At 29.4% G+C, this 57671-nt stretch carries 44 protein-coding genes and 2 riboswitches (2 of these 46 running past the window's edge); of the genes, 12 read left to right on the top strand and 32 right to left on the bottom strand.

Translation table 11 applies throughout. The features are described from left to right. The 3 genes from ABDZ93_RS13360 to ABDZ93_RS13350 form a co-directional block, all read right to left on the bottom strand. Window positions 1-4288, bottom strand: partial view of a GH36-type glycosyl hydrolase domain-containing protein gene (locus ABDZ93_RS13360; RefSeq protein ID WP_343826904.1) — the beginning only. 4328 nt of this gene lie to the left of the window's left edge; only the first 4288 of its 8616 coding nucleotides appear in the window; its start codon is at window positions 4286-4288; the stop codon falls past the left edge of the window. A gap of 191 nt (window positions 4289-4479) precedes the next feature. Then, the gene (locus tag ABDZ93_RS13355) at window positions 4480-5466 is read right to left on the bottom strand and encodes a ComEC/Rec2 family competence protein (RefSeq protein ID WP_343826903.1); all 987 of its coding nucleotides are present in this window, start codon (window positions 5464-5466) and stop codon (window positions 4480-4482) included. Window positions 5467-5554: 88 nt separating this feature from the next. Next, window positions 5555-6856 (bottom strand): M18 family aminopeptidase, encoded by a 1302-nt coding sequence (locus ABDZ93_RS13350; protein ID WP_343826902.1) that lies wholly within the window; start codon window positions 6854-6856, stop codon window positions 5555-5557. Between the two features lie 153 nt (window positions 6857-7009). On the opposite strand from ABDZ93_RS13350, the gene ABDZ93_RS13345 reads away from it, so the two are divergent. Beyond that, on the top strand, window positions 7010-8188 hold the full coding sequence (locus ABDZ93_RS13345; RefSeq protein ID WP_343826901.1) for a cation diffusion facilitator family transporter: 1179 nt from the start codon (window positions 7010-7012) through the stop codon (window positions 8186-8188). 77 nt (window positions 8189-8265) lie between these two features. After that, the gene (locus ABDZ93_RS13340) at window positions 8266-9351 is read left to right on the top strand and encodes a PRK06851 family protein (protein ID WP_343826900.1); all 1086 of its coding nucleotides are present in this window, start codon (window positions 8266-8268) and stop codon (window positions 9349-9351) included. A 40-nt stretch (window positions 9352-9391) separates the two neighbouring features. Here the strand turns inward: ABDZ93_RS13340 and ABDZ93_RS13335 are convergent, their stop codons facing one another. From ABDZ93_RS13335 to lepB, 5 genes are all read right to left on the bottom strand, one after another. Next, on the bottom strand, window positions 9392-11518 hold the full coding sequence (locus ABDZ93_RS13335; RefSeq protein WP_343826899.1) for a HelD family protein: 2127 nt from the start codon (window positions 11516-11518) through the stop codon (window positions 9392-9394). Between the two features lie 127 nt (window positions 11519-11645). Then, window positions 11646-12737 (bottom strand): dipeptide epimerase, encoded by a 1092-nt coding sequence (locus ABDZ93_RS13330; protein WP_343826898.1) that lies wholly within the window; start codon window positions 12735-12737, stop codon window positions 11646-11648. A 244-nt stretch (window positions 12738-12981) separates the two neighbouring features. Next, the gene (locus ABDZ93_RS13325) at window positions 12982-13356 is read right to left on the bottom strand and encodes a PqqD family protein (RefSeq protein WP_343826897.1); all 375 of its coding nucleotides are present in this window, start codon (window positions 13354-13356) and stop codon (window positions 12982-12984) included. A gap of 117 nt (window positions 13357-13473) precedes the next feature. Beyond that, window positions 13474-15399, bottom strand: coding sequence for an OPT family oligopeptide transporter (locus ABDZ93_RS13320; protein ID WP_343826896.1), 1926 nt, complete (start codon window positions 15397-15399; stop codon window positions 13474-13476). 285 nt (window positions 15400-15684) lie between these two features. After that, on the bottom strand, window positions 15685-16191 hold the full coding sequence (gene lepB, locus ABDZ93_RS13315) for a signal peptidase I (RefSeq protein WP_343826895.1): 507 nt from the start codon (window positions 16189-16191) through the stop codon (window positions 15685-15687). 265 nt (window positions 16192-16456) lie between these two features. Here lepB and ABDZ93_RS13310 point away from each other — a divergent pair, with 265 nt between their 5' ends. Both ABDZ93_RS13310 and ABDZ93_RS13305 read left to right on the top strand, forming a co-directional pair. Next, window positions 16457-17176, top strand: coding sequence for a pirin family protein (locus tag ABDZ93_RS13310; protein WP_343826894.1), 720 nt, complete (start codon window positions 16457-16459; stop codon window positions 17174-17176). Window positions 17177-17375: 199 nt separating this feature from the next. Continuing rightward, the gene (locus ABDZ93_RS13305; protein ID WP_343826893.1) at window positions 17376-18326 is read left to right on the top strand and encodes a Ppx/GppA phosphatase family protein; all 951 of its coding nucleotides are present in this window, start codon (window positions 17376-17378) and stop codon (window positions 18324-18326) included. Between the two features lie 79 nt (window positions 18327-18405). Here ABDZ93_RS13305 and ABDZ93_RS13300 read toward each other — a convergent pair whose 3' ends face one another. Both ABDZ93_RS13300 and ABDZ93_RS13295 read right to left on the bottom strand, forming a co-directional pair. After that, window positions 18406-19575: a CD0519/CD1768 family membrane protein gene (locus ABDZ93_RS13300; RefSeq protein WP_343826892.1), complete on the bottom strand. Its 1170-nt coding sequence runs from the start codon at window positions 19573-19575 to the stop codon at window positions 18406-18408. Between the two features lie 330 nt (window positions 19576-19905). Then, on the bottom strand, window positions 19906-20640 hold the full coding sequence (locus ABDZ93_RS13295) for an acyl-[acyl-carrier-protein] thioesterase (protein WP_343826891.1): 735 nt from the start codon (window positions 20638-20640) through the stop codon (window positions 19906-19908). A 124-nt stretch (window positions 20641-20764) separates the two neighbouring features. Between ABDZ93_RS13295 and ABDZ93_RS13290 the strand changes: the two genes are divergently transcribed. Beyond that, entirely contained in the window at window positions 20765-22066 is a 1302-nt protein-coding gene (locus ABDZ93_RS13290) for an alkaline phosphatase family protein (protein ID WP_343826890.1), read from the top strand. A gap of 72 nt (window positions 22067-22138) precedes the next feature. Here ABDZ93_RS13290 and ABDZ93_RS13285 read toward each other — a convergent pair whose 3' ends face one another. After that, window positions 22139-22654: a phosphatase PAP2 family protein gene (locus ABDZ93_RS13285; protein WP_343826889.1), complete on the bottom strand. Its 516-nt coding sequence runs from the start codon at window positions 22652-22654 to the stop codon at window positions 22139-22141. A gap of 226 nt (window positions 22655-22880) precedes the next feature. Here ABDZ93_RS13285 and ABDZ93_RS13280 point away from each other — a divergent pair, with 226 nt between their 5' ends. From ABDZ93_RS13280 to ABDZ93_RS13270, 3 genes are all read left to right on the top strand, one after another. Continuing rightward, window positions 22881-27734, top strand: coding sequence for a nicotinate-nicotinamide nucleotide adenylyltransferase (locus tag ABDZ93_RS13280; protein WP_343826888.1), 4854 nt, complete (start codon window positions 22881-22883; stop codon window positions 27732-27734). Window positions 27735-27748: 14 nt separating this feature from the next. Next, window positions 27749-29008 (top strand): lactate/malate family dehydrogenase, encoded by a 1260-nt coding sequence (locus ABDZ93_RS13275; RefSeq protein WP_343826887.1) that lies wholly within the window; start codon window positions 27749-27751, stop codon window positions 29006-29008. 78 nt (window positions 29009-29086) lie between these two features. Then, the gene (locus tag ABDZ93_RS13270; protein ID WP_343827004.1) at window positions 29087-30139 is read left to right on the top strand and encodes a flavodoxin family protein; all 1053 of its coding nucleotides are present in this window, start codon (window positions 29087-29089) and stop codon (window positions 30137-30139) included. A gap of 71 nt (window positions 30140-30210) precedes the next feature. Here the strand turns inward: ABDZ93_RS13270 and ABDZ93_RS13265 are convergent, their stop codons facing one another. Beyond that, on the bottom strand, window positions 30211-30516 hold the full coding sequence (locus tag ABDZ93_RS13265; RefSeq protein ID WP_343826886.1) for a rhodanese-like domain-containing protein: 306 nt from the start codon (window positions 30514-30516) through the stop codon (window positions 30211-30213). A gap of 73 nt (window positions 30517-30589) precedes the next feature. Next, complete coding sequence (locus tag ABDZ93_RS13260) at window positions 30590-31762, bottom strand: AI-2E family transporter (protein WP_343826885.1); 1173 nt, start codon at window positions 31760-31762, stop codon at window positions 30590-30592. 377 nt (window positions 31763-32139) lie between these two features. Here ABDZ93_RS13260 and ABDZ93_RS13255 point away from each other — a divergent pair, with 377 nt between their 5' ends. Continuing rightward, window positions 32140-32952: a DUF368 domain-containing protein gene (locus ABDZ93_RS13255; RefSeq protein WP_343826884.1), complete on the top strand. Its 813-nt coding sequence runs from the start codon at window positions 32140-32142 to the stop codon at window positions 32950-32952. Window positions 32953-33000: 48 nt separating this feature from the next. Here ABDZ93_RS13255 and ABDZ93_RS13250 read toward each other — a convergent pair whose 3' ends face one another. The 4 genes from ABDZ93_RS13250 to ABDZ93_RS13235 all read right to left on the bottom strand — a co-directional run bounded on the left by ABDZ93_RS13250 (window position 33001) and on the right by ABDZ93_RS13235 (window position 38570). Beyond that, complete coding sequence (locus ABDZ93_RS13250) at window positions 33001-33726, bottom strand: hypothetical protein (RefSeq protein WP_343826883.1); 726 nt, start codon at window positions 33724-33726, stop codon at window positions 33001-33003. A gap of 284 nt (window positions 33727-34010) precedes the next feature. After that, window positions 34011-35174, bottom strand: coding sequence for an iron-containing alcohol dehydrogenase (locus tag ABDZ93_RS13245; RefSeq protein WP_343826882.1), 1164 nt, complete (start codon window positions 35172-35174; stop codon window positions 34011-34013). A gap of 178 nt (window positions 35175-35352) precedes the next feature. Next, window positions 35353-37410 carry a prolyl oligopeptidase family serine peptidase gene (locus tag ABDZ93_RS13240; RefSeq protein WP_343826881.1) on the bottom strand — a complete coding sequence of 686 codons (2058 nt, stop codon included), beginning with the start codon at window positions 37408-37410 and terminating at the stop codon, window positions 35353-35355. Window positions 37411-37565: 155 nt separating this feature from the next. Continuing rightward, a complete protein-coding gene (locus ABDZ93_RS13235) occupies window positions 37566-38570 on the bottom strand; it encodes a M42 family metallopeptidase (RefSeq protein ID WP_343826880.1) in 1005 nt (334 codons plus the stop codon). A gap of 162 nt (window positions 38571-38732) precedes the next feature. Next, window positions 38733-38790: riboswitch (Fluoride riboswitch) on the top strand. A gap of 133 nt (window positions 38791-38923) precedes the next feature. Here ABDZ93_RS13235 and ABDZ93_RS13230 point away from each other — a divergent pair. Next, window positions 38924-40108 carry a cation:proton antiporter domain-containing protein gene (locus ABDZ93_RS13230; RefSeq protein WP_343826879.1) on the top strand — a complete coding sequence of 395 codons (1185 nt, stop codon included), beginning with the start codon at window positions 38924-38926 and terminating at the stop codon, window positions 40106-40108. Between the two features lie 143 nt (window positions 40109-40251). Further along, window positions 40252-40411, top strand: a riboswitch (M-box (ykoK) riboswitch). Between the two features lie 407 nt (window positions 40412-40818). Beyond that, window positions 40819-42156: a magnesium transporter gene (mgtE, locus tag ABDZ93_RS13225; RefSeq protein WP_343826878.1), complete on the top strand. Its 1338-nt coding sequence runs from the start codon at window positions 40819-40821 to the stop codon at window positions 42154-42156. Window positions 42157-42288: 132 nt separating this feature from the next. Here the strand turns inward: mgtE and ABDZ93_RS13220 are convergent, their stop codons facing one another. The 14 genes from ABDZ93_RS13220 to ABDZ93_RS13155 all read right to left on the bottom strand — a co-directional run bounded on the left by ABDZ93_RS13220 (window position 42289) and on the right by ABDZ93_RS13155 (window position 56299). After that, window positions 42289-42444 (bottom strand): zinc-ribbon domain-containing protein, encoded by a 156-nt coding sequence (locus ABDZ93_RS13220; protein ID WP_035132598.1) that lies wholly within the window; start codon window positions 42442-42444, stop codon window positions 42289-42291. A 305-nt stretch (window positions 42445-42749) separates the two neighbouring features. Continuing rightward, window positions 42750-42905, bottom strand: coding sequence for a zinc-ribbon domain-containing protein (locus ABDZ93_RS13215; protein WP_035132599.1), 156 nt, complete (start codon window positions 42903-42905; stop codon window positions 42750-42752). A 159-nt stretch (window positions 42906-43064) separates the two neighbouring features. After that, window positions 43065-44507, bottom strand: a complete 1443-nt coding sequence (locus tag ABDZ93_RS13210; RefSeq protein WP_343826877.1) for a DEAD/DEAH box helicase — start codon at window positions 44505-44507, stop codon at window positions 43065-43067. Between the two features lie 211 nt (window positions 44508-44718). After that, window positions 44719-44874, bottom strand: coding sequence for a zinc-ribbon domain containing protein (locus tag ABDZ93_RS13205; RefSeq protein WP_150842871.1), 156 nt, complete (start codon window positions 44872-44874; stop codon window positions 44719-44721). Window positions 44875-45053: 179 nt separating this feature from the next. Beyond that, a complete protein-coding gene (clpB, locus tag ABDZ93_RS13200) occupies window positions 45054-47669 on the bottom strand; it encodes an ATP-dependent chaperone ClpB (protein WP_343826876.1) in 2616 nt (871 codons plus the stop codon). A gap of 60 nt (window positions 47670-47729) precedes the next feature. After that, window positions 47730-48167 (bottom strand): MarR family winged helix-turn-helix transcriptional regulator, encoded by a 438-nt coding sequence (locus tag ABDZ93_RS13195; RefSeq protein WP_343826875.1) that lies wholly within the window; start codon window positions 48165-48167, stop codon window positions 47730-47732. Window positions 48168-48454: 287 nt separating this feature from the next. Continuing rightward, window positions 48455-50431, bottom strand: a complete 1977-nt coding sequence (locus ABDZ93_RS13190; protein WP_343826874.1) for a YgiQ family radical SAM protein — start codon at window positions 50429-50431, stop codon at window positions 48455-48457. Window positions 50432-50614: 183 nt separating this feature from the next. Continuing rightward, a complete protein-coding gene (gap, locus tag ABDZ93_RS13185; protein WP_343827003.1) occupies window positions 50615-51649 on the bottom strand; it encodes a type I glyceraldehyde-3-phosphate dehydrogenase in 1035 nt (344 codons plus the stop codon). 311 nt (window positions 51650-51960) lie between these two features. Further along, window positions 51961-52269, bottom strand: a complete 309-nt coding sequence (gene trxA, locus ABDZ93_RS13180; RefSeq protein WP_343826873.1) for a thioredoxin — start codon at window positions 52267-52269, stop codon at window positions 51961-51963. Window positions 52270-52655: 386 nt separating this feature from the next. Beyond that, window positions 52656-53108, bottom strand: coding sequence for a magnetosome magnetite crystal formation protein family (locus tag ABDZ93_RS13175; RefSeq protein WP_343826872.1), 453 nt, complete (start codon window positions 53106-53108; stop codon window positions 52656-52658). Window positions 53109-53311: 203 nt separating this feature from the next. Continuing rightward, window positions 53312-53695 carry an aspartate 1-decarboxylase gene (gene panD, locus ABDZ93_RS13170; RefSeq protein WP_343826871.1) on the bottom strand — a complete coding sequence of 128 codons (384 nt, stop codon included), beginning with the start codon at window positions 53693-53695 and terminating at the stop codon, window positions 53312-53314. A 16-nt stretch (window positions 53696-53711) separates the two neighbouring features. Then, entirely contained in the window at window positions 53712-54557 is an 846-nt protein-coding gene (gene panC / locus ABDZ93_RS13165; RefSeq protein ID WP_343826870.1) for a pantoate--beta-alanine ligase, read from the bottom strand. Window positions 54558-54612: 55 nt separating this feature from the next. Further along, window positions 54613-55440, bottom strand: a complete 828-nt coding sequence (gene panB, locus ABDZ93_RS13160; RefSeq protein ID WP_343826869.1) for a 3-methyl-2-oxobutanoate hydroxymethyltransferase — start codon at window positions 55438-55440, stop codon at window positions 54613-54615. 1 nt (window position 55441) lies between these two features. Beyond that, window positions 55442-56299 carry a Rossmann-like and DUF2520 domain-containing protein gene (locus tag ABDZ93_RS13155; RefSeq protein ID WP_425544782.1) on the bottom strand — a complete coding sequence of 286 codons (858 nt, stop codon included), beginning with the start codon at window positions 56297-56299 and terminating at the stop codon, window positions 55442-55444. A 362-nt stretch (window positions 56300-56661) separates the two neighbouring features. Between ABDZ93_RS13155 and ABDZ93_RS13150 the strand changes: the two genes are divergently transcribed. After that, window positions 56662-57513 carry a phosphatase domain-containing putative toxin gene (locus ABDZ93_RS13150; protein ID WP_343826868.1) on the top strand — a complete coding sequence of 284 codons (852 nt, stop codon included), beginning with the start codon at window positions 56662-56664 and terminating at the stop codon, window positions 57511-57513. Between the two features lie 82 nt (window positions 57514-57595). Here ABDZ93_RS13150 and ABDZ93_RS13145 read toward each other — a convergent pair whose 3' ends face one another. Then, window positions 57596-57671 carry the 3' end of a glycoside hydrolase family 3 protein gene (locus tag ABDZ93_RS13145; protein ID WP_343826867.1) on the bottom strand. The gene runs 1157 nt beyond the window's last position, so 76 of the gene's 1233 nt are visible here — the last part of the coding sequence; its start codon lies beyond the right edge, outside the window; its stop codon occupies window positions 57596-57598.

Raw genomic sequence — 57671 nt, 5'->3', positions numbered from 1 at the left:
AGTAAGCACTTTCTGAAATACCAAAAGGTACCTTTCTCTTAGCTCCATATTTTATTTGTGCTTCCATTACAGATCTATAGGTTTCATCTAACATAGAATTTCTATAATTTTTCATCAGAATTCTTGGCATAAAGTACTCAAACATTGTTCCACTCCAACTAGCTAATCCTTTTCTTTCATACATTAAAGTTAAGGATCTATTTAATGCAAACCAATGGGATGTTGGAACTATTCCTTTTGCTACTGCAATAAAACTTGTAGTTCTAGCTTCTGAGGCCAATAAATCATAGTAATTACTACTTAATGATTCATTGTCTACATCATAACCTATATGAAATAACTTTCTTTCTTCATTATACAAAAATTTAAAATCTGTATTCTCTATAATTTTATTTAATTCATCTTCAATTTTTGTAAATTTCTTTAACAGTGTACCTATTCTTTTCTTGCATAAATCTATATTCTTATTTATTCTGTCTAATTGAAATTCATTTATATTATTTGATATAAAATTAAACTCTTCTATAATTTCATATATATGACCTAAACTATCACTACTAATAATTCTAATTATATTTTCATATTTATTTTTTGGTAAAAGTCTTATTTCTTCTATAAATGGAAATAGAAATTTTATTTCACTTAAATAATCTTTTATATTATCTAATAATTTTTTATTCCAATAAGAGTTATCTAAACTTTCTATATCTTCCTGCACAATCTCTTCAAAGTTATTTAATAGGCTAAAAAAAGTTAATACATCTTTTCCTTCTCTTTTTATTCTTTGAATAATATTAAGATACATGTATTTTTTTCTTTCATCTTGTAGTTCATCCACAGCAAGATAAACACTATCCTCAATTCCCTTAACTCTATAATTAAAGTAAGGTGTGTTTCTTAATTCATTTAATGCTTCTTCTATGGTGTATAAATAAGATATTAGATTTCCACTATCTACTGTAGATACATATTTAGGTAATAGTGGATTAAGTGTCTCCACATCATACCAATTGTAAAAATGACCTTTGCAAGTTTCTAGTCTATTCAAAGTATTTATGGTTTTTTCTAAACTTTCTATAGCTTTAACTGTACCAATATATCCCATATCTACAGCAACAATATTAGAAATTAAAGTCATCCCTATATTAGTAGGAGATGTTCTCATAGCTAACCCCCTATAAGGCTCTTCCTGATAATTATCCCCGCCAAGATAGTTAGTCTCCTTAGTGACAAAGTCTTCAAAATATGCCCAAATCCTTCTGGTTAACCTTCTCAAAACCTTATTATCTTCTTCACTTAATTTTATTGTTTCATCATTAATATTCTGACCTATAATATAAGCTATTACTGGACTAATAATCCATATAATACAACTTGGTATCATTACATAAAAAGTGCCTAATCCACTTCTCCATGATATCGCCATAATCAATAATGCTATAACTATCTCTTGCCACATATATTTAAAATAGCTGATAAGGTCTTTTCCTGAAGACCTTTCTGCTTCCTCAGCAGTTTGCCATTGTAATAAACTTTTTTTACTTATTATTAATCTATATAGAGTTCTTATAATGGCATCTACCATTAAATATGCCTTAAATGGAAGAAAGGCATATATAAAAAATACTTGTTTTAAAGCCATTTGGAAATTTTGAATTTTTCCACTTAAACTTATCCCATTTATAGGTGAAGCTATATTTTCTGACATATTAAATAAAATAGGTGTTATTAAAGCAATAAAAGCTGCCATATACCACTTATCTATACCATCAGGAAGGATTCCTGATAAAGAGCAAAGTAATAAAATTAGCATAGACGGAGACATTAAGCTTCTTCGTAAATTATCTATCATCTTCCACTTAGATAATCTATTTAATTTATTTTTCTTTAATATATAGGGTAAAAGTTGCCAATCCCCTCTTACCCATCTATGCAATCTTTTACAACTTGCAATAAGAGTAGATGGATATCCATCTATTAACCCCACATCTGTAAGTAAAGCCGTTCTTGCTAAAGAGCCTTCCAATAAATCATGACTAAGAACTTGATTTTCTTCAATTTCTCCCTGCAGTACCTTTGTAAATACATCTACATCATATATTGCTTTACCAGTAAAAATACCCTCTCCAAATAGATCTTGATATACATCAGATATGGCAAAGGTATATATATCAATACCTGTTTCTCCTGAGAATACTTTAGAAAAATAAGTTTTATTAGCACTTTCTAAATCTATAGTAATTCTTGGTTGTATTACTCCATAGCCTCTCCAAACAGTCCCATCATCATTTGTATAGGCTCTATTTAACGGATGAAGCATTGCACCAATTAAAATCTTTGCTGATTCTCTTGGAAGTACGGTATCTCCATCTAAAGTTATAACATATTTTACTTTTAAAAGCTTTTCTACACCTTCACTAAAAATATTATATGTGGTGTTTTTATCTCCTCTTATAAATTTATTAAACTCTTCTAGTTTTCCTCTTTTTCTCTCCCATCCAAGCCACTTATTCTCCTTTTCATTAAACTTTCTATATCTACATAAGAAGAAAAAACGACCATTATTTTCCTTATACTTTGTATTCAACTTGTTAATTTCATCTATACAAAATTTAGATATTACTTCATCTTCTACTTCTTTTTCTCTATCACTATCTTTAAAATCCCCCAATAAAGCAAAATATAAATTTTCATCTTTATTTCCTAAATAATAAGTTTCTAAATTTTTGATTAAACTTTTAGCTTTCTCTATGCTTTCTATTAGCACAGGAACTACTACACACGTGATTCCCTCTTTAGGTATTCTATCAGAAACATTAATTTTAGGTAATAAATTTGGTGTGTTTAAATTAGTAATACTCCAATTTAATATAGATACCACAACCTCACTAAGAGGTATAATAGTAACTATTGCAGATAATATATATTTAGATATTGATATATTGATATCATTTAGATAACTCCAAGTTATAAATCCTCCTAGTAATGTGGCTGTAAAAATAACTATAGTTCCTATATAAATACCAACGGCTCTTCCCTTTATCATGTTTTTTAACTTTTCAAATCCTTTAAAATCGATATTTAAAATATGATTAAGTTTATCTCTACCACTATCAATTAGATAATATCCCACATGGTTTTCAAATTCTTTTTCACTACCTTTTTCTGCACACTGTAATACTTTTCTAGCTATAAATGTCTCAGAAATTTTATTTTGTTTAGCTATCTTTTCCAAAATATGTCTATAATAATCCTTAGAATAAAAATCCATAGTATTATAAACTGTGGCTGGATCTTTACTTAGTATTTCTTCTACCTTACTACTATCAGTAAATACTTCTTCCCAATTTATATTGTCTAAATTTCTTATACCATTAATACTACTACTAATAGCTGTAGAATAAATACCATCGCTTTTATTAGAATCTATAATAATCTTATCTAAAGTAATTTCATTTTCACTTAATTTATCTTCTATCCATAAATTTAATTCTTCATAATTAACTCCGTTATCCCTTAGAACTCTTATTAATGCCTCTGCAAAATATTCTGTAAATTTTATATTATTCTCTGATATGAACTCCATAGCTCTCTTCATATTATCTTCATTATAATACTTAATAATCCTATCAGCTAATCTTTCCCCTCTATGTCTATCATTAGCTTTATTAACTATTAATACTGAACTTTTGCCTATTATCTCTAAATAAGCGATTTTAAGCATTATAGGTAACGCCCATAATTCTCCCATGGTTAATATGGTTGTCTCTTGATATCTATGTAAAAACTTATTAATATTCTCCCTAGATAGCTTATCTCTATAAATTCCCAATATCTCTCTTGATAAAGAATAAATCCTAGGATAGCCTTTTAGTGCTCCACTTTTTAGTATAGGTAGAGACCTTAAATATTTCTTAGATAAATGTTTTTTTATAAATTTATATTCTTTTTCAATAACATAAATATTATCTAATATCCATTGTGTTCCTTTTATCTTCACATATTCTCCACTTTTATCAACTTTAAATAAGTTATGACATCCCAATATGTTATTATAATGTTTATCTAAATTAGAAATTAAATCATTCCTGCTTATTTTTTCAATTTCCCTATGATCTCTAGCCATATTATCGATGGCATCTTCCAATTTTTCTTTATTTTCTGCTAAAAAACTATTGTCATTAATCTCAATATATGCTCTTTTCTTATTTCTATTTTTAATTACAAACATAAGAAAAACTATACTAAGTATGAGTATTAAGTTTACTAAAATAAATATGTACTCCATAGTGCTATCCCCTTTCAATGATGCTCAACTATTATTATTACCAAATTAACTTAAATCTATAATAGTAAATTTACTTACTCACCTTATCTTTTAAATTTTTCTGTTGTATTTGCATAAAAGCCATCTAAAAATAGTAACTTTATACTTACTGTTCCTAGATGGCTTCTTTCATTATATTATTGTTTTATGTTTTATTTAGATTTCCCTTTCGTTAATCCGTTATAACTACCAGGTTTCACATTAAATTTTACCTCTTTTCCATCACTTGTTGCAATTATAGTTCCCTGCTCATCTGTTCTATAGACTTCTACACCTTTATTTTTAAATTTATCCATTACATTTTGTCTTGGATGCCCATAGTCGTTGTCTTGTCCAACCATAATTACACCGTAGGTTGGATTAACCTGATTTAAAAACTCATCACTGGTAGAGGTATGACTTCCATGATGCCCGACCTTTAATACCGTAGACTTTAAATCAAACTTTTTATCTAGGATTTCCCTTTCTGATTCTGCTTCTGCATCTCCTGTAAATAAGAATGATGTATCTCCATACTCCAATTTAATTACTGTGGAGTAATTATTCATATCTTCATAACTTTCACTATTGGGTGCAAGTATGGTACAATTAGCATCTCCCAAGGTGAATTTTTCACCTACCTTAGGTATAGTAAAGCTTAGGTTCTTCTTTTTAGCCGAAGTTACCACATCTTTATAGGTTTTAGTAGTAGTAGTTACCTTAGGCATATATATAGTATCTATTGAAAAGCTATCTATGACCTTGTCTAAGCCTCCAATGTGATCCTCATGAGGGTGAGTTCCTACTAAATATTTAAGTTTCTTTATATTGCTATTTTTTATGTAGTTTACTACTAAATCACTATCATTATTATTTCCTGCATCAATAAGCATAGCCTCGCCCTTATTTTCTATAAGAATACTATCTGCCTGTCCAACATCAATAAAGTGAACTTTAAGTTCACCAGTAATAACATCACTACCATTAATATTCTTATCCTTAGATTCCTTTTGCTCACCTTGAAATATTGTTTTAGTATCGTTATTCTCATAGGATTTATCTTCCACCGTACTTCCTATAAATCCTCCAGTTAAAAATATTATAGCAAGGGTGATAATTACATTTACTAATTTGCTATTTGGCTTATGTTTTACTCCCATGTCATCACTTCTCCTGATTGTATCTTTTGTTTAATATAGAAACTCCTTCACACATATGTTAGAAGGAGTAACTCTAATTATATTCTATTTATATTTTATAAAATTCTACAAAGGATTTTGTTACATAACTATGATCCTTAACTCCTGCAAATTCTCTTATAGAGTGCATAGCAAGGGTTGGATTTCCAATATCTACAGAACGTATATTTAAATGTGTTGAGGATATCGGGCCTATAGTTGAACCACCTCTTGAATCTGAACGATTTACAAACTTTTGTACTGGCACTTCTGCTTTTTCACAAATAGCCTCATATACAGCTGAAGAATCTGAATCACTTGTATATGCACAATTCGCATTTATCTTTATAACAGGTCCTTTATTTACAATTGGTCTGTTAGTTGGATCTGCCTTTTCTGGACTATTAGGATGAACTGCATGAGCATTGTCTGCTGATATAATAAAGGATCTGCTAAGTGCTCTAAAGAACTCTTCTCTACCCTTTTCAAGACAAAGAACTATTCTTTCTAAGATATTGGCTAACATATCTGAATCTGCTCCTTGTTTTGTAGAACTTCCGACTTCCTCATTATCAAAACATACCATTACATTTATTCCATCAGTTATTGGAGCTTCTTTAAGTGCTTCGATTCCAGCATGAACCATTTGAAGATCATCTAATCTACCTGAAGATATAAATTCATCTTTTACCCCTACAATACATCCCTTTTCAAATTCATAAAGGAATAAATCAAAATCTATAATATCTTCTTTATTTACCTTTAATTCCTCTGCTAATATGTTTAATAAGGCATTATCCTTTTCTAATTCTTCGGTTACCATTGCAAGTAGTGGAAGCGTATCTTTTTGTGGATTTAATTCTCCACCAGAATTTGCTTCTCTGTTCATATGAATTGCTAAGCTAGGTATTATTAATATTGGTTTCTTTATATTTACTAACCTTAGCTCTGGATTAAGTAAATTTTCACCTTTTAAAGCAACTCTTCCTGCTAAAGATAGTGGTCTATCCATCCATGTACTTCTTATTAAACCACCATAAACCTCTGTATTTAATTTAATATAATTATTTTCTGATATAATTTCACTATTTGGTTTTATTCTAAATGTAGGTGAATCTGTATGAGCACCTATAATTTTAAATCCATGGTTCTCAATATCACCCTTACCTACAGTAAAGGCAATTAATGCAGATCCATTTTTGGTAGTGTAATATTTCCCACCCTTTTCTAAGTTCCATTTATCCTCTTCTTTTAATTCCTTGAAATTACTACTTTCAAGAGAATCTTTAACATTCTTCACTGCATGAAAAGCAGTAGGACTTTCGTACAAAAAATCTATAAGTTCTCTGGCAAACTTCAATTCTTTGGACATAATTAACCCCCTCCTTTAAACAAAATACTAACAATAGTATACCAAACTTTTACTACATTTCCTATGAATTTTATAATTTTCCCTAATTGATAACACGTTCTCATGTTATACTATAATTATAAGAAAAAATATATTGATAAAGAGGTGTAAAAATTGATTTCTCAAATACTTATAAAAAAGTTTATTAAAAATAGTGAAGATATAAAAAATAAAAAAGTTAGAGAGCGCTATGGATATCTTGGTGGAGTTGTTGGTATTTTAGTAAATCTAGTTTTATTTCTAATTAAAATTACTGCTGGACTTTTAGTTAATAGTATTGCTGTAATTGCTGATGCTTTTAATAACCTCTCAGACGTCGGTGCTTCATTAGTAACTATCTTTGGGTTTAAACTTTCAAATAAGCCAGCAGATAAAGAACATCCCTTCGGACATGGAAGAATTGAGTACATTTCTGGTCTCATAGTTGCATTTTTAGTAATATTAGTTGGCTTTGAGTTCATAAAAAGCTCTTTTGATAGAATAAAAAATCCTGTTCCTGTAGAATTTGCATTACTTCCATTTATTCTTTTAATAATATCTATCTCATTTAAAATATGGTTAAGTAGGTTCTATAAAGGTATAGGTAATAAGATAAATTCTTCTGCTCTTAAAGCTTCTTCTGTAGACTCAATAAGTGATGTAATATCTTCTTCTACTGTAGTTATATCACTACTAATCTCTAAGTTTACCACACTCCCTATAGACGGATACATCGGCTTAGTTGTTTCCTTAGTAATTCTTTATGCAGGGTATAGTCTAATTAAAGATACTTTAAACCCATTGCTTGGAGTTGCTCCTGATGAAGATTTAGTAGAAGATATTCAAAGAATGTTACTTTCCTATGAACATATAGATGGTACTCATGACTTGCTAGTGCATAACTATGGACCTGGAAGAATAATTGCTTCTATTCATGCTGAAATTCCTCTTGATATCTCTGTTGTTGCTGCTCATGAGGTTATAGATAGAGCAGAAAAAGAAATTTCTGCTGAGTTAAGCATATACTTACTCATTCATATGGATCCAGTAACTACAAATGATGAGGAGATTCTCAGTGCAAAAGAAGAATTAGAGGAAGTTTTAAATAAAATTCCTTATATATCTTCCTTTCATGATTTTAGAGTAGTAGGTGAAGGTGACTATAAAAACTTAATATTTGATGTAGTAGTTACAGATGATTTTATAATAACTAAAGAATCAGAACTTCAATTGCAAAAACAAATAAACGAAGAAATTAAGAAAATTTTTCCAAAATACAATGTCATAATCACTGTAGATGCATCTTTTATTTAATTAATTTAGATTTTTCATTAACCATTTTTAACTTAATATAATATTATAATAGTGTAGAAATCATTGGAGGTTTAATTATGACCGGAAAATCCACTCACTACTTTTTAGGTGGCAATACTGGAAAAGGTTTTTATTCTCACTTTAATTATATTGTTTCGCAAAAAGATGCTACTAGAATTATTTGTTTAAAGGGAGGTCCTGGTACAGGCAAATCTTCTCTTATGAAAAAAATTGGAAAACACTACATTGACAGAGGTTATAATGTAGAATTTCATCATTGTTCTTCTGATAGTGATTCTTTAGATGGAATCCTAATTAAAGAATTAAATGTGGCTATGGTTGATGGTACATCTCCCCATATGATAGACCCTGTTACCCCTGGTGCTGTAGATGATATAGTAAATATGGGAATATGTTTAAAAGAAGAGAATTTTAAGAACATAAAATTTCACATTCTAGCTGTAAATAGAGAAATTGGATACTCCTTTAGACGAGCATATAGATTTTTTGCTGCTGCTAAATGTATTTATGATGATTGGTATACATTTAATAATAATGCTCTAAATCTATATGAACTTAATATTTTAAAAGAAAATTTAAAAAATAGAATTCTTCCTAATACCTTCTCCTCACTGGGTAAAAAACGCCACTTATTTGCAACAGGATTTACTCCAAAGGGAGTTATAACTTATATTCACAATATAATAAAGGATATGTCGAATGTTTATGTACTTAAAGGAGCACCTGGAACTGGTAAATCTCAAGTTCTTGAATATATTGCAGATGAAGCTACTAGAAGAGGTCTAGATGTAGAAATTCTACACACTCCACTAACTCCTGAAAAGATTGAACATTTATTAATTCCTGAATTAAATGTTGCCATAGTAACATCAAATGAAATTACTAAAATTGAATTTCATGGTGAGCAATATGATATGGATAGTCTATTAGATACAAATTATACCGAAAAAAAACAAGATGATATAGACGATGTTTCTTCCATATTCTATATTCTACTTCAAAAAGGTCTCGATTGTATAAAAACAGCTAAAGATTTACATGATGAATTAGAAGAATTCTATGTTCCTAATATGGATTTTAATAAAGCCGACCAAATTTATGAGGAAATATTAGCTAAAATTCAAGGATACGAAGAAAATTAATAATATATTTAAAATAAAAATAATAGCACCTAAGGTACTATTATTTTTTATTTTTAATAACTATTAAATCATGAAGTGCTCTAGTACACATTATATACATTAAATTATCCTTATATATATCTCGAATTTCCTCTTCAATTATAATAGCTCCATCAAATTCTAACCCTTTTGCATAATAGCTAGGCATAATCATAGTTCCCTCTGCAATATGAATATTCTCTTTATCTATGATCTTCAATGAAATATCTTCTTTTAACAACTCATATATATCCTTAGACTGAGATAAATTCTTAGTTACTATTGCTATGTTTTCTAGATTTTTTTTCTTTAAGCCAGTTACTAGGTCTATAACATTTTCTTTAAGCTCTCTCTCATCTCTTACTAATATCTCATCAACAGGAGCCCCAGTTCTAACCATAGGTACTATGGAAATAGCATCTATATACTGATTGCTATATTCCATGATTTCTTTAGTTGAACGATAACTTTTATTTAATTTAAACATTTCAACTGAATCCTCACTAAATACATCCTTAATATGACTTAAAGAAGAATCATTTCCATTAGATATTAATTGCTGGTTACTATCTCCAACTATAGTCATAGACTTAGTATTTACTAGTTCTTTTAATACTATAAATTGTAGTGGTGAATAATCTTGAGCCTCATCAATTACTAAATGTTTAATTTCTCTATTAAATTTTAAACCCTTAAGCTTAACTTTTAAGTATAGTATAGCAACTAAATCTTCTTCTGTATATTCTTCATCACCATTAAACTCTTTATATATTTCTTCTATACTTTTTTCATCTAAATAATTTAAGGTAGCTTTTACTTTCATTGCATCTCTTACTAATTCTCTTATCTCTAATTTTCTTTTAAATTCTAAATCATTTATATGAAGTATTAATTCTTCCTGAGTATACTCTTCCTTTTTTTCTTTATATTGCTTTTCAATAGATCTAAACTCTTCATCTCTAACATCACTAATTCTAGAAAATAAAATCCTTTTAATTTTTTTACTTCTCCTAAACAACGGCAGTGAAGTAAAATCTTTCGTAAACATGCTTTTAATTTCTTCTTTAGTTGCTATAACTTTATCCCTAAAGAAAACACCATCACAAATATAACTATTTTCTTCCAACTTAATGATAAGTTTATCTAGATCATCCATAAATTTCAAAGATCTCTTATAAATAATTTTCTTCTCAAAATTTTTGTCTTTGTTAAGAATTCTTTCCATAACATCTTTAATATCTATAACATCATCTACATCTACTAACTCTAAAGCTAAATCTAAAAATGTAGTTTGGAACACGCCTGTCTCGCCTAGAGTTGGAAGAACATTTGAAATATAATCTATAAATATTCTATTAGGTCCTAATATTAAAACCTTATTTTCTAATAGCTTTCTATAGTTATAGATTAAATAAGCAACTCTATGAAGTGCAATAGTCGTTTTACCACTTCCAGCTACTCCATCGACCACTAGTATTTTATTCTTATCTTGTCTTATAATCTCATCTTGCTCTTGTTGTATAGTCATAACTATGTCTTTCAGCTTATCTGAAGAATTTTTGCTTAATACCATTTGAAGAATATCGTCTTTTATATCAATATTAGAATTAAATAATCCCTCTAACTTACCTCTTTTTATGATATATTGGATTCTTCCTAAAATAGAAGCTGTAATTTCTCCATCCGGTGAATTATAATGTCCAACATTTCCTGCACCATTATAAAAAAGTGCTGAAATTGGAGCTCTCCAATCTATAATTAGTGGTTCAAATGTTTTCTCTAAAGTAACTCCGAACCTCCCAATATATATATCTTCTATTCCATAATCTTCTTCTCTAAAAGTAACCTTTCCAAAATAAGGGGAAGACTTTAACACTGTTAGTTCCTTTAATTTTCTATCAGTACTTTTAAAGTTTTCTTCTTTCACATAGTTTTCATGGTCAAAATACTCTATTATCTTATCTTCATCATCTTTAAATTCTTCTAAAACATTTTTCCTGTACTCTAATATGGCATTGGTTATATGCTTTCTTTTCTCTATACACTTAAGGATTTCATCATTTATAATTTTTATAACATGCTCTAATGTTTCTTCTTCTATGGCAACTTCTAGCTGTTTCTTTAATTGTTCTTTAAGACTATTTGACATAAAACCACTTCCTTTATTAGATTCTTATAATAAATTTTCATGGTGACTTATTCTAAATTCTACATTTAAATCTTAGACTCTTCTATCCATGCTAAGTTTACATAATGTGTAGATATATAAAGTTGATTTATATTATTTCTTCCCAGCCTTTTATATCAGTAATTCCAAGACCAGGCTCATCAGATAAAGTGATTTTATTTCCTTCAAAGATTGCCCCTCCAACTATAGGATCTTCTGCAAAGTATATCATTGTATCTAAATCTGCTGTTATCATATTTCCTCTTGATGCTGCAAAACTAGCTGCTGCTGTGATTCCAATCTTACTCTCTAGCATACATCCAACCATGCACCTTATACCCATAGTATCTGCCATATTATAAATTCTTATGGCATTTTGTATTCCACCACATTTCATCAGTTTTATATTAATTAAATCACAAGCTCTATTCTGAATTACCTTAAACGCCTCTGGTGATCCAAATACTGATTCATCAGCCAAAATCATAGTGTCCACATTATCTTTTATAAATTTTAATCCTTCTATATCCCAACCTTTAACTGGTTGTTCCACAAACTCTATATCCAAATCTAATTGCTCTATTTTCTTAATAATTTTTATTGCATCTTTTGGAGACCAACCTTGATTACCATCAACTCTTACTTTTATTCCTTTTCTAATAGCACGTCTAATAAATTTCACTTTTTCAAAGTCTGATTCTACATTATTCCCAAGCTTTATCTTAATATTAGTATAGCCATCTCTAGTAGCTTCATAGGCTGCATTTATCATATTTTCCATCTTATCATCATCTTGTATAGTTATATCTGTAAGTACCGTTGAATTAAAGCCTCCTAATAACTTATATAATGGAGTATTTACTCCTTTGCTCCAAAGATCGTATATAGCAATTTCCACAGCTGCCTTTGCACTATTATTTCCTTTAATGCATTCATCCATAACTTTAAAAATACATTGAAGACAAGTAAGGTCCATGCCCTTAATAAAAGTAGTAATATGCTTAATAGCACCTACAATTGAACTTTCTGTCTCCCCTGTTACCCTTGGTGCTGGAGCTGCACTTCCTATTCCAATGTCCCCATTTTCTGTAAATATCTTTACAACTACTTCGTTAGAATAATTATAAACTCCGTTTTTAGTTACGAATGGTTTTTTTAATGGCATTGTGATTCTACCAACTTTAACATCTGCAATAATCATTTTTATACCCCTACTATTTATAAATTTATATTTTTAATATTATTAATCCTATTTGTATTTTATTCATAAAGAATATGCTAAAAATAAAATAGGATAGATTTTCTACATTTTCGTAAAAATTTCTATCTAGTCAAGTCATAATTATACACCAAAGCCTAAAGTAGTCAAGCTATATAGTAGGTTGTTTTTGTTCAATTTATTTAAATAATAGATATTACTCTCAATATCTATGTATTTCTTAATATTAATCTCCGTTATGTTTTATTCCTATGAACTTTATCCATCCTTTTCTAGCAATATATCTTATGTACATTACAAGCCTCTCTATAGCTACTTCTTCCGTATCACCTAACCTCCTTGCCATCTCAAGTGCAATGTCATATATACTTCTTTTACCATCTATTAAAGTCCATACTAATGATGATTTTTCATCAAAAACTATATCACTAAGATTATTTTTCTTAATCAACCATCTTGCAAACTTTTCTATCGTTTTATTATGTTCAAAATATAAGGTAACTATATTATTTTCATTAATTTTATAGTTATCATGTTCAATTTTAGGAATATATAAAAGAAAATTCTTTTCTTCTTTATTTTGAGTTTTTTTACCTTTCATACAAATCACCTACAAATTAGTTAAGAGCCTCAACGGCTCTTAACTTTAATATTATTCATAATTATATCCACATATTATAATATTATAAGAAATAATCCCAATAATCACCACTTACCTTTAAGTTCTTTCATTATCTCCACTACAAGAAATAAGATAAATAACCACTCCAAGAATTATGAATATAGCTGTTGAGAATATAGAATTTTGAGTTAACCCTTCAAAATTAAGTCCAAAGGCTACGTTAATACCTAAAGTAGCAAAAACTGCAACTACTATACCCATTAAGGCATCTCCAGCAACTAATCCAGAAGATATAAGAATACCTCTCTCTACTTTTTCTTTCATAAGAGATTCATTTTTCTTGAATTTCTTCTCAACAAATATTCTAATTATACCACCTGATAATATACCTGCATTTAAATGTATCGGTAAATAAAGTCCAAGGGCAACTGGAAGTACGGGAAGCCCAGATATTTCTGCAAAGACTGCTATTGATACTCCTACGAATACAAGTACCCAAGGTAATTCACCAGTCATAACACCTTCTATAACCATTGACATCAGAGTAGCTTGTGGAGCTGGCACTGCTTCTGAACCAATTCCATATGTGTTATTAAGCATTAATAATACATATCCACAAACTACAGCACCAAATATTAAACCTAAATACATTCCTATTTGTACTTTCTTTGGTGAACCACCAATTATAAATGTAGTCTTTAAACTTTGGGCAGTACCACCAGCAACAGCTATAGCTACACATACTATACCTCCTACCATAACTGCTGTAATCATCCCCTTTTGCCCTATATTGCCAGTTATCTTTAATATTGCCGCAACAAATAGTAAAGTAGCAATAGTCATACCTGATACTGGATTATTTGATGCACCAATTATACCAACCATTCTTGCAGAAACTACTGCAAAGAAGAATGAAAATACTACTGCCATTAATGAGCCTATTATCCCCACTCTAATTTGTGGCAATAACCATGCAAGAACAAATACTAGTATTGCTGAAGCTATTACCCAAACTATTGGAGGCTCTTCATTTATTCTAGTTATTGTACCATTATCCTTTTTACCTATGCCAGCCATAGCTGCTCTAAAGGATCTAATAATTGTTGGTGCTGATTTACCTAAAGAAATAAATCCACCTGTAGCAACAGCTCCTGCTCCTATATACCTTATATACTTACTCCATATATCTGAAGCTCCCATTTCTGAGATTAACATAGTTGAAGGAAATAATGGCTCTGGAACCGTACTACCTATATATTTAATAAGTGGTATTAATCCAAGCCATGCTACAAGAGATCCTCCAAACATAAATGCTGATGCTCTTGTACCAACTATAAATCCAACACCTAGAAGTGATGCTAATGTATCTATCCCAAATACTGAATTTTGATATGCAGGTATAACCCACTCTGGTCTTTCACTCCAAAGAGCAAATCCTCCAGAAGCTAATTTATAACCCCCACCAATTCCAAGACCCATTAAAACCATTTTAAATCCACTACCGCCTTCACTTCCATTAACTAAAACTTCAGCTGCAGCCATAGACTCTGGATATACTAAATTCCCATGCTCCTCAACTATTAAAAATTTTCTTAGAGGAGTAACAAAGAATATACCTACAAGTCCCCCTAACAGAGTAACAATAACAATTGTAGAAACACTTAAATTAAGTCCCCATAAAATAATTGCTGGTAGTACAAATATAATTCCACCTGCTATAGATTCTCCTACAGCTGCAATTGAAGCAACCATATTAGCCTCTAATATATTATTTCTTCTAAATACTCCTTTTAAAATTCCTGTACCCAGTATTGCTCCTGGAATTCCTGCTGCAATAGTGAGACCAACTTTTAATCCAAGATAAGTGTTAGCAGCTGCAAATATCATTGAAAATAATGCACCCATTACAATAGAGTAAACACTTAACTCAGGCATTGCCGTTGTGGTTGGAATAAAAGGCATATAGTCATCACCCTTTATACCTCCATAGGCAGTATGTGATAATCTTTTATTTTCCTTCATTTATAATTCCTCCTTAGTAAGATATATTAGTCACATTGAATATGCATATTCGACTTATTTTTAATATTAATTTTTTCTTCTTACTCAATTGTTTTCTTAATTGTTTTATTACTAGTTTAGTCATTGTTAAATTACCTTATGCCTTTAAATATATTTTATGGATTGAATTTATCTTTCCCTAAATATAGTTTAATTATTATTGTATTTAACATAAAAATAAATAAAGAAAGTGGTGAAATAAATTTCACCACTTCAATACTTCTTTAATGTTTTATTATTAATATACTATTTTAATTTTCCAAACCTATTAAAAGGAAATATAATAAATTTCCCCTCTCCCTGTATGTCTTCGAAAGATATATAGGGATTTTCCCATAGACGAGCATCAATAGAATTTCCTCTATTATCTCCCATAAACAAATAACAACCTTCCGGTACATTAAAAGTTCCTGCAATATCGCTAAAGCTACTTACATAATTCTCCTCTAGAAACTCTCCATTTATATACACACTTCCATCTGATTGAATTTCTACATTTTCTCCTGGAAGTCCGACTACCCTTTTAATTAAATCTTTATTTAGTTCATCAGAATGAAATACTAAAATATCTCCTCTTTTAATAGATGATGGTTTATATGTTCTCAATGAAAATATTCTATCTCCTGGTGTAATAGTAGGATACATAGATTTAGTTGGAACATTTACATTAAAAAATATAAATTTATTTATTAAAAATCCTAAAATTATAGCAATAAATGCTGGTATAATCCATTCTTTAAGAAATTTTATCACTAATTATTCCCCCCAAAGTCACTTAAAGTTATTTTTATATTACTATACTACCACATTTTAAACAATAAATATCATCTTATCATATATTCTTTCGTTATCTAATTTATTTCCACATATTAATTTATTTAATAATAGGTGAAAAACATACCTACTATTAAATTATAGAAACTGCAAATACTAATATCATAAAATAGTTTTATGTTAATTAAAATTATTTATTCATATAAATATCCAAATAATAAATTATATACTGGGAGGTAATATTTTGATTAATAGAAGAATTGTTTCTTATAGTCAAGTAGAAAACTTTTCTTATTTAAAAACTACTTCTAATCTTTCTATTTCTATTGATAATATGAATTCAGAACTTTGTATCAAAGAACTAAAGAATATTACCTTAGTTCCTAGAAGTGGAACTCATAATAATTTTAAAATAAGAGAAGAAATTATTATGTATGTAATCTCAGGTGAATTACTATATAGCGATAACATAGGAAATTTAGAAACTCTTTCATCTGGAAATTTTCTTTACATTAACTGCATGGATGGAATAACCTATGATATTTTTAATAGTGGTATTGATTCTCTAGATATTATAGAGATATCCTTATACACCAATAATGATGCTTATAATCTAAAAAAGTATAATAAATCTCCTATATTAAATAAATATGACTTTAAAAATTCTATTGAAAATCAGTGGTTATATGTTATTAGTCCTATAAATGGTCTAGCTCCTATTAAATCTAGTTGTGATATTAATATTTATTTTGCATTACTAAACCCTAACAAAGATTTAATTTTTACAATTAATAAAGGGAGACAATGCTATTTATTTCAATATTATGGAGATATTGAGATTTTTACAAATAACTCAGATAATATTACCTTAACAGGCTCAGATAGTGCTTATATATCTAATGAAACTTTTAAATTAAGAGCCATTATTCCTAGCAACATACTTATCATTGAAACTGCAACTTAGTAAATATTAAGGCTATGCTGAAATTAATTAGGAACTTTAGCTCTTTGTTTTTACATAGCTTTAATATTTTATTCTTATTATATCTTCCTATAAAATCCTTTCATTAAATTTCAACCATCTAATATATTTATTATGTGATATTTTATTATTTTTATCGTATAAATAATAAAAGAGTTTTTTATTGGAGGTATCAAGTATTATGAATAACATTGGTATTATAGATATTGGTTCAAATACAGTTCACCTACTAATTGTTAATATAGATGATAAGTCCAATCCAAAGATTATAGATGAGGATAAGGAACATTTAAGACTTGGAGCTACTTTAGCTACTAATAAAATTATAAGTGCTGAAAAAGCCTTAGATATAATAACTGTTTTAAAAAAGTTTTTACGCTCATGCATTATAAATAAAGTTTCTAAAATTATTTCTGTGGCTACGGAGGCTTTAAGAGTAGCAGAAAATAGTAACCATGTTCTTGATTTAATAAAAGCTCATACAGGCATCATAGTTCAAGTTTTATCCCCTAAAGAGGAGGCTTATCTTTCTTACCTTGGAGTTATTTCTACTTGTAACCTAGATAAAGGTATAATAATGGACACTGGTGGAAATAGTACTGAATTAATTTTTATAGAAAAGGGTATATTTACAAATTACACTAGTATTCCTCTAGGTTCTATAAACATAACTGAGAAAATAAAAGTTAATAAGCGTGGCAGATACTTAAGCTGTGACTATAATGAAGACTTTTTTTTCAAGCTATTTTCTAATATACCGTGGATTGAAACTTTTTATGGGAGCTCTTTAGTTGGCATTGGAGGAACTTTTAAGAATCTTGGAAAGATATATTGTAATTATTTAACCACCCCATGTCCATCTACTAATATAATAGAACTTTCCAACCCTTCTGAACTAAAGACTCTTTGCAAAAGTCTTAAAGTTATAAGTTTAAAAGATAGAGAAAATTTACAAGGTCTTTCCAAGAAGCGTGCTGATATTATATTAGGTGGATGTGAAATAATAACTCATATAATAAACTATTGCAACTTTCATAATATTATTATATGTAGTGAAGGCTTGAGAACTGGTATATTAAATAATTATTTAAAATCAACTACTCAACCTAATGAAATACATATAACTATTTAACTTTTTAAATAGTTATATAGTTTCATATGTGTATATACATCATAATAAAAACCACCATAAAAGGTGGTTTTTATTGTTTCTATATTAACTTTGTTATAAATAAGTATAAAAAGTGAGCTAATATACCTGCTACTAATCCACCAAAAGTATGGCTAACTATGGCTTTACCTGTTAACTCTCTACATTTTAATCCATCCATCATTGCAACGTGAGTACTTAAGTATCCACTCCAACACATTCCCATAGCTGTAAATACAGCAATTTCATTACCGCCTATTAATCCATTTTGTAACATTTCCGGCACTAAACCAATTGCAGCTCCTGCAGCCCCTAAAGATGTTATTGGAAAAGCTATAGCTTCTGGACTTTGGAACCCAAATAATGGAACTAATATAAATTGAAGTTTTTCACCAATCCATGGTAAAAGTGCAATACCTTCTGATGCGGCACCAGTATAAGCACCCGATGCTGAAGGTCCATTGGTAAGCATTAAAACTAAAGTACAAATTATTAAAACTCCTGGAATTATAGCAAGTCCCATTTGTACTCCTGAGGCTCCTCCTTCAAGCATAGCACCAATAAATCTTTCTCCAACACTACCATCTCTAATTTCTCTATAGTTCATCATGTCAAAACCAGTATCATTGTCTTGTACACACATTTCTTCTTTACCATAAATTTTTGCGGTTTGTCTAAGCATTAATCTAGTACTTACGATACTTCCTATTATAGCCCCTACATTACCTATTATAGCTGGCAGTATAAAACTTTCTCCTATAGGTGACTTTTGTCCCATCATATAGGTAGTAATAATCAATCCCATTCCAAAGGCTGTTCCTAGATTAGTTAAAGCTGGTAACTGATATTTTTTAAAATATCTTCTAAATCCTTTATCATCTGCTAAAGTAAGTATAGCTGGATTATCAGAAAGATAAGTTGTTAAAACTCCTATAGCACTAGCACCCGGCAAATCATAAAGTGGCTTCATTAATGGTGATAACAATCTGTTAATTAAAGATACCACTCCAAACTCTGATAGAAGTGCAGATATAGCTCCTGCCAATACTGCAATAGCCATTATATAAAAAACTGTTTTCATTAATAAGCTATATGCAGTTTCCATTAGGGTATTAAACATATTTATGGTTCCCATAACACTTCCCATACCTATGAAAAAACCTAAAAATAAAATTAGAAATATAATACCTTCTTTGCTAACGGCCTTTTTCAAACCCTTCTTATGTGTCAATTATTGCTCCCCCTTATTTAAAATTTTTTATATTTTGTGAATATTCCATATTTATTATGAATTATTTACCCATTTATGTCAATAATTATTACTAATAAACTTTTTCACTTATCATTTCGTATTTATGAATATTTTTAATTTATTTTTATAATTATTTATTATATAATATTTTTTTCATTTTTATGAAATATAATCTTACGACATGTATTCCTTTACATTTTTATTTGTATTATATTGACTATCTATTAAAATTATTTCTTTAAATAAATAGTATCTAGAAATTTTATTGTCTAGATACCTTTATTTCAATGACTTTTCAATATAATTTATTTAAAACTTTACCCTACATTGAAAGAATTCATATTCTGAAATTCCTGAAATTCCATTAATGCAAAAACTATTACTTTCTTTATCCTCAATAAATTTATTCATTATTAGGGAATCATCAAATTTGATTTCCTTAATAAAGTTAAGTTGAATATAAGATATTTTCTTTTCTCTATGCCAATCTAAAGAAAAGAAATCTTCTATAAAAGAGATATATTTGGCATTATTAACATGGTTATTTATATCTATATCATTATAATATAGATCCCTCTTAATAGTTTCTATAGCCTCTCCTGGCATCTTTATCTTGTTAAGCTTATTATCAATTACATCTCCTACATTAATATTTATATCTATCGGGCACATAGACGGCTTTTGTGGAAGTCTAGTTTCAACATCTACAATTAAATAATATATCAAAACTCTTCCAATAACTTGTCCATCCTTATCCTCAATCTTAAATCTTCTTTTCATAAAGACTTTTTCACGCCCGCCTAAACAAGTTTCTACCGTTATATCTTCTCCAATTTTGGGATATCTTTCCATTGCAATTTCCACTCTAGATACTACCCAAAATAATCCTTTGTTCATCATAGATTGAAAATCTACTCCTATAATTTGAGAATGACCTTCTGAAACCTGTTGAATGTAATCCATTATTGTAAATAATTTAACATTTCCACTAAAGTCTCCTTCATGAAACTTAATAGTGAATTTTTCTTTATAGTTTAGCTCCAAAATTACACCTTCTTACGCAACTTTTCTTCTTTAATCCTTGTTTATATTATCTTATTATGTAGATTTAATAACAAAATTAGTATATCATAATTTATATATAACATAAAGTTAAGGAGAATAAGTTATGAATAATTTAACAAATAAGCACTTGGTTGTTATTTCAATTGATGGATTAAAAGCAGCTGATTTTGATATAATAAGTAACTTACCAACTTTTTCACAATGTATTCAAAAGGGATCAGTAGTTAGAAAAGTTAAATCTATATATCCATCTTTAACATATCCAGCTCATACTACTATAGTTACAGGTAAGTATCCTAAAAACCATGGTGTTGTAAACAATAAATTACTAGAACCTGAAAAGGCTGCTCCAGATTGGTTTTGGTTTAGAAAATATGTGAATGGTCCAGCACTATATGATATGGCAAAAAGTAAAGGACTTACTGCAGCATCTATATTTTGGCCTGTTACTGGCAGATCCTCTATAAAATATAATATGCCTGAAATCTTCTCTAACAATAAATATGTATCTCAAGAAATGGCATCCCTTCTAGGCGGAAGCCCTATATATCAATTCAATTTGAATAGAAAGTTTAAATATCTCCTTGATGGTATAAAGGAGCCTAACTTAGATAATTTTGCCACTGCTTGTGCTATGGAAACTATAAAGAAGTATAAACCCAATTTACTTTTACTCCATCTCTTAGACTTAGATAGTCAACGTCACGGTTATGGTACTGATTCTAAAGAAGCTGTAGACTCACTTCATCGCCACGATAAACGATTAGCTGATGTAATAAAAGCTTTAAAAGAAGCTGGCATATATGAAAATTCTTCTATAGTTATTTTAGGAGATCATGGATTCCAGGACTTTAATAGAGTTATTACGTTAAATACCTTATTTAGAAATCAAGGATTAATAAACATTGATGATAATAATAGAATTAAATCTTGGAGAGTATATGCAAAATCTTGTGATGGAAGTGCCTATATATATATTAAGGATGACTTTAATAAAAATCTCTCCTCAAAGGTTTATAATATTTTAAAAGCTTTATCTCTTGATGAATCTAAAGGAATTGAAAAAATATATAAAAATGATGAGATTGTTGATTTAGGTGGTGACCCTAAGGCTACATTTATGATTGAAGCCAAAAGAGGATTTATTTTTATAGACCGGTTTAATGATAATATAGTAACTTCAACCACTCCTAAGGAAGGAAAATCCAATGGTAATCACGGTTATCATCCTGATAGTCCTGATATTCATACCCTCTTTATTGGATGTGGTGAGGAGTTTAAAGAAAACTTTTTTATAGACAATATGAATTTAGTGGATATAGCCCCTACCCTCTCAAAAGTTTTAGGTATTAAATTTCCAAAATGCGATGGAAAGATAATTGAGAGAATATTGACTATTCCTTAATCCTTTAAAATTACCCTATAATGTAATAAAGAGATAAGAATTTAAATTAAATTCTTATCTCTTTTCTAATTATTATACTATCATATGCATACATAGTGCACTCAAAGTTCCAACAGCCACTCCTGCACCTACATCTGTAGGATAATGTACTCCAAGATAAACCCTTGAAAGTCCCACAAGACTAGCAATTACTATAGATACTACAGCTAATCCAGTAAAGCTTAATGCAATACTAACTCCAATAGAAAAAGCTGCAGTGGTATGACCAGATGGAAATGAATAATCATCTACCCCTATCTTTTTGATATTTAGAGTTGGAAACTTTATATATGGCCGTATTCTATTTTTTAATCTCTTTAAAAAGTGTGTAATACCTCCAGAAGTAATGATTGATAAAGATGCTAAAAATCCTAGGTTCTTAATTCCCTTACTTTTAGACATAACAGTTACCACAACAAAAATCATACAAAATGTAGCAGAGCCCAAAAATGTTATATATGGCATAATTTTATCTAAAAACTTGCATCGTAATTTTTTATTTATAAACTGCAATAGTGTTACATCTACTTTTTTTATTAATTCTATCATAGAGCCCTCCTAAAAATATCATAAATAAATTATATATAAAAATAAGACAAATTAAAAGTTTTTCCTTTAATACTTTCCTGCTTCTCATTTACAATAAATAATTAAAGTTTTATGAATATATTATTTAGATTATTATTATAGTATATTTATTAGGATAAAAGTAGTTTAAATGATAAAATATTTATAAGAAATATGCTTAATTCATATTCATGTTTAGGAGGTCTCTATGGAAATTTTACAATTAAAAGAAATAAAGAAGAAAATTTTAAGAAAACTTTGTAACTCTCATTTCTTAAAATCTGCAAATATATCACAAAAATTTCTTGATAAGCATATAAACTCACCGGTTTTTTTATACACTCTCCAAGACATTTTAGTGGAAAAAGATTTTTCTCCATCTAAAGTTCTTTATCTATGTACTCCTTTATTAAGTGATTTGTATGAAAAAGGTCCTAATGATTGGCTAGTATATTTATATAATTATACTTTAAGTAAGAATTTTAAAGATGCAGTAACTATAGAATTAGACTCTAAATTTACTTCGGGATGTGAAATATTCCTTCGAATTTACAAGATTCTATGCAATTCGGAAAAATCTATATCTTATTCAGATAGTTGGCAAGCAAAATATCCTCTCATAACTTTAACAGATAATGAAATTGAAGAACTTGAAAGAAAAGATGAATATTTAAAATTCACTAAAGCCTTTAATCATGACTATGTATATGAAATGATGAAGCTTAATGGAGAAATATTTAAGTATAATACTTTAGATCACATCTGTGGAGTTCATCACTTAGCTATGTTTTTAGCACGCCAACTTAAAGCTAAAGGATTACCTATAGATTTAGGAAGGGTTTCTGGAGCAGCAGCTGGACATGACATTGGTAAATATGGATGTAAAGGTGAAGAGCTAAAACGAGTTCCACATCTTCACTACTATTACACAGACCAATGGTTTAGAAAGCACAATATAAATTATATTAGAAATATAGCTATAAATCATTCTACTTGGGACTTAGAGCTTGAAAATCTATCCTTAGAATCTTTAGTACTCATATATTGTGATTTTAGAGTTAAAAATGTATTTACTAATTTAGGTACTACTATGCATATTTTTTCTTTATCCGACTCTTTTAAAGTAATTCTTGAAAAACTAGAAAATGTTGATACTAAAAAGGAAGCTCGCTATAAAAAAGTATATGGCAAATTAAAAGACTTTGAAGATTACTTAAAGAGTATAGGTGTAAATGTTGATTTAGATTCCAAGGAGGACACTTTAACTCCTCCACTCCCTCCAATGTACTCTTTGATTAGAGGAAAAGAAATAACTGCTAATATGAAAAATCTAGCAATAAATCATAATATAAATCTTATGTATTTATTACGCGATGAGTACTCATTAAATGCCATATTAGAACATGCTAGAAGTGAGGACAACTGGAAAAATCTTCGCCAATATATAAGAGTATTAGAAGAATATTGTACTTACTTTACTCAAAAACAAAAGCTACAAACTTTAGAATTTCTATATGACAACTTAACTCATAGAGAAGATGACATTCGTCGCCACTGTGCCTATCTAATAGGAAAATTAATAGCTATTTATGATGAAGATTATAGTAAGGAATTACCTAAAAATGTATCTATAGAGAAACCTTATATAAATAGTTATCAATTATTTGAAGAGTACATTTCATTAATGCTTTATCCTAGTGGTAAATTAGTTAATGCTCATAAAAATTGGATTGGCTACAACACTAAAATCATGGTTAATTCCGTTTTTGTAAATTCCAAAAAAATTTTTATGGAAATATATAGAAGTATTATCTTGAAACATTATCTGTCTCAAAATATAATTTCCTTTGAAACTCAGCTGTATTTACTATATACCGCAAAGTATATTTCTTTTGAGTCCTATGATGAAACTTTAGATTCACTCATAGAATTTATTATTGATAAAGTTAAAAAGAGAAATATAGTTATAAGATTAGCGGCTCTTGAAAGTTTAAACGATATAATTCCTAAAATACCACCTACTCATTCTATACGCTATTATATAATTAAAAATCTAGAAGAAATTAAAACTAGAAGGAAAAATTCATCTGAAAATTATTTATATCTAAAAATTTTTACTACTCTCAATATGAATTACCAAATAGATATTTTTAAAACTTACTGTATTGAAGATTATAATAAAGTTCCAGATATCCTACTTAGCAACTTAAAAACAGCTACTAATTGGGTAGTAAAAAAACATCAGATAGATATACTTCTTAATTATTCTCTCTATATAGCACCAACTACAGGACTTCATACTTGCATTCACTTTTGTAATATGTTAAAAGTTAGTGCTATGGAAACTGTTAGAAATAGTGCCGGCTCTTCCATTCTTAAAATCATGCCTAACTTAAATGATTCAGAAAGAAATGAAGTAGCTATAGAGCTTTTACGAGGACTAGAAATTGAAGGTCAAAAGTTTACAGAGTATATATCTCCATTCTTTGGCCAGATAATCTTATGGCTAGCCCCTAATGAACTAGATGAAATTATCGATGATTTAAAAATCAAAATTAAAACTTCAAGTGAAGATGTTAAGATATTAATTCTTAAAGCTATAGGAATTTCCTTATCTAACTATGGTGTATATAAATCTAGATTTAATGAAGATGAAAAGATTTATGATGAAAGATTAAAATCAATGTTATCCATTATTTTAAATGGTATAGGCGATTATAAGGATAAGGTTAAACAAGCAGCCATAATTACTCTTGGTAAGGACATATTTGGAAACTTAACTCTTTCTTTAGATGATAAGTTACATGTTTTCAAATTGATAGCTAAAAAAATTCTTACTCTTATAGGTAATGATGACAATAATAGATTACTTTTATTAACTAATGCAGCCGCTATAAATCACATCTATAGATTTATAGCAGACTATACCTTTTTTAATGGGGAGATTCTTGTAGATACACCTAAGAAAATAGCATTTTTCCCTGGTACCTTTGACCCTTTCTCTTTAGGACATAAGAATATTTGTAATTCAATTCGTGATTTAGGTTATGAAGTATATTTAGCCGTAGACGAATTCTCTTGGTCTAAAAAAACCTTACCTAATCTTTTAAGAAAAATATTAATTAATTTATCAATTTGTGATGAGTTTAATGTATATATATATCCTGAAACTATGCAAGTGAATATATCTAATCCTAATGATTTAAGAATACTTAAGGAATCATTTTCAGGTTCTCAAATATTCTTTGTTTCTGGTAGTGATGTACTTTTAAATGCCTCTTGCTATAGTAAACCTATAGAAAATAACTCAATCCATACCTTTGATCACATAATTTTTGAAAGGGGTAATTCAAAGAAACTTTTAGCTGCTAAATCTCTTATAAATGGTACTGTAGAAGTATTAAAACTTCCAGCTAAATATTCTACCATAAGCTCTAGTCAAATCAGAAACTATATAGATAAAAATAGAGATATTTCAACCTTAGTAGATCCTTTAGTTTCTCAATATATTAATGAAAATGGTTTTTACCAACGCGAACCCCTAGATAAGCTATCTCTAAATGAAAGTTACTTAGATTTTGAGTTTATTGATGAGGTTACTGATAATATAATTTTTAAATTACTCTCTAATTTAAATTCTAGTAATGAAATAAAATCTATCTTATCAGACCTTAAAGATAAGGAAGCTCCTAAACTAGTAGTAATTAAAAATTCTAAAAAAGGTGAAATTTTGGCTATTGCTTCCATGCATTGGGTTCGTTCAAATAATCTTTACGCTGAGGTTAAAGATGAGAAGGTTTCTAGAACGCTTCGTTCCTTATCTACAGGAAGAATGATCTTTATAGATGGCATTTATGTTGCCAATAGAGAAAAAAATAAATTTCTTGAACAAATTATTTTAACTGAAGCTTTATCTTATGCTATTTCTAAAGATTACGAATACGCTGTGTTTAACCCATGTCATAGTTTATTAACTAGCCCAACCTTAGTAGAAACAATGCTATCTCAAGGTTTTGTAAATATTGGCTCTAAAAATAATGAATCTCCTGTATTAGCAGTTAATATGACTAGTCCTTGCATTTTGAACTTAGATGTAGAAAATATTTTAAAGGAACCTTTTAGAAGTAATTCTAAAATTAAGAATGTAATTAATTCTAGAAGAAAATTATTGCAAAGTGCTCTTTCAAAATTATATCCTAACGAACTTCTACTATGCTTTAACAGCGAGGTACTTCATCAAAAAATGATAAAAAATATTTGTTATGAAAACAATATCTCTACTTTCGCAAAAGCATCTAAAGAATACGGTGAAACTATGTGTGTACCTTATGGTGATATTTTAGATAGATACTTGATTCCAAATACTGTTACTAAATCTCTTCATACAGAAAAGTATTATTATAGTGATATGAAAAACTTCTTTATAGGAGAATCTCCATATTATCTATCTTTAAATAACCAGATGAAAATGATAAAATCCTTTAATCGGCCAATTTTTTTAGTAGATAACATTCTACATAAAGGGTATAGGATGAGAGCCTTAGATCCTATACTAATTAAACAAGGCATTAATGTAAAGAAAATTCACTGTGGTATTCTATCTGGTCGAGGAAAAGATTTAATGGATATGCAAAACAGGCAAGTCTCTAGCGTATACTTCATACCTAGACTTAAAATTTGGTTTAATGAAAATGCTTTATATCCATTTTTAGGCGGAGATGCTATATGGAGAGGTGAATTCCCTAAACGAAACTTAATTCCATCAATTAATAGTATATTACCATATACCTATCCAGTATTTATAAAAAATACTTCTCACGAAAATATTTATAATTTTTCTAAAGTTTGTCTTGAAAGTTCTATAGAAATTTTGAAAATACTTGAAAGAGAATACCATAATTTATATGGAAGAAATCTAACCCTGTCCTCCCTAGGCGAAGTAATAACGACTCCTCGTAGCCCTGATATTGGAATGGGAATTGAATATGATTTATCGTCTACTCCATCAACCTTAGTAGAAAAGGATTTAGAACTACTTACTAGACTCGAAAATATGTTATAAAAGGAGTGTTATATATGTTTTACTATATATTTAATAACTATTTAATGATAAGTAATAAATCTGTAACTAGAGATGATTTTATCTCTATAGACGAAGATTTCTGTAAAAACTATACTGGTAAAATTTTTGCATTAACTTCTATAAATTGTGAAGCTTCTAGAAGCTCCTTTATAGTTTCTAATGAAAATCTTTTATTTTTAGATAAAGAGGACTTAAGTATACTTAAATCCTCAAATAAAATAAATAAAACAATACCTATATGGCTAAAAAATGCCATTAAAGAAAAAAGAGTTATCTCCTTAAATACTAATTATCCAAACTTTTTGGATGCAATAGCCTACTCAATTCCTCAGAAATGGAGAATAAATGTAGTCGGTTTAGGAGATGTAGGTGCTACTCTTTTAATTGGCCTTAAACTTCTTGGTCATGATGTTATATCAAGTTTAGGCATTTATGATAAGGATTCCAAAAAGATAGACCGACTTAACTTCGAATTGTCTCAGATTTTGTCTTGTGAAGGCAAAGAAAATAATCTATTAATAACTCCTTTAAAAGAAGAAGATTTATTTAATTGCGATATGTTTGTATTTTGTGTATCTGTAGGTATTCCCCCTATAGGCGAAGAACAAAAAGATGTAAGACTTGTACAGTTTGATGGTAATAGAAAAATTCTTAAAATTTATGGACAAATAGCAAGAGACGCCAAATTCAAAGGAGTCTTTGCAGTAGTATCTGATCCTGTAGATTTATTATGCAAATCTCTTTTTATTGATAGCAATAGAAATAAAGATGGTATCCTTGATTTTCAAGGTCTTGTTCCTGAACAGATTCGCGGATATGGATTAGGTGTTATGAATGGTAGAGCCGCTTACTATAGTAACTTGAGGGAAGATACTAAAAATTATTTACAAGAAGGTAGAGCTTTTGGACCACATGGTGAAGGATTAATTATTGCTAATAGTATTGAAAACTTCAATGAGTCTGCCTCGGATTATCTTACTGAAAAAACCAAGGCTGCAAATCTGGAGGTTCGTGCTACTGGATTCAAACCTTACATAGCTCCTGCCCTATCCTCTGGTGCTCTTAGCATCCTTGATACCATTAAAGGTAACTTTCACTACTCTTCAAACTTTATTGGTGGTACCTATATGGGATGCAAGAATAAATTTCTAAATGGATGTACAGAAAATGAAATATTAGATTTACCTGTAGAATTAATGAATAGATTAGAAAATACCTATAATCTTTTAAATGAATTGTATAATAAAAAATAATAAGAATAAACTGTTTATATAACTAATATTTTTTTTAATAAAAATCTTAATTATGATACTTTGTTAGGAGGGATAATAATAGAAACTTTATATGTGATATTACCAAATAAAAATATATCTCCTATACTTAATAGTATGGTATCTTATTCACTTAAGAATATACATTTTATAGTAATAGATGATTTAGATAACCTCCCTGATTTAACCTATAAAAAATTACTTTTTGTAGCTCAGGTGGAGGATGTTGGTTATGATATTCCTATGATTAACCTTCTAGCAAAACTTCTAGAGAAAGGTAAAGACACCTTAGTTGGATCTACTGGTGCTATTCTCATATATAGTATTGATGATCATGGCACAAAACGTCTTGCCCAAGATATTGTATATATTTCTAATAATATGGGATGTGCTTTTATAGGCCATCCTCTAGTAGAAGCCACTAGCTCTTTAATAAACTTTTCAACTTGGCAAAAGACTATGGATATGTCATTGGAGGATATTTGTTATAAGCTCAGTAGACAACTAGTTAACCGTCTTGTAAATGATAAACCTAACTCTCTTCAAAGCGGGAAAATTTCCGTTATATACTCTAGTCCTCATAAAACCTCTAATACATTAGACCTATGGCATCTAGTGTCTGAACACATTAACTTATTTGAAATTAATGAGATACAAATTGAAAGAGGAGAAGTGCTAGATTGTATTGGATGTCCTTATAAACTTTGTCTTCACTATGGAAAGAAAAAAGGTTGTTTCTATGGGGGTATTATGACCGAAAATGTTCTTCCCGCCATCGAAGAAAGTGATGCCGTAGTTTGGCTATGTCCTAACTATAACGATGCTGTAGCAGCTAATCTAACAGCTGTAATAAACCGTCTTACTGCACTATATAGGAGAAGTAATTTTTATAGCAAATCCATATTTGCAGTAATAGTATCTGGTAACTCTGGTAGCGATTCTGTTGCTAAGCAATTAATAGGTGCTCTTAATATAAATAAAGGCTTTAGACTTCCACCTTATTTCTCTATCCGTGCCATAGCTAATGACCCTAAAACAATCTTTAATGTAGAAAATATAAATATAAAAAGTGAAATCTTTAGTAAAATAATTACAAATAATATAAAGGTGTAGAGATTGCTCTCATACACCTTTATATTATTATTATTTTTATTTACTTACTAGCTAATTTAAATAAATTCAAGTTATTTTTTAAGATCATAATTCCAATTTGTAATACCACCTAAATCACACACATTAGTATACTCTAAATATTCCAGCATCATTGCAGCTCTAGCACTTTTATTTCCACTATAGCAATATACACACACTATAGTATCTTTATCCTGTACTATATCTTCAATATCATGAGAAATATCACTTACAGACATTAATATGGCACCTTCTATATGTCCTTCCTTATAGGCCTGATCATCTCTTACATCTAGTATAATCAACTTCTCATCACTATCCATTTTTCTCTTTAATTCTTCCGCTGAAATTTTTCTCATATTTATTAACCTCCTTTTTTCTTATGTTTGCTGTTCCTACCCTTATATCCTTAACTAAATTAGTTTTAATACTTCATATAATTGACTTTTTTTTATAATATCTATGAACATATACACTCAATATAGCTGCAATAGGGACTGCCACTATCATTCCAATAGCTCCTGCATATCCTCCTCCAATGGTTAAAGCAATTAAAGTCCAGACAGCTGGAAGTCCTACACTACCACCTACCACCTTGGGTTGTATAATATTACCATCAATCTGTTGATATATAATTAAAAGTATAAATCCCCATATTCCAAGTGTAATACTAGAAAACATCCCCAATATAAACGCTACTACAGCTCCTATAGCCGGTCCTATATAAGGAATTACATTACTTACACCTGCTATTACTCCAACTAGTACTGCAAAAGGATGATGTATCATTAGCATAAGTATTGATGAAACAATACCTACAATAAGAGCATCCAATAAAACGCCTCTTATAAATCCTCCTACAACTTCATCTAAATCTATGATAAATTGCTTAAGTACTTTGCCTAATTTTCCTGGAATAAAAGCTCTTCCAAATTTTCTTATAGTCTTAAATAACATCTCTTTATCCTTTAAGAAATAAAAAGTAAATATTATGCTTAGAACAAAATCAACTATAAAAGAACCAAATCCATAAATACTAATAGTAATTATATTAACTATTTCTTGACCAATAACTGCAAATGCTGCTGTTATCTTATCAATATAAGTACTAATTTGCTGATAATTTATATTTAAAGTTGCAAAATATGAATTCAAATTATTTATTCCATTTCTTACTACACTTTCATATTGAGGAATATTATTTATCAATGCTTTTGCATTCTCTAAAAGAGGTGGAATTATAAAGTTAAATATCAATACTACTGAAAGTATAATCATAAAAAAAACTATCACAATACTTATAATTCTATATATCCAATTATATTTATCATTTTCCTTCACATTAATACATTTCTTAATAAAGATTTCAATGCATCTTACTAATGGAAATAACAAATATGAAATTATAGCCCCTATTATTATAGGTCTTATTACACTTAAGAAGCCTAATATTGTATCTTTAATTATATTAATAAAGGTACCACTTCTACTTACTATCTCATAGCCTGCAAAAAGTGCAATTCCTACAATAACAGCAACAACTCCAATATTTATATACTTTCTATCTATATCTAACTTTTTATCAATTCTAAATTTATCCCACATTTACTTTGCTCCTTTATAAAGCTTGTTTCATTTTAATCTAATACCATTATAAATGAAATAATTCATCTATATTTGCATTATAACATGTTTGACCTTAAATTGACAAAAAATAAATATATTATTAACTTTTAACTTATATTAACTAAATCTTTAATTTATCTAATGTAAATTATTTACTCGAATATCAGCAGAATTAATTTTGGTTTTGTATAAATTTTGCATTTAATTAAATATATCTTATCCCTTCTGAAATCTACTAAATAAACATTTTCAAATAATTGATTTGCAAATTGGAAGAATTCTCAATATAATTATAGTAGTTATTTTGTAATTTTAATTTAACTAACTACAAATTTAATTATACAAGGAGATAAAATATGGAAAATATATTTGTTATTTTAAAGGGAATGGTTATTGGGGTATCCAATGTTATTCCTGGTGTTAGCGGAGGAACTATGGCAGTAGTTCTAGGAATTTATGATAAACTTATATCCGTTATAAATAGTTTTTTTAAAGATTGGAAAAAAAATATTTTCTTTCTTGGTGAAATAGCTATAGGTGCTGGCTTAGGTATAATTCTATTTAGTAAATTAATTACTAATCTATTAACAAATCATCCTGAACCAACCAACTTCCTTTTTATAGGATTGATTTTAGGTTCCTTCCCTATGCTATATAAAAGAGCAACAAAAGGAACAGTTAAAAAAATAAATTATCTTTGGTTTATTGTAACATTCATGTTAATGGTAGTTATGTCTATATTCAGTGATGTAGAAGTTAGTACTATAGCTATGACTAGTTTAAGTATGAAATCTTTTATAGCCCTATTCCTAGCAGGTTTCATTGCAGCTGCGACTATGATTCTTCCCGGAGTAAGTGGTTCTTTAGTACTTTTAATTCTTGGCTTATATACCACTTTTACTAATGCAGTTTCTACCTTTAATATCCCTTTACTTATTCCTGGTGGACTAGGTGTTCTTGCCGGTATATTGACTATGACAAAGCTTATAGAATCCTTTATAAGTAAATATCCTCAACCTGCATACTTTGCTATTTGCGGATTAGTTTTAGGTTCTATATTTCCAGTATATCCTGGCTTTACTTTTAATTTATCAGGAATTATATCAATTATAACTTTTTTAATTGGTTTTATTATTACATATATTCTTGGTAATAAAGAAAATAATTAACGCATAGAAAAGAAAGACTGTTTTTAAAATTGAAACAGTCTTTCTTTTCTATGCTAAGTTTTTTTCATCATTTAACCAAATTTTCCATTGAACTTCAACATCATTAATAGAACTCTTTATTATATTAAAGATATCCTCTTCGTCATAGTTTCTTATAATCTTATTTATTATTTCCTTACCATAGGTTTCTTCTATATACTTAACTATAGTCCATGCCCATGTTTTAAATAGGCTTTTACTTTCTTGTATTTCTTTTAAATGTGGTATAATGTCATTCTTTATAGCTTCATCTATAACTTTTTTAACTTCTCCTTCTTTCCATAATTCAGATAAATACATAGCTATTCCTTGTCCTAGCCATGTATATGAAACTTCTGAATTTAAAGATAGAAATTCATGAAATATATGAACTACCTGACTATAAATTATTTTTTTAAGCTGATTCTCATCATAAGTATAAGTAGCTTCTTCTTCATAAGCAAAGGGTGATAATATCAATAGATCATTTTTAGATGTAATAGCTACTTCACTTCTCTTAGATGTATTATTACAACTTAGTTTTAAAATTATTTTACTTATATAATCATATTCCCTTCTGTTCATAGCTAAAATAGCCCTTATAGAAAACTTTCTATCTCCTAATTGAAAATATTTTTCCAATTCTTTATAAGAATAAAGTACTCCTTCCATAACTTCTATTACAAATCTTCTATCATTTCCAACGTAGTAAACTGTAACATTTTCTTTACGTGCGTACTTATAACTTTCTAACATCAATCTATTCCCCCTAAACTCTAGTAACATAACCCAATTTTTCTTATATATTCTATAAAAACTTTATTATTCCTTTTTATTTTCTATAAAGATACTGTGGATTAACTTCTTTGTATTATTCTTACAAAGGTTTATAGGTTTATTAATAGGACTTTTAGTAGACTTTATAGGATATAAATTAGAAACAAAAGGACTTCCACAAAATAGTTCACTAATCTTTATAAAATATTAGCTTATTTTGCGAAAGCCCTTTAATTCATCTTAAAATCTTATATATTCTAATTTTATTCAAAGGCGATTTCTAGAATTTTATAGATATCATCTCTATATAAAGGTTTAAGAGTTCCCAGTGGTGCAAGGATTGCAGCATTATCTGCTATAAAACTTAAATCCTCTTTCTTAACTCCAACCTCTTTTAAAGTTATAGGGGCACCTATTTCCTTGTAGAAGTTTCTTAGTGACTCTATTCCTTTTAGAGCCTTTTCTTCATCATTACCCTCGTTTATATTAAATACATGGCTTGCAAATTTTGCAAACTTCTTAACATCTACCTTGTAAACATATTTCATCCATGCAGGCATCACTATAGCAAGACCTGAACCATGAGCAATATCATTAAGTACTGAAAGAGAGTGTTCTATGGAGTGAGATGCCCAATCTCCTTTTCTACCAACTCCATTTAATCCATTTAAAGCAAGAGTTGCTGCAAAAGCAAGCTCACTTCTTGATTTGTAATTGTTGCTATCTTTTAATAATTCTCTAGTATGAGTAATTACAGTTCTTATAATACCTTCTGAAAGTTCATCAAGCATGTCTGTGCTTTCTGTTCCACCATAGTATGCTTCAAATACGTGGCTTATAGCATCTATTGCTCCATTCGCTGTTTGATTTGATGGAAGAGATCTTTGAACTGAAGGATCTAAAATAGATACCTTTGGATACAATAAAGGTGAGCCAAAGCTCCACTTTTTACCTTCATCTTCATTAGTTACTACACCACCTGAATTCATTTCAGATCCTGTTGCTGAAAGAGTCAATACAGTAAATAGTGGTAATGCTTTTTTAACTCTGCCTTTACCTTCAAAGAATTCCCATACATCGCCTTCATAACAAGCTCCTGCAGCTATAGCTTTAGATGAGTCTATTACACTTCCTCCGCCTACAGCTAAAACTCCATCTACCTTATTCTCTTTAGCTAGTTTTATACCTTCTTGAACCTTTGATAACACTGGATTAGGCTTAACTCCTGATAACTCAATAAACTCTATGTTATGCTTCTTTAGTGACTGTACTACAGTATCATAAACTCCATTTTTCATTATGGAGCCCTTTCCATAAACTATTAATACTTTTTTAACTTCATATTTACTTAAATGATCCCCTATACTTTCTATAGTATTTTCTCCAAATACTAATTTAGTTGGATTACAAAGTGTAAAATTTAACATATTTATTCCTCCTCTTATATTACTATCATCTTTAAGATATACTTTATATTCCTATCAAAATTTAGTATACAACTTAAGAATCCTATTAATTTCTTTTTACTTTAATATATATTTTCCTATATTTCATCAACAAAGTAAATACAAATTACTTTATAGTTATATTGAAATTTATTTAGTATTAACCTAATACCTTTTCTACAAAACTATATATATCAGCCTCAATTTCTATAAGTTTTAATACAGGTTTTCCTTGACCATGTCCAGCATCTTTTTCAACTCTTAGAAATACTCTATCAGGTACTGGTGTAACTTCTTCTAGTGTAGCTACAAATTTGTAAGAGTGACAAGGTAATACTCTATCATCCTTATCTCCTGTGGATATCAAAATAGGTGGATATATAGTTCCATATCTAATATTGTGAAGAGGAGAATATTTTATCATATTATAAAAATCCTCTTTATTTCTTTCACTATCTCCATACTCTGGTATCCAATACCTACCCACGGTAAACTTATGATACCTGAGCATATCTATGACTGGAACTTGAGAAATAACAGCTCCAAATAATTCTGGTCTTTGCACCATACAACTAGCAGTAAGTAGTCCTCCATTGCTTCTTCCTCTTATAGCTAACTTTTTATTGTTAGTATACTTGTTTTCTATAAGCCACTCCCCACAACTTATAAAATCATCAAAACAGTTCTGTTTTTTATCAAGCATTCCATCTCTATGCCAACTCTCTCCATACTCATTTCCTCCTCTAATATTTGCTACCGCATAAATTCCTCCTCTTTTTATAAATATCACTTCTGGAATTCTGAATTCAGGTATTCTATTTAAGTTAAATCCACCATATGCATAAAGAACAACTCTATTTTCACCATTAATCTTTGTATCTTTTCTTCTATTTATAAACATAGGTATTTTAGTACCATCCTTAGAAGAAACAAAGACTTGTTCTGTTATAAAATCTTCAAAATCAATATCCAAATAAGGATACCATATTTTTTCTACATTCTTACTGGTCTCATTTACTTTTAAAATAGTTGTAGGTATAAAGAAAGATGAAAAACTTAAGTATATGTTACCTTCTCCATCATAAGTTAAATCATCAATAGCTCCTAATGCAGGCAACTTTATCTCTTCCATACTGTTACTCTTAAGACTATATAGATATATCTTGTGATGACCATGCTCCATCATTATAATCACTATACTATTTTTTGTATATATAGCACTTTCTATAGGTATATTAATATTCTCTTTTACAATATCTATCCAATCTAATTCATTACTATTATTTATATCCATTTCAATGATTCTCTTGTTTGGAGCCCTATAATCTGTTAAAAAATAAAACTTTTCACCTTGATTTCCTAAAAACTCAAAAGCCTCATCCTTTTCATCTATAAACATCTTAAAGTCGTCTTCTCTTAATTTGCTTATACTTTCTCCTTCATTTAAATTATTTTCGCTTAAATTCACTATTCTTAATGAGCCTATACCAAAGGGTTTATTTCTATACATTAGTATATAGCTTTCATCTTTTGTTACTTTAAGACTATAGGAATACTCACTTTTCTTTTCACCATCAATTACATTTTTATCTTCTATTTGTTTTGTTCCTAGCTTGTGTATAGAAATCATGTTATGAAAAGTAATTCTATGATCATTTACATCATATGCCTCCGGATATCTAGTATAAATCGCACTTTCTCCATCTGGTAACCAGTTAAAGCTTGTAAACTTACACCATGTTAATATATCTGATAATAACTTTTTGCTATTCATATCTAAAAAATATATGGTTTGCCAGTCACTTCCCTTCTCAGATATAGCATAGGCAAGAATACTTTTATTTTCATTGACCCAAAATCCAGTTATAGCACTAGTTCCATCTTCTGATAATTCATTAGGATTTACTAGTTCCTCTTTAGCCTCCTTTAAATTCTTTGCTCTGCATAATCTTGGTTGATTCTCATTTGTATCTTTATACAAGAAGTAATAGTAGTCACCTTGTTTTATGGGGCAGCTACCTTTATCATAATTACTATGACGAGTTATCTCTTCCTTTATATCTTCATAACCTTCATAACTTCTTATAAACTTCTCGCATTTTTCATTATGCTTTCTCACAAATTCTTGAGTTTCATCACTGTCAATATCCTCTAGCCATCTATATGGATCGTATATTTCAGTACCATGATAGTTTTCAATTACATTATCTTTTTTCATATTATCCTCCTTAATCTAAAAATAAACTAGCAAATATACTACTTGATCAAAGGAGTTATCCACTAATTTTGAGACAACTCCCTTATTTATTATAAAATTTCTATTCTCATATAATTTTTCATACAATATAGTTTTATCTTAATATTACCTATGATCTATTCTTCATCAAAATCAAACTCTCTATCTACATATTTAGCTAAAAGCTCAATAGATGCATTAGTATCATCCATACTTATTAATGCATTCGGTCCATGTACATATCTAGTCGCTATTGATATACCTGTGGCCCTAACTCCAAAGTTAGATTTATTGATAGCTCCTGCATCTGTACCCCCGCCATCAATAACATCCAATTGATATTTAATGTTATTTTCCTTAGCACAATTAACCATCTCTTCTACTAAGTATTCATTGCAAATAACTGAACCATCTGAAACCTTAATCGCTGTTCCTCCCCCAACTTTATTACTACCTTCTGGGCAATTAGGGAAATCATGCGCTATTGTAACATCTAAAGCTATTCCTAAGTCTGGATTAATTCTATTTGCTGCAACAGTAGCTCCTCTAAGACCAACTTCTTCTTGAGTTGAAAATACAAAATATAAATCATTATATGGTCTATTGATTTTCTTTAAGGCTCCCACTAATATATAGCATCCAATTCTATCGTCTAGCGCTTTACCTGTTATATTGTTTTCTTTAAGTTCTACATAGTCCCCAACATATGATGCTACATCTCCAACTTTAAGATATTTTTCTGCTTCTTCTTTACTACTAGCTCCAATATCGATATATAATTTTTTAGTATCTGTAGTTAATTCTTTTTCCTTAATTGTGCTAGCTACTAGTCCAATTATTCCATTTCTAAACTTAACTCTATTCATAGATGTACCAATAACCGGAATTCCACCTAATGCTCTAACTCTAATATTCCCCTTATCTTCTATTTTTACAACTTGAAACCCTATCTCATCCATGTGAGCAGAAGCCATAATTTTTTTCTTATTCTCTCCAATTCCAGATTTGTATACGATTAAATTTCCAAGAGCATCTACAGTAATTTCATCTGCTAAATTCTTAATTTCTTCTCTTATTACACTTCTTATTTCTTTTTCATATCCACTAACACCAAAGGCATTGATTAATTTTTCTAATAACATAACATTTCCCCCTTATATATGTAAATTTATTCTATATTTATCATATTATCATAATATTCTATAAAACTCTATAAAAATTTCGTGTATCGAAATTTTAATTTTCCGTAAAGTTTTATACTTTTAAATATTGATTTTATTTTTAAACATTGATATACTAAAAACATAATTTATGGTGATGGAGTTCACCTTAACCGCAATTGCTAATGACTCCTACAGACAACGCTATGGGTGTTTCTGTAGGAGATTTTTTATGTCTAAAACAATTAAACTATTTTAATTTAATATTAATAATTCATAGGTTTATTATCTTTATCTTCATAGCGTAAAATTTAAATTTAAAAAGGAGGACTATCATGGCTACTAGTATAGCGATCATCATATTACTTGCTATTGTTTCTAACTTCATACTTGAAAAAATTAAACTTCCTGGACTTCTAGGTATGTTAATTTTAGGAATTACTATAGGTCCCTACGGATTTAATTTAATCCATGGAGATTTACTAAATATCTCTCCTGATTTACGCAAAATAGCACTTATTGTTATTTTATTAAGAGCTGGTCTAGGAATAAAAACATCTGATTTAAAGAAAATTGGAAAACCGGCAATAAAAATGAGTTGTATACCTGGAATATTAGAAGGTTTTGCTATAGCTTTTACCGCTACTAAACTATTAGGCTTCACCTTTATCCAAGGAGGAATTCTTGGCTTTATAATTGCAGCTGTATCTCCTGCTGTGGTTGTACCTCAAATGATCAATCTTATAGATAATAAAATTGGAACTAATAAGAGTATTCCTACTTTAATACTAGCTGGTGCTTCAATTGATGATGTATTTGCAATCACTATATTAACTAGCTGCCTTGCTTTGTATGCTGGTAAAAGTGTTAATCTAGCTTCTCAACTTTTACAAATACCACTTTCCATAATATTAGGAATAGGACTGGGATTAATATTAGGTTTTATTATTATATACTTATTTAAGAAGTTTAGTATTAATGTGGTTAAAAAGATACTAATTGTTCTAGCTTTTTCTATACTTTTAACTACCTTAGAAACTATCTTTAAAGATAAAGTATTAATTGCAAGTCTTTTAGGAGTTATGACCATTGGCTTTATTCTTACAGAGAAACTCCCTAAAGTCGCTGCTCCTCTCTCTCAAGGGCTTAATCAATTATGGATATTTGCAGAAATTCTACTCTTTGTATTAGTGGGAGCTCAGGTAAATATATCTGTAGCATTCACCTCAGGACCAATAGGTATAGTAATTATTTTTATAGGACTAATATTTAGAAGTATTGGAGTTACAATTTCACTTATAGGTACTAATTTAAATGTAAAAGAGAAGATTTTCTGTGTCATCTCCTATATACCTAAGGCTACAGTTCAAGCAGCCATGGGTGCCTTACCTCTATCTCTTGGTGTTGCATCTGGAGATTTGATTCTAGCAATATCTGTATTATCCATTTTAATAACTGCACCTTTAGGTGCTGTTGGAATAAATGTTTCAAGCAAATCATTATTACAAGTACAAAACTAAAAAATCTACTAATACATAATATAGGACTATTGCTTTATAAATAAATAGTCCTATATTATTTTATATAAAATCTTTCCAATAAGTTTATCCCATACTATTGACTTATAATAAATAAAGTAATATAATTTATTAGTGGAAAATTTTATATACCTCGGTAGGTGAGGTTACTACAAGGATACGGGTTGCTACCGTAAAAGAGTGGAAACATTTTTAACTGGTTAGCAGGTTTTGCCGAACAAAGAAGGCTTAATCTAACGCAATTTCATTGCCTTGCAGAGCTAAAACTTGAACGAGACGTACTATTTTTAGTGCTTGCCTGCGTTTTAGTTTACGGAGGTTTTTTTATTTTATAAATTTTAGGAGGTGTAAGAATCATGGATGATGGTAGTAGTAATATTAGCGATGAAGATTTGATAAGTTTAATGTTTAATCCAATAACAAAATTCTATGTAACTTCTTACCCTCTTTATGGTATTAATTAATTCTATTTTATCTTTCTTTTGAAAGTTAAATTTATTATTAAGTTAAAAATCCATAAACAGATAGAAATATTACATAGTTATTTATCATGGCATTAAACACAAGGTTTAATGCCTTTTTATATCTTCATTGTTTTTTACCCACTACAACCTAGAAATTATATTTTTTTAGTTTTAGTCAATACTTACTTTGACTGATTATAATGCATTGAAATAATAGGAGGGGTAACAATGGAAAACACAATGAAACTAATCAATGAAAAAAAATTCATTGATGCAAGAAAAACTCTTGAAAAAAAGAACGTCGTAGATATAGCCACTTTACTCGGTGAAATGGATAAGGAATCTGTAGTTAAAATCTTTAGAGTACTTCCTAAGGACAAAGCTGCCCATGTATTTTCTTATTTAGATCATGATGAAAGACTATTTATAATTGATTCTATTACTGATAGTGAAATTTCAAATATTATAGATGATTTATTTATTGATGACACCATAGACTTTTTAGAAGAACTACCTGCTAATGTGGTTAAAAAAGTTTTAAGAAACACCGATGAAAATACTCGTAAGATAATAAATCAGTTCTTAAAATATCCTGAAAGTTCAGCTGGAAGTATAATGACTATAGAATTTGCTGATTTGAAAAAGCATATGACTGTAAATGAAGCCATTGATCACATAAAGAAAACAGGTATAGATAAAGAAACTATTCACACCTGCTATGTTTTAGGAGATAATAGAGAGCTTGAAGGCATTATTTCTTTAAGAAAACTTATTTTAAGTGATGAAAATATGCTAATAGAAGACTTAATGAAAACTGAATTTATATATGTTAATACTTTAGATGATCAAGAGAATGTAGCTCAACTATTTAAAAAGTATGACTTGTTATCTATTCCAGTTACTGATAATGAAAAAAAGTTAGTTGGAATAATCACTATTGACGACATAGTAGATATCATTGATCAAGAAAATACAGAGGACTTTCAAAAAATGGCTGCCATGGAACCAAATGAAGAAGAATACTTAAAGACTAGTGTTTGGACTCTTGCTAAGCATAGAATAGTTTGGCTTCTTGTATTAATGATTTCAGCAACCTTTACTGGAAATATTATAAGAAGATTCGAAGATGTTCTATCCTCAGTAGTTGTTCTAGCATCCTTCATTCCAATGTTAATGGATACAGGCGGCAATGCTGGCTCTCAATCTTCAACTCTTATCATAAGAGGTCTCGCTTTAGGAGATATAAAATTATCTGATGGATTTAAGGTTATATTTAAAGAACTAAGGGTGAGCATTGTTACTGGATCCATTCTTTCACTTGTAAATTTCATAAGAATATATTATTTTGAAAAAATTAACTTTTTGATTTCCTTGACTGTATGTATAAGCCTATTCTGTACTGTAGTTTTAGCTAAAATAGTAGGTGGCATACTTCCTATATTAGCTAAAAAATTAAAGCTAGATCCAGCTATTATGGCTAGTCCACTAATTACAACCATAGTAGATGCTGTAGCTTTAACTCTATACTTTACATTATCAGTAAATCTACTACACCTAGCAGTTTAATTTATATTTTAATATACTAAAGGACTACTCCAAAGCAATTAACTTTATCTTAATTGCTTTGGAGTAGTCCTTTAACTTACATAAAAATAGAACTACAAGACCTTAGTCCGTAGTTCTATAGAAAATAGATTATTATCTTCTATTTCTTTCTGCTTTTCTTGCTCTTCTGCAATCTGGGCATCTTACTGGTTCATTTTCGAATCCTTTTTCAGCGTAGAAAGCTTGTTCTCCCTCTGTAAATATAAATTCTTTGCCACAGTCTTTACATAATATTGTTTTATCTGCCATTTTAATTCCTCCATTTTTAAAGATTTACATTCAATTAACCAATTCCCTAAAAACGGAGAAAGTTATAATAGATGTGAATCTTTTTATTTTATGGTTTCAGTTTATCACTTTACTAATTAAATTTCAAGTATTTTTCGAATACTTATATCCATTTTTATACCAATTGTAAGCTTATTTTATTTTAAAAATAACTCAAATTTTATACAGTAAGTCACTCTTTATTATTTAATAAATTTCTATAATTTTATATAAAAATAAAGCTATAAGAATTGCTCTTATAGCTTCTATTGAAATATTAAATATTACTATCTTCTATTTCTTTCTGATTTTCTTGCTCTTCTGCAATCAGCACATCTTACTGGATCGTTTTCGAATCCTTTTTCAGCGTAGAAAGCTTGCTCTCCCTCTGTGAATATGAATTCGTTTCCGCAATCTTTGCATGTTAATGTTCTATCTGCCATTTTTCATTCCTCCATTTTTAAAGATTTACTTTTAATTAACTGATTCTCTAAAACTGGAGAAAAGTATTATTAATCTTAAATCTTTATTATATATATTTTGTATTTACTACTCTTTTAGTATATCATGGTAATAATAATAATTCAATATATATTTTAATTTTATTTCCTTGATTTTTGAACTTTGACTTTTTTTCCTTTAATAATTATCTCTCCATATTTTTTTAAGAAATCCTCACCTTTATTATTGAGTATATCTACATAAGAAATATTATCTTGTACATCTATTATACCAATATCATCCCCATTTAACTCTGGAAGATTACTTAGCGCCCCCACTATATCTATATTCCTTATTTTTTTCTTTTTGCCAGCTCCAATGTATAATTTTAGGATATCTTTATGGATTACTTTCTTTTTATTTCTCTGACCTTCTTTAAGTTGTTTCTGACTCTCCTTAAATATACTTTTACCTTCTTTAACCTCTAAATCACTAGGAAAGTCTCCCTTTTTAATACTATAGCCTAAGTATTCTTCTATAGAAAGCAAAAACTTCTTTTCATAGTCAGAAACAAAAGTGATAGCCCTTCCTTCACGTCCTGCTCTTCCTGTTCTACCTATTCTATGAACATAACCTTCCCTCTCCATTGGTACTTCATAATTAAATACATGGGTTATATTATCTACATGAATTCCTCTAGCTGCAATATCCGTAGCAACCAGTACTTTAAATTCCCTATTTTTGAATCTCTCCATGGTTTCAATTCTTATTTTTTGATCCATATCTCCATGTAATTGTTCTACTGAAATCCCCTCAGACTTTAATTCCTCATATACATTTCTAACCTTATCCTTGGTATTACAAAATACTATAGCTGCATCAGGTGTACATGCATATAAGCTCTTCCATAATGCTTTGAATTTATCTTTATGTTCAACATTTAAATATGATTCCTTTATTTTATCACGATTAAATACCTTGGACTCTATTTCTAAAAATTTAGGATTTATCATATAATTAGTGCATAAATCCTCGATGCTTTCTGGTATTGTTGCAGAAAATAGAGCTGTTGTCCTTTTTTTCGGTAGTCTATCTAATATATCACTTATCTGATCTATAAAACCCATATTTAGCATTTTATCTGCTTCATCAATAATTACATAAGTTAACTCCTTAAAGTTTAAGTTTCCTCTATTCATATGGTCACTTATTCTTCCCGGTGTTCCTATTACTATATGCACCCTCTGCTTAAGTTCTCTAACTTGTTCATTAAAGGGCTGTTTCCCAAAAACAGCAGCACATCTAACTTTTTTTAATCTACCTATATTTGATATATCATCTTTAACCTGTAGTGCAAGTTCTCTTGTGGGTACTAGGACTAATGCTGTTATTTTTGCCTCTTCTACCATAACTTCATTACAAATAGGAACTCCAAAACTTGCTGTTTTCCCACTCCCTGTTTGTGATTTTACTATAATATCTTCTCTATCCAAAAGACTTGGTATTGTTTTATCTTGAACTTCAGAAGGATTTTCAAAACCTAGATTATTTAAAGCCTGTAATATATTTTCATTTAAATTATATTTGTCAAATCCGCTTTCCATAACTTTCTCCTTGTATCTAATTAATATCTACTTATTATTCCTTTTTCTAACCTATTAGCCTTATATATATTTTTCTACTTATTTTTAAGATTTTATACATTAATACTTTTAAAAGATAAATATCATGTATAAATAGTTAATTCCATATAACTCAAAAATAAAAGCTATAAGAATCACTTCTTATAGCTTTCATTGAAATATTGAATATTAATTATCTTCTATTTCTTTCTGCTTTTCTTGCTCTTCTGCAATCAGCACATCTAGTTGGCTCATTTTCGAATCCTTTTTCAGCGTAGAAAGCTTGCTCTCCCTCTGTGAATACGAATTCGTTTCCGCAATCTCTGCATGTTAATGTTTTATCTGCCATTTACAATTCCTCCATTTTAAAGATCTACCTATTATTAACAAATCCTCGAATTGGAGAAAATTATTATATATGTTAAATCTTTATTTTAATTTTTATTTGTGTTTTACCACTTATTCAGTATAACATACGTATCAAGTATAATGCAAGTGATTATATAAATATTTTATTTTTATCTTTATTTATATAGTAGTAATCCCTTTATTACTTATGTGAAATACTATTTCTTCATCCTTACTATCTACTAAGATACTGCATCCATTATAAACTTCGCCTGCTATAATTTTCTTAGCAATCATGGTTTCTAATACATTTCCAATATATCTTTTAAGTGGTCTTGCTCCATAAACCGGATCATAGCCTTCTGTTACCAAAATGTCCTTAGCTGCGTTAGTAATTTCTAGACTTATATTTTTATCTACCAATCTTCTTCTAACATCACCAATAAATATATCAATAATTTTCTTGATACCTTCAATATTTAGCGGTTTAAACATTATAATATCATCTACACGGTTTAAAAACTCAGGTTTGAATCTATTCTTCATTTCACTCATTACTAATGCTTTAGTTTCTTCAGTAATTATACCACTATTCTCTAGTAGATAACTGCTACCTATGTTAGAGGTCATTATTATTATAGTATTTTTAAAATCTACAGTTTTACCTTTATTATCAGTAAGTCTTCCATCGTCTAATATTTGTAAAAATACATTAAATACATCTTCATGAGCCTTTTCTATTTCATCAAATAGAATTACTGAATATGGATTTCTTCTTACAGCTTCAGTCAATTGTCCCCCTTCTTCATAACCTACATATCCTGGAGGAGCTCCTATCAGTCTTGATACTGAATACTTTTCCATGTACTCTGACATATCAATTCTTATAATATTTTCTTCACTATCAAATAAATTTCTTGCTAGAGTTTTAGCTAGTTCTGTTTTACCTACTCCTGTAGGACCTAGAAAGATGAATGAACCTATAGGTTTATTTTCATCCTTCATCCCTGCTCTAGCTCTAATTATGGCATTTGCAACAGCTGTTACTGCTTCATCTTGACCTATTACTCTATTACTAAGCTCATCCTCTAATCTTAAGAGCTTTTCTCTTTCCCCTTCTACTAATCGTGTCATTGGAATTCCAGTCCACTTAGATACAATTTGAGAAATTTCTTCTTCTGTAACCTCTTCTTTGAGAAGGGCTTCTTCATAATTATTATGCATATTTTCTTCTTTTTCTTTTATTTCTTCTTCAAGATGTGGAATAACCCCATACTTTAGTTCTGCAGCACTATTTAAATCATATTCTCTCTCATACCTTTCAACCTTACCTCTAGCTTCGTCTAGCTGCTCCTTCAAAGTTCTAACTTCAAGAATCTTACTCTTTTCTTGCTCATATTTAGCAGTCATTTCATCATTTTTCTCTTTTAATTCTGCTAACTCCTTTTGAAGTTGTTCAAGTCTCTTTTGAGATGCTTCATCACTTTCTTTAAGCAGAGCTTCTCTTTCAGTTTCTAAAGTAAATAGCTTTCTTCTAACCATATCAAGTTCTGTAGGAAGAGAATCTATCTCACTTCTTATCATAGCCCCTGCTTCATCAATTAAATCTATAGCTTTGTCTGGTAAAAACCTGTCTTGAATATACCTATGAGATAATTTTGCTGCTGTTACAATGGCTGAATCATGAATTCTAACGCCATGATGTATTTCAAATCTTTCCTTAAGACCTCTTAATATTGAAACTGTATCTTGTACTGTAGGCTCCTCCGCAATAACTGGTTGAAATCTTCGCTCTAACGCCTTATCTTTTTCTATATATTGTCTATATTCATCAAAAGTAGTAGCTCCAATGCAATGTAATTCTCCTCTTGCTAGCATAGGTTTTATAAGATTTCCTGCATCCATAGCTCCATCAGTTTTTCCAGCCCCTACAATGGTATGAATTTCATCTATGAATAATATTATCTTACCATCAGAACTCTTAACTTCCTTAAGTACAGCTTTAAGTCTTTCTTCAAATTCACCTCTATATTTAGCTCCTGCAATTAAAGCTCCCATATCTAAAGAAAAAATTATTCTGTCTTTTAATCCTTCTGGTACATCTCCACGTACAATTCTTTCTGCCAAGCCTTCAACTATAGCAGTCTTACCTACTCCTGGTTCGCCAATAAGCACTGGATTATTTTTAGTTCTTCTTGACAAAATTCTAATTACACGTCTTATCTCTTCATCTCTTCCTATTACAGGATCTAGTTTATGTTCCTTAGCAAGGTCAATTAAATTAGTTCCATATTTAACAAGAGCATCATAGGTTCCTTCTGGATCATTAGTATCTACCCTTTGATTCCCCCTAACTTGAGATAACACTTCCATAAACCTTCCTTTATCTATACCATATTCCTTAAGTATTTTTCCTGATAGACCTTTAGCATCTACATCCATGATAGCCATCATTATGTGTTCTACACTTATATAGGAATCATGAAATTTCTTTGATATCTCTTGAGCCTTAACTAAAACTTCATTGATTCTTCTAGTTGCAGTAACACCAGATGAACGAGCCCCTTCTCCTAATACTTTAGGCATTTTCTCCATTTCCAAATTTACTTTTCTTTTAATACCTTCAACATCCACTGCCATTTTTTCAAAAACATTAGGAATTAATCCATCTCTTTGATTTAGAAGAGCAGAGAATAAATGAATAATATCTACTTGTTGATGATTATTTCTTACTGCTTCCTCATAGGCATCATTTAAACTTTGCTGAACTCTTATTGTTAATTTTTCTGTTTCCATAACATTACCTGCTACTCCAATTTTATATCTAGTAAAGTAGCATTTCTCCTTTCATAAAACTTAAATATTATTTACTATTTTTCTAAATAGCTTTAAAAATTCTTCTCTTTCATCATTTGTATCTAAGGCATTTAAAACATATCCATATAATTTTTTTTCAAAAGCTAGATGTTCATTTTTCACTTCTTTACCTTCCTCTGTAAGTTGTAATCCATAGGACCTTCTATCTCTCTTGCTAATAGTTCTATACAAATAGTTAAGTCTTTCTAGTCTATCTATAGCGCTAGTTAAAGTACTTTTAGGTATGTCTAACATAGTACAAATTTCCTTTAAAATTACATCTTCCCTATCACAGACAATTCTTATAATACTAATTTCCATAGTGTTAAGTCTTTCTATTCTAGGAAACTCTTCCATAGTTCTATATTGGTTTGAATAAGATAAAAACATTCTCCATAAATTTGCAAATTCTTCAATCAGCCTATCATTATCATCCATTACGCCTACTCCTTTAAAACCTTCTTATATCTTAAATTACCCTAAGGCAAGTGTAAGTCCTTAGATTATAACTTATATTATTGTTTACTAAAAGCAAAATTTAATTAGTACGATATTCGTACCTTACCTTTAAATAAATAGTACTACCATCGTATCATTTTGTCAATAATGATTTTTTCTTCAATCAAACAAAATAAAAGTAATAATGAAATTTATTATCATTATTACTTTTATCTATTATAAAATTTAATATAATTAATTAGGATCTTTACATCACTCTGATAAATCTACTGGCGAGTCTTCTTCATGGATTTTCTCTTATTAGTAGAAGTATTTTTACTCTTTTTTCTTTCTAAAGGAGTTCTTCCATGATTACCTCTAGTTAATACTGCTTTATCACTAATATGACCTTTCCCCTCTTTATTACGTCTACTGTAATTTCCACTATGGTTAAGATTTCTTCCTTGGGTTTTAGGTCTTATTAAACACTTTGGCCCATTCCCTATTAAATCTTCTCTCCCAGCTTTAACTAAAGCTTCATATACTATATCATATTTTTTAGGATTTCTATATTGAAGAAGAGCTCTTTGCATAGCTTTTTCACTCTTGGTCTTAGGTACATATATTTCTTTCATAGTTAAAGGGTCTACCCCTGTATAGAACATAGCTGTAGATAGAGTTCCCGGTGTTGGATAAAAATCCTGAACTTGCTCTGGCTGATAATTAATATCTCTTAGATATTCTGCTAGCTCTATAGCTGATGCTAATGTGCTCCCTGGATGACTAGACATTAAGTAAGGTATAATATACTGCTTCTTTCCAACTTGCTCAGTAAGCTTATAAAACTTTTCTACAAATCTATCATAGGTCTTCCCAGATGGTTTTCCCATATACTTTAAAACATCAGCACATACATGCTCTGGTGCTACCTTTAATTGTCCACTTACATGGTGTTCTACAAGTTCTTTAAAGAAGGTATCATTTTTATCTGCCATTATATAATCATAACGCAATCCTGAACGTACAAAAGCTTTTTTCACCTTAGGAACAGCTCTTATCTTTCTTAGTAGTTCTAAATACTCAGTATGATCAGCATCTATATTTTTACATGGTTTTGGATATAAACACTGCTTATTCTTACATGCTCCATGCCTAAGCTGAGTTTTACATGCAGGACGTCTAAAGTTTGCAGTAGGACCTCCTACATCATGAATATAGCCCTTAAAATCTGGTAAATTTGTTATCTCTACTGCTTCCTCTAAAATAGATTCTTCACTTCTACTCTGAACTATTCTTCCTTGATGGAATGTTATAGCACAGAAAGAACAATTTCCAAAACAGCCTCTGGAACTTACTATACTAAATTTAACTTCTTCTATTGCGGCTATTCCCCCTGCTTCCTCATAGCAAGGATGATAATTCTTTGTGTAAGGCAGTCCGTAAACGTGGTCCAATTCTTCTCTAGTTAGAGGCATCTCTGGTCTGTTTTGTACCACATATCTATTGGCATGCTTTTGAACTAAAGTCTTTCCTCTTACCGGATCTTGTTCTTCATACTGAATCTTAAAGGCTCTAGCATATTCCATCTTATCTATAGAAACGGCTTTATAAGATGGTATCTCTATATAGCCACTTACATATTCTAAATCATCTATCATATAGCATGTTCCAGGTACATGTCTTATGTACTGTACTTCTAATCCATCATTTAAACAATTTGCCACTTCTACTATTTGCTTTTCACTCATTCCATATATAAGCAAATCAGCACCACTATCTACTAACATAGATTTTCTTACTTTATCACTCCAGTAATCATAGTGGGCAAATCGCCTAAGACTAGCCTCAACTCCACCAATTATAACTGGAATATTCTTATATGCTTCTCTAATTTTATTACAATATACAATAGTTGCTCTATCAGGTCTTAAACCCATTTTCCCACCTGGAGAATAAAGATCCTTTTCTCTGACTCTTTTAGCTACAGTATAATGATTTACCATAGAATCCATGTTACCACCATTAACTAAAAATCCTAATCTAGGTCTTCCTAACTTCATAAAATCATCAGTACTATGCCAATCAGGTTGAGGAATTATTCCTACCTTAAATCCAGCATCTTCAAGAACTCTAGAAATTATAGCAGTACCAAAGCTATGGTGGTCTATGTATGCATCTCCGGTTACTATAATAAAATCTAATTGTTCCCATTGTCTTTCTATCATATCGTCTTTACAAATGGGTAAAAATCTATTTTCTAACATTTAATCACCTACTCAAATATAGTTCATATTTTATAATTCAACTCAAGGTATAATTATACTATAAAAAGAATCAAGAGACTATTTCTTTTACAAAATAATCTCCTGACTCTAAATTAAATATATTGGTATTTTATAATAGTTGGCTAAGTTAATTTATAATGTTACTTAAAAGTTCTTAACACATTATGCTATTTTAGTAACTTTTTCTTCTCTTAACATCTGTGCAACATAGTTAGCTAAATCAACAACTCTTGCTGAATATCCCCACTCGTTATCATACCAAGATGCTACTTTAATCATGTTTCCATTTACCATAGTTGATAATCCATCTACTATAGAAGATCTGCTATCTCCTTTAAAGTCTACAGATACTAGTGGTAATTCACATAATCCTAATATTCCCTTAAGTTCATTTTCAGATGCCTCTTTAATAACTCTATTTATTTCTTCTACTGTAGTTTCTTTTTCAACTTCACATACTAAATCTGTGATAGATACAGCAGCTGTTGGAACTCTTAATGCAAATCCATCTAATCTACCCTTTAATTGAGGTAATACCTTTGCAACTGCTTTAGCAGCTCCAGTTGTAGTTGGTACTATAGATTCTCCTGCCGCTCTTGCTCTTCTTAAATCTTTATGACTCTTATCAAGGATTTGCTGGTCATTTGTATAAGAGTGTACTGTAGTTATAAACCCTTTTTTAATGCCAAATTTATCATCTATTACTTTAGCTACAGGTGCTAGACAATTAGTAGTACATGATGCATTTGATATAATTGTATGCTGTGATAAATCTAAATCAGAATCATTTACACCCATTACTACTGTAATATCTTCATCTTTACCTGGTGCTGTTAATATAACTTTCTTAGCTCCTGCTTTTACATGATCCATAAGTTCTTCTTTTGTTTTAAATTTTCCAGTAGACTCTATAACTAAATCAACCTCTAAGTCCTTCCAAGGAATTTCTTTTGGTGATCCACATCTTGTTATTTTTATTTCTTTATTATTAATTATTATTGAATCCTCTGTTGTCTTAACGTCTCCTTTGAAGGTACCAAAGCATGAATCATAAACAAATAAATGTGCAAGTGTCTTTATATCTGCTCTAGCATTTATAGCTACAATATTAAAATCCGTTTCTGGACTTTCACATGCTATCCTTAAAAAAGTTCTTCCGATTCTTCCGAATCCATTTATTCCAACGTTTATCATAATTGAACCCCCGCAATTCATTGTTATACTCTTTATATCAATATAGTATAACACATTGGAATGTGTGTCAAATAAAGTATATCATATTTTTTCTTAATTTCCTGTTGAAATATAGTATTTACTTTCATTTTCTTTTATTTACTACCATTTTCATAATTATATTTATGTAAAAAATATTTAATTTACTATATTATTTATTAAATTTTATTAAAAATTACTCATTTAAACATTATATATGTGCTATACTTTTGTCATTATGATATACATCAAAATAAAAATCTCACCACTTCTGATGAGATTTTTATTTGTTATTTCTAAAGATGAGTTTCAAGCTTAGCTTTAATATCTTCCGGAGACATATAGCCTACCATTCTGTCTACAGGAATTCCATCTTTTAATACTACCATAGTAGGTACACTCATAACAGAGAATTTTTTAGCAAGAGATCTACTTTCATCAATATCTGACTTTAAAAATTTAATTTTACCATGGAAATCTCCTTGAATATCCTCTAAAACCGGAGATAGTCTTTGACATGGTCCACACCAAGTAGCAAAAAAATCAACTAAAACTAAACCTTTTCCTGCTTCAACCTCAAAATTTTTTTCATCTATAACTTTCATAATCACAATCCTCCTATTTTCTTAAGGGTTACTACCTTTATTTTACTATAAATACATAAATTTAAAAAGTCTTCTTTTTATCATTATCTTATTTTATTTCGTATATCTAAGTATAATTCTTAAAAATTCTTTTAAATTCTTACTTAATCTACGAATTTCAAAGATTCTACTATATGAATATTTTTTAGCTTATAATACATTACCATATTAACTATAACTGTGAATAATAATGTAAGCACAGCAGATCATAAATAGCTATATGCTGCTATAGTTCTTACAAACATTATTGTTTCTACTTCTGCTGTTATCATAATAAACCTATGAATCACCACTCCTAAACCTAATCCAAACAACATATTAAGTTGAATTAGATTTTTAATATAAAGCTAATAATTTTTATGTGCTATCTTTCTAGCCATTATCCCTATAAGCGGAATTTCATATTCTTTATATTCATAGCATTTTACCATTGAAATAATTTCAAATATAGTTATAACTATAGCAACTATGCCTGTTATTATTGCTGAAAGTAATATAGTTCCTATCGCCCCATATGTCAAAGGTCTAAAAAACATTAATCCTAAACTACCACCTATAATCATAAATATAATAGAACTAAATATAATCCCTACAATATTTATTAAAAAAGCTTGCATAGCATGAAATTTCACAAATTTACTATCCTTTTCTAAAATGTAAATAACAATAGGAGCAAGCCATGCTATAATCTTTATTCCTGGAATAAAAATTACAACTACTGCTGCACCATAAGCAATCAGTGCCATAACATTAGCATCTATATTTCCAATAGAAGACTTATGCTGTTCATAAATATTCATATAATATCCTCCTTTTATACCCTTATAATTATATTATTCCTTAATACAGTTATAATTACAATATATTTAATTCCTTATTTTTAATTTCTTAAATTCATATAGTAAAGGAATGGAGAAAGTTCATAAATCAATAATTTTGATTTATCAGCTTTCTCCATTCCTAATATAAAGTCTTATAAATATGAAATTATATATATTTATACCTACTTAAGCTCGCCGTGTTTTTCATAATGTGCAATTTCTTTTATTTTATTGCTATTGTCTACAAAAACTACTGTTGGCTTATGTTCTTTAGCTTCTTCTCCATTCATCTCACAATAACTCATAATTATAACCTTGTCTCCAACTTGAACACATCTAGCTGCTGCTCCATTAAGACATATAAGGCCGCTGCCTCTTTCTCCTGCTATAGTATAGGTTTCAAATCTACTTCCATTATTTATATCTACAATTTGAACCTTTTCATATTCAAGAATTCCAGCTGCATCAAGTAAGTCTTCATCGACTGTGATACTTCCTACATAATCTAACTCTGCTTGAACTACAGTAGCTCTGTGTATCTTTCCCTTTAACATTGTTATTGTCATTATCTTTTCCTCCTAGTTATATGTGATAAATAAAATTGTCAATTAATCTTGTTTTTCCAAAGTATACTGCTAATGCCACTAGCACATCTTCTTCTATTTCATGGACACTTTCCAATGTATTGCTACTTACTACTTCTATATAATCAATTTTAGATAATTTTTCTTTCTCTATATTCTCTTTAATTAGATTTTTAATACTATCAGCATTTCTTTCTCCAGCATCCATAAAATTTTTAGCCATAGATAAGGATTTATTAAGTACTAATGCAGCTTTTCTTTCTTCTACAGATAAATAAGTATTTCTTGAACTTTTAGCAAGTCCATCTTCTTCTCTAACAATTGGACATCCTACTATTTCTATATCAAAGTTTAGGTCTCTTACCATTCTTTTAATAACTGCTAATTGCTGAGCATCCTTTTCACCAAAATAAGCTCTATTAGCTGGTATAATATTAAATAATTTAGAAACTACAGTACAAACTCCTCTAAAGTGAGTTGGTCTACTGCTTCCACAAAGTCCAGTAGTTAAACCTTCTACATCTACAAAAGTTGAGGCATCCTTGTAATACATGTTTTCAATCTCTGGGTGGAATATCAAACTTGCCCCAGCATTTTCACAAAGCTTTGAATCCCTTTCTAAATCTCTAGGATATTTATCTAAATCTTCATTTGGTCCAAATTGAGTTGGATTTACAAACACACTAACTACTACCCTATCATTTTCTGATACAGCCATTTTAATTAAACTTTCATGGCCTTCATGTAAATAACCCATAGTTGGTACTAGTCCTACTTTTAAACCTTCAGCTTTCCATCCCTTAACTATTTCTCTTACTTTTGATACATCATTTAATATTTCCATAATCTTACCTTCTTTTTAGTTTAATTTTATAGTCTATTTATATTTGAATCTACTTTTAATAAAGTTTAGATATAACTTCTTCACTTATTTTAAATCCATGCTCAGGTGCTGGAAAAGCTCCTGTACTAACCTCTTCAATATATCCTTTAAAAGCTTCAGTCATTACAGATCCTACATCTGCATATTTCTTTACAAACTTAGGTATAAAATCACTGAACATCCCTAGCATATCCTGATATACAAGGATTTGGCCATCACAGTTAGCCCCTGCTCCAATCCCTATAGTTGGAATTAATATCTCTTTACTAATTATCTCAGCTAACTTAGCAGGTACACACTCTAAAACTACTGCAAATGCTCCTGCTTTTTCTACTGCTTTCGCTGCTTCTATAAGTTCTTTAGCTGCTTCTTCACTCTTTCCTTGAACCTTGAATCCACCTAAAGAATTTACTGATTGAGGAGTTAATCCTATGTGTGCCATTACAGGAATAGAGGCTTTAGTTATAGCTTCAATCCTATCGCACATATCAACTCCTCCTTCTAGTTTTACCGCTTGAGCACGGCCTTCTTTCATAAGGCGACCTGCGTTAAAAACAGCATCGTACACAGAGGTTTGATAAGACATAAATGGCATATCTGCGACTACTAAAGCATTTTGTGCTCCTCGTGCTACAGCCTTTGTATGATGAATCATATCCTCCATGGTAACTGAAATTGTATCCTCATAACCAAGACATACCATTCCTACAGAATCCCCAACTAAAATTCCATTGATACCTGAATTATCCATAATCTTAGCCATTGAATAGTCATAGGCAGTAAGCATAGTAATTTTTTCACCTTTTGCTTTTGCTTCCTTAAATGTTATAATCGTATTCTTCATTTTACATTTCCTCTCCTAGAAATTCTTCTATTTCTCTATAATCTTTGTTTGGATTTTTTTTCTTTGCCACCTTTAACAAATTATTATTTAAAGCCCTATACAAAATTTTATCTTCCTCATTTAGAGAAAGCATATGGGTCTTCATGGTAGATAAATCTCCTCTTTCCAATGGACCTGTAAGACTCTTTACAGTACCTGAATCTTTTATATTTTCGATATTATTGCTTATAAGAGGATATAATGCATCAATGGCTAACTCTTCACTAAAGCCACAGTGTTTTAGATAATCTACACCGTTATTAATAAGACCTAAAACCAAGTTACTACTGATAACTGATGCTAAGTGATATAAACTCTTATTTTCTTTATCAATTATTTTCACCGAATTTCCTAGTGACTTAAAAATCTCAGTAAATTTATTGATATATTTTTCATGACCTTCAATGGTTATAAAGGCTTTTCTAAAATTTTTAAAGGAATTATATTTGTCTGATATGGCAAACATAGGATGTATAGAATATGGGTAAGCACCAAACTTACTTATATCTGAAAAGATTTCCGAAGATAACAAACCACTACAGTGGCATATCAATTTATTATTTATAGACAACTCTTTAAGCTCATTCCAAACCCCTTCAATTTCTCCATCAGGGGTAGTAATAAAAATTACATTACTTTCTTGTACTAGCTGTTGCAAGTTTAAGAAAGCTTTTGTGCCAGTAAATTCTGCGGCTTCTTTAGCTGAGTTATGATTCTTACTATAATATCCAGTAAGTAAGATACCATTCTCTTTAAAGTATTTTCCTAATGAAAACCCGACCTTTCCGGCTCCAACAAATCCAAATTTTATAACAATCACTCCTCACTTTACTTATTTTCTTAGTTCATATTAAAACAGTAAATTCAATCTTTCTGTAGATAAAAACTAAAAATCATGTGAAGCAATTTGTTATCTAAGTCTCATTCTAAAAGATATGAGCTGTCCGTAAAACTTTTCTTTTATAGTCATCTAAAGATGGATGACTATAGATATAAATTAAATATAGGTGCAGTTATCTCTATACTGCCCATAATTACTTATATCACAATTATAAAAGGAATTCAATGTTTAGAATTTCTATTTTTCGCAACTCAATTTTAAATAGAATAAAATCTTTACAGAATAATAATACTAATCTATGTTATACTATAATAATTTTATTTTTGAAAGGAGTAATTTTTATGAAAAAACATATAATTAGACATACCAAATATTTATTGTTCTTACTGTTACTAATTATATTTATAGTATCCACTCCCATAAATATTTTTGCTAGCAATGAAACTTCTTCTCCAGATAGTTTTCTTGTTATTGATACAAAAAAGCAGCAATCATTGCCAAGTCAATTTAGGATTATTCCATCTCTAAATATATCTGGTAGTGCCCAATTCATTCCATCCCAGGTAGAAAACATAAAAAAATCTATAAACAAAGACGATATTTATATAGTTGATTTGAGGCAGGAGTCTCATGGTTTTCTAAATGATATTGCAGTTAAATATTATAGTCCATCTAAATTATTAAATAAAGGCTTTACTTCTGCTGAAACCCTTGCTGATGAAGAAAGTAGGTTTGGGGCCATTACTCCTGGCATGGAAGTTAATCTGTATAATAAACGTGGAAAACTTCGAGATACCATCACCATAGAAACTTCAGAAATTGAACGCGATTTGGTAAAAAAATATGGACTAAATTACATCTTATTTGCTACAAGAGATGGTCATATACCTTCACCAGAGGTAGTAGATGAATTTGTGGAGTTTGTTAAAAACCTCCCTAAAACTACTCACCTTCACTTTCATTGCGCCCATGGAAAAGGAAGAACTACTATGTTTATGGCCTTATTTCAAATGATGAATAATGATAATGGTAAAACTTTAGATGAAATTTTAGAAGATCAATTAAATGCTGGAGGAATAGTTCTTACAAACAATACTACTAGAGCTGAATTCCTACAATCTTTCTATGATTATACCCTCGAAAATTCAAAGGATAATTATAAAGTTCCTTATTCTAAGTGGATTTCTCAATAGAATGTTTAGCTCTTCATTATACAAAAGCACAGTAGACAGGTTAGCATAAATACCAATTTATCTACTGTGCTTTGCAGTTCTTTTACATATTATTTTTAACTCTTAGAATTCTATAAACACTTTCATCAATTCTTTTTTCAGAAATAATACCATTCCTA

It is taken from the genome of Clostridium subterminale (assembly GCF_039521425.1).
GTDB classification, from domain to species: Bacteria; Bacillota; Clostridia; order Clostridiales; family Clostridiaceae; genus Clostridium_J; species Clostridium_J subterminale.
This window is presented reverse-complemented; position numbering and strand designations above follow the sequence as displayed.

Bases quoted from the DNA above. Each gene is read 5' to 3' on its own strand.
- ABDZ93_RS13355 (WP_343826903.1), bottom strand. From the start codon at position 5,466: ATGGGAGTAAAACATAAGCCAAATAGCAAATTAGTAAATGTAATTATC.
- ABDZ93_RS13350 (WP_343826902.1), bottom strand. From the start codon at position 6,856: ATGTCCAAAGAATTGAAGTTTGCCAGAGAACTTATAGATTTTTTGTAC.
- ABDZ93_RS13340 (WP_343826900.1), top strand. From the start codon at position 8,266: ATGACCGGAAAATCCACTCACTACTTTTTAGGTGGCAATACTGGAAAA.
- ABDZ93_RS13335 (WP_343826899.1), bottom strand. From the start codon at position 11,518: ATGTCAAATAGTCTTAAAGAACAATTAAAGAAACAGCTAGAAGTTGCC.
- ABDZ93_RS13330 (WP_343826898.1), bottom strand. From the start codon at position 12,737: ATGATTATTGCAGATGTTAAAGTTGGTAGAATCACAATGCCATTAAAA.
- ABDZ93_RS13325 (WP_343826897.1), bottom strand. From the start codon at position 13,356: ATGAAAGGTAAAAAAACTCAAAATAAAGAAGAAAAGAATTTTCTTTTA.
- ABDZ93_RS13320 (WP_343826896.1), bottom strand. From the start codon at position 15,399: ATGAAGGAAAATAAAAGATTATCACATACTGCCTATGGAGGTATAAAG.
- ABDZ93_RS13305 (WP_343826893.1), top strand. From the start codon at position 17,376: ATGAATAACATTGGTATTATAGATATTGGTTCAAATACAGTTCACCTA.
- ABDZ93_RS13290 (WP_343826890.1), top strand. From the start codon at position 20,765: ATGAATAATTTAACAAATAAGCACTTGGTTGTTATTTCAATTGATGGA.
- ABDZ93_RS13285 (WP_343826889.1), bottom strand. From the start codon at position 22,654: ATGATAGAATTAATAAAAAAAGTAGATGTAACACTATTGCAGTTTATA.
- ABDZ93_RS13280 (WP_343826888.1), top strand. From the start codon at position 22,881: ATGGAAATTTTACAATTAAAAGAAATAAAGAAGAAAATTTTAAGAAAA.
- ABDZ93_RS13275 (WP_343826887.1), top strand. From the start codon at position 27,749: ATGTTTTACTATATATTTAATAACTATTTAATGATAAGTAATAAATCT.
- ABDZ93_RS13265 (WP_343826886.1), bottom strand. From the start codon at position 30,516: ATGAGAAAAATTTCAGCGGAAGAATTAAAGAGAAAAATGGATAGTGAT.
- ABDZ93_RS13260 (WP_343826885.1), bottom strand. From the start codon at position 31,762: ATGTGGGATAAATTTAGAATTGATAAAAAGTTAGATATAGATAGAAAG.
- ABDZ93_RS13255 (WP_343826884.1), top strand. From the start codon at position 32,140: ATGGAAAATATATTTGTTATTTTAAAGGGAATGGTTATTGGGGTATCC.
- ABDZ93_RS13250 (WP_343826883.1), bottom strand. From the start codon at position 33,726: ATGTTAGAAAGTTATAAGTACGCACGTAAAGAAAATGTTACAGTTTAC.
- ABDZ93_RS13245 (WP_343826882.1), bottom strand. From the start codon at position 35,174: ATGTTAAATTTTACACTTTGTAATCCAACTAAATTAGTATTTGGAGAA.
- ABDZ93_RS13240 (WP_343826881.1), bottom strand. From the start codon at position 37,410: ATGAAAAAAGATAATGTAATTGAAAACTATCATGGTACTGAAATATAC.
- ABDZ93_RS13235 (WP_343826880.1), bottom strand. From the start codon at position 38,570: ATGTTATTAGAAAAATTAATCAATGCCTTTGGTGTTAGTGGATATGAA.
- ABDZ93_RS13230 (WP_343826879.1), top strand. From the start codon at position 38,924: ATGGCTACTAGTATAGCGATCATCATATTACTTGCTATTGTTTCTAAC.
- mgtE (WP_343826878.1), top strand. From the start codon at position 40,819: ATGGAAAACACAATGAAACTAATCAATGAAAAAAAATTCATTGATGCA.
- ABDZ93_RS13220 (WP_035132598.1), bottom strand. From the start codon at position 42,444: ATGGCAGATAAAACAATATTATGTAAAGACTGTGGCAAAGAATTTATA.
- ABDZ93_RS13215 (WP_035132599.1), bottom strand. From the start codon at position 42,905: ATGGCAGATAGAACATTAACATGCAAAGATTGCGGAAACGAATTCATA.
- ABDZ93_RS13210 (WP_343826877.1), bottom strand. From the start codon at position 44,507: ATGGAAAGCGGATTTGACAAATATAATTTAAATGAAAATATATTACAG.
- ABDZ93_RS13205 (WP_150842871.1), bottom strand. From the start codon at position 44,874: ATGGCAGATAAAACATTAACATGCAGAGATTGCGGAAACGAATTCGTA.
- clpB (WP_343826876.1), bottom strand. From the start codon at position 47,669: ATGGAAACAGAAAAATTAACAATAAGAGTTCAGCAAAGTTTAAATGAT.
- ABDZ93_RS13195 (WP_343826875.1), bottom strand. From the start codon at position 48,167: ATGGATGATAATGATAGGCTGATTGAAGAATTTGCAAATTTATGGAGA.
- ABDZ93_RS13190 (WP_343826874.1), bottom strand. From the start codon at position 50,431: ATGTTAGAAAATAGATTTTTACCCATTTGTAAAGACGATATGATAGAA.
- trxA (WP_343826873.1), bottom strand. From the start codon at position 52,269: ATGAAAGTTATAGATGAAAAAAATTTTGAGGTTGAAGCAGGAAAAGGT.
- ABDZ93_RS13175 (WP_343826872.1), bottom strand. From the start codon at position 53,108: ATGAATATTTATGAACAGCATAAGTCTTCTATTGGAAATATAGATGCT.
- panD (WP_343826871.1), bottom strand. From the start codon at position 53,695: ATGACAATAACAATGTTAAAGGGAAAGATACACAGAGCTACTGTAGTT.
- panC (WP_343826870.1), bottom strand. From the start codon at position 54,557: ATGGAAATATTAAATGATGTATCAAAAGTAAGAGAAATAGTTAAGGGA.
- panB (WP_343826869.1), bottom strand. From the start codon at position 55,440: ATGAAGAATACGATTATAACATTTAAGGAAGCAAAAGCAAAAGGTGAA.
- ABDZ93_RS13150 (WP_343826868.1), top strand. From the start codon at position 56,662: ATGAAAAAACATATAATTAGACATACCAAATATTTATTGTTCTTACTG.